Raw genomic sequence first — 54,226 nt, 5'->3', positions numbered from 1 at the left:
TGCCCCGCTCTGGGGCGGCGTTTTCGGCATCTTCTACCGCAATTTCCGGCGCGAGTTCTACGCGCGCCCCATCTGAAGGAGACATGACATGATGGTATTTCTACTGAGTTTCATCGGGCTGGCTTTGGCCGCCTTGGCGGTGTTGACCCGGATGATCCTGCTGGTCGGATCGATGCAGCGGGACTGTCCCGAGACCGGGCCAGCGGCGCGGCTAGTGGCGGTGACTGTCGCCACGGGGTTCTGTGCCATCGGTGCGGGCGGCGTGTTACTCATCGCGGCGGCGTTCCCGATCCTGGCGCAGGCGCCGGTGATGGCGTTCTTCGTCGGGTTGGGGCTGGCCGTGCTGTGCCTTGGCCTGGGCTTCTCGCACGCGGTCAATACGCTGCGGCTGACGCTTGCCAGGTCCAAGATGCTTGCCGATAGCTGAGGCGGGTGCTGACAGATGGAAAGGCCGCCCTGCTCGGGGCGGCCTTTTCTGTTTGCGTGTGAGGCCCCGGGTCAAGCCCGGGGCGGGAGCACTTATCAGTAGCTGAATTCTTCGTAAATCTTGGTCAGGTCGCCATTCCACGCGCCGTGATAGCGGTCGAGCAATTCGTCCGCGGGTACGCGGCCGGACTCGACGCTTTCCTGAAGGGCGTTGAGGAAATGGGTCTCGTCGGGGACCATGCCGCCGGCGCCGGGGCGGGCGCGGGCCTTTAGGCCGGCCTCGGCGATGGAAAGCACCTCGCGGGCGAGGTCGTGCATCGAGATGTTGCCGACCTTGGCATCCAGCGCCTGTTCACTGGCGGCCACGCGCAGGGCCTCGCGCGTCTCGGCATCCCAGCCCTTGGCCAAGTCCCACGCGGCGTCGAGCGCGGACTGGTCGTACATCAGCCCGACCCAGAAGGCGGGAAGGGCACAAAGCCGCCGCCACGGGCCGCCATCGGCGCCGCGCATTTCCATGAATTTCTTGATCCGCGCCTCGGGGAAGATCGTGGTCAGGTGATCGGCCCAGTCGGACAGCGTTGGCGTTTCGCCGGGCAGAGCGGGCAGTTCGCCCTTGAGGAAATCGCGGAAGGATTGACCGAGCGCGTCAATATACTGTCCGTCGCGGTAGACGAAATACATCGGCACATCGAGGGCGTATTGGGCATAACGCTCGAACCCGAAGCCATCCTCGAACACGAAGGGCAGCATGCCGGTACGGTCCGCATCCAAGTCGCGCCAGACGCGGGCGCGCCAGGACTTGTGGCCGTTGGGCTGTCCGTCGAGGAAGGGCGAATTGGCAAAAAGCGCAGTGGCCACGGGTTGCAGGGCCAGCGCGACGCGCAGTTTCTGGACCATGTCAGCCTCGGACGCGAAATCGAGGTTGACCTGCACGGTACAGGTGCGGCGCATCATGGTCTGGCCCATCGTGCCGACCTTTTGCATATAGGCGTCCATGAGCTTGTAGCGGCCCTTGGGCATCATCGGCATGTCTTCGTGCCGCCAGATCGGCGCCGCGCCGAGGCCGATGAAGCCGACGCCAACCTTGTCGGCGACGTCCTTGACCTCGGCCAGGTGGACGTTCACCTCGTCGCAGGTGTGGTGGATCGTCTCGACCGGGGCGCCGGAGAGTTCCAGCTGGCCACCGGGTTCAAGGCTGACATTGGCGCCGTCCTTTTCGAGGCCGATGAGGTTGTGCCCTTCCATGACCGGGGACCAGCCGTGCTTGTCGCGCAGGCCTTCAAGAACGGCGCGCACGCTGCGGTCGCCGTCATAGGGAATGGGCTTGAGCGTGTCCTTGCAGTAGCCGAACTTTTCGTGCTCGGTGCCGATGCGCCAGTCGTCGCGCGGTTTGCAGCCGCTTTCGAGATAGCCTGCCAGTTGGGCCTCTGACTCGATCGGGCCGCCGCCGGATTGGGGGATGGACATAGAGAATTTTCCTGCGTTGCGCGCGAACTTGGGGGAGAGGCTTGGCCCGAATGAGCGGGGGTGTCAATGCAGCCGATTGGAGTAGGTGGACCAGACGGTCACGGTGTCGCGATCTTGTGACGAGAGCGCCGCGAGCATTTTCTGCACGCGAAGGCCCGGCAGGGTGGCGAAGGCGTCGAAGAGCGTGTCGGCCCCTTGCGCGGTGGTCGGGATCATCAGGGCGGGCTGGCCAGGTTGATGCAGGCCCCAGTGGGCGGGCTTGGCGGCGTGGTCGAGCGTGAGGCGGGACATCTCGGCCAGATCGACGGTGCCACCGGTGAGCGGGCCGAAATAGGTGACTCGGCCCTCATCCACCTGCACGATACCGGGCCCGCCGGTGGCGCCGCGGAAGCGGGCGCGTTGCAGGCCGATGAAGCCAAGTGCGGCGCCGATGGGCAGAAGCGCGTATCCGACCCAGGACAGGATGCCGATAAAGCCGAGCGACCACCAGGCACCGAGGGCGATGACGGCGATGCCGATCAACACTTCGCGCCAGCGGGTGAGGCTTTGAGCGGCTTCGGGGCGGATGAAGCTCATTTCCAGTCTCCGAAGCGCTGTTGCCAGACGGTCATGGCGGCCACGGCGGCGGTGTCGGCGCGCAGGATGCGCGGGCCGAGGGCCGTGGGGTGCGCGAAAGGACAGGCTTTGAGCCGCGCGCGTTCAGCGTCTGAAAAGCCGCCTTCGGGGCCTATGAGAATCGCCCAGGGCGCCGTTTGTCCGTCTTTGCGGACGGCCTCGCCTGGTCCGGCGAGGGCTTCGTCGCAGAACATCAGTTGGCGGTTCTCCGGCCAGTCGGCAAGCAGGCGGTCGAGCTTCTGCAGGTCCGTCACTTCGGGGACATATGTGCCGCCGCATTGCTCGGCGGCCTCGACGGCATGGGCCTGAAGGCGGTCTTGCCGGATGCGTTCGGAATTGGTGAAATCGGTCTGAACGGGCAAGATGCGGGCGGCGCCCATCTCGGCGGCCTTCTCGACGATGAAGTCGGTGCGGGCCTTCTTGATCGGTGCAAAAAGCAGCCAGAGGTCGGGCGGGTCTTGCTGAGGGCGGGTCTGACGCTCGACGTTCAGCAGGCCTTTGCGCTTGCCCGCCTCGGCCACGGTGGCGTGCCATTCGCCATTATGGCCGTTGAAGAGCAGGACAGCGTCGCCCGCACCCTGCCGCATGACCCCGAAGAGATAATGCGCCTGGTCGCGGTCCAGAGGAACCGTTTGCCCTTCCCCGAGCGGGTGCTCTACATAAAGCCTGATCTTTGCAGTCGACATGGGGCCAACATATGACCGGACCGAACCAGACGCCAGATGCGACCGGCGAGGTGGCCGATGCCGTCAAGGGCAACTGGGTGGACAGCTCGGCCCCGGCCTGGAGCCGGCCCTATCTGCGGCTGAGTCGGGCGGACCGGCCGATCGGGACGTGGCTGCTGTTGCTGCCGTGTTGGTGGGGGCTGCTCTTGTCGATGCTGCATGACGGGCGCGCCACGTGGCACGACCTGTGGATATTCGCGGGCTGCGGGATCGGCGCGTTCCTGATGCGGGGCGCGGGGTGCACGTGGAACGACATCACCGACCGGCACATAGACGGATCGGTCTCCCGAACGGCCTCGCGCCCGATCCCGTCGGGGCAGGTGAGCGTGATGCAGGCGCTGGCGTGGCTGGTGGCGCAGGCTCTGGTGGCGTTCTGCATTTTGCTGACGTTCAACATGGCGGCAATTATCTTGGGGGTCATCTCGCTGGCGCCGGTCTGCATCTATCCATTTGCCAAGCGGTTCACGTGGTGGCCGCAGATTTTCCTGGGCCTCGCGTTCAACTGGGGGGCGCTGCTGGCATGGACGGCGCATAGCGGGCGTCTGGAATGGCCGGCGGTGGTGCTGTACCTGGCTGGAATTGCATGGACGCTGTTCTATGACACGGTCTATGCCCAGCAGGATGCCGAGGACGACGCGCTGATCGGCGTGAAATCCACGGCGCGGCTGTTCGCGGAACGCACGCCGGCCTGGCTTCAGAAGTTCCTGATCGGCGCGGTCAGCCTGATGGCCATCGCGGTGCTCGGCGCGGCTGTGAGCAGCTCGGCCCTGGCGGTGCTGGTGGCGCTGATCGGTCCGTGGGCGTTCGGCTGGCACTTGTTCTGGCAGCTCAGGCAGTTCGACATGGAGGACGATCCGACTCTCTTGCGATTGTTCCGTTCGAACCGCGATGCGGGCCTGCTGCCCCTGCCGTTTTTCGCCGCAGCCCTTTTCGTTTGATTGCACTCACGCCCCGTGGCGAATAAATAGGCTGGGTGGTAAACAACGGCGAGCCTGCGGTTCATGCGCCTTTCCTCCATCTTCGCTATTTTCGGGACGTTTTTCCTTGCCTTCGTGCTGTGTCTTTTCGCGGCACGATTCTCGGTACAGGTGATCGAGGAGGGCTCGCGCAACTCGGTGCGGGACACGCTGGACGAGCGCGGCATGACCTGGACCGAAGTGGACGCAGACGGGTTGCAGGTGTTTCTTGCGGGCACGGCGCCATCCGAGGCCACGCGCTTTCGGGCGCTGTCCATCGCGGGTAGCGTCGTAGAATCCGCTCGGATCATCGACCAGATGCTGGTGGCCGACAGTGCCGATATCGCGCCACCGCGATTCTCGGTCGAGATCCTGAGCAATGACAGCGGACTGTCGCTGATCGGGCTGATTCCGGCGTCGACCGACCGCGAGCAACTGATCGAGGACGTCGCTGATAGCGCGCCGGGCAAGGAAGTGACGGACCTTCTGGAAACCGCCGATTATCCGCAACCCGATAGCTGGGACGAGGCGCTTGACTATGCCGTTGGTATCCTGGAGCGGATGCCGCGCACCAAGATCTCGGTCGAGGCGCGGCGGGTCAGCGTGGTGGCCATGGCCGACAGCGAAGAGGACAAGCGCAACCTGGAAACCCAACTGGCGCGACGGGTGCCGGAGGGTGTTCGCCTGCGGCTGGACATCTCGGCGCCACGCCCGGTGATCACGCCTTTCACGTTGCGCTATCTGCTGGAGGATGGCGAGGGCAGCTTTGACGCCTGCGCGGCCGATACCGAAGCCGCGAAGGACCGTATCCTTGCCGCCGCCGGGCAGGCCGGCTTGCAGCAGAAGGCACAATGCACGCTGGCGTTGGGGGTTCCGTCTCCGCAATGGGGCCGCGCGGCCGAGCTTGCGATCGGGGCGCTGGGCGAACTGGGGGGTGGCAGCGTCACGTTCTCGGACGCGGATATCGCGCTCGTGGCAGCGGAAGGGACCGACGAGAAACTTTATGACACGGTGATCGGGCAGCTGGAGACGAGCCTGCCCGATGTCTTTGCGCTAAAGGCTGTGCTGCCCGAGCCCAAGGACGACGCCGAGCAGGCGCCGCCGGAATTCGTCGCGACGCTCTCGCCTGAGGGGCTGGTACAGATCCGCGGCCGGGTCGAAAGTGCGCAGGCCCGCGAGATGGTCGACAGTTTCGCAAAGGCCAAGTTCAGCTCGGACGTCGTGAGCACGACGGCGCGGGTGGCCGAAAACCTGCCTGCGGACTGGACGGTGCGGGTGCTGACAGGGCTTGAGGCGCTGGCCTACCTGTCCAACGGCGCCGTGACGGTCGGCCCGGAGGAGATCGCCGTGTCGGGTCTGACCGGGCAGGAGGACTCCAGTGCGAAAATCTCGGCGATGTTCGCTGCCAAGCTTGGCGAAGCGGCGGAGTTCGATATCGACGTCGCCTACCGTGAGGAGCTGGACCCTGTGGCCAGCAAGCCCACGCCCGAGGAGTGCGAGGCTCAGATCGCCGAGGTGCAGGCCGAGAACAAGATCACGTTCGAACCGGGCGAGACCGATGTTGACGCCAACGGTGCAGAGATCATGGACCGGATCGCGGCGATCCTGAAAGCCTGCGGCGAGATCCGGATGGAGATCCAGGGCCATACCGACAGCCAGGGGCGCGAGGTGATGAACCAGCAGCTGAGCCAGGCGCGGGCGCAGTCGGTGCTGAACGAATTGCGGACGCGGCGGGTGCTGACCTCGGCGATACGGGCCAAGGGGTACGGCGAAAGCGACCCCATCGCCGACAATGACAGCGAGGAAGGCCGCGAGGCCAACCGCCGGATCGAATTCCGGGTGATACGTCCGGAACCGATCGAAGAACAGCAAACAACGCTTGAAGCGCTGGAAGAAGAAGCGCTAAACGAGACCGATGCGGCGGGTGGGGACGCCGAGCAGGAATCTGGGACGGATGAACAGAACTGAATTTATCATAGCCACGGCGATTGTCCTGTTCGTGGCGTTCTGCATGGGATGGTTCGCCAATTGGCTGGTGCATCGGTTCATCCGGGTGTCTGGTTCCGACGTGGGTGAACTGGAACGCATGGCGCAGGAACTGCACGAGGCAGAGGAAACCCGCGACCAGGCGATCACCTACCTGCAGCAGCGCGAGGCGGAACTGACCAACCAGCTGAGCCAGGCCGAGGCGGAATTGTCGGCGACGATGGACGGGCTGCGCGAGGCGCGGCACGAAGCCGAGGAACTGCGTAACGCGCTGGAAGGAAGCCGCGCCTGATGCACGGTGCGAAAGCCTTCGACATGGCGAAGTTCACGATAGCGTAGGGCGTAGTTTCGCGCTGGCACCGCATGGCGTAAGGTAACGCCAACGTGGGATGGTCCCCGGTGTCTTGAGGAGCCGTAACGCTTGTTCCTGTCGCTCAATTGCCTAGTTTCCAGAGTGACGCTGCCCGGTGCGACCGAGTGGCAGATCGCCGAACCGCACGCGCGATGACCGAGCGAGCCTTCGTATGATAAGACGTTCCCTTCCCGTGGCCGTTGTAGCGATCCTGGTATCGCTTTTCCTGCACGTCGCAGGCTTTGGCTGGCGGCAGGTTCTGGACGCGCCCGAGGAGCCGCCGGAGACGCAAGAGGCGCCGCCACCGCCCGAGACGGGACGCAACTTCGAGGATCTTGTCGAACCGCTACCGGAGCCGCCCGCACCGGAGCCGGCAGAGGCGCCCCAGCCGCCCGATGCGCAGCAACCGGATCGGATGCAGACAAGCCAGGCTATGGTGGCCTCGGACAATCCCGAGAACGTCACCGCTCCCGATGGTCCGGCGGGCGAAACCGGGAGCCCTGATGAGGGGGCCGGTCGCCCGGCCGAGGAGGCGGCAGAGGACAGTGGCGAGGACAGCAGCACGTCGGACATCGCCATGATTGCGCCCGACGCGCCCGAGGCCACCCCGCAACCGCCTGAAGGTACCGAGGATGCCGCGCCGGAGCCCGCCGAAGAGACCGCTGAGACCGAGGTGCCGCCCGAGCCCGAGACTGCCACAACAGAGACCGACGAAGCTGCGCTGGCCCCGACGCCAGAGGCGCCGGAGAACGTGATCGCTGCGGACGATCCGGACCTGGCGGCCTCGGCCGTCACCCGGTCGCTGCGTCCGCCAGCGACACGGCCCACGGCGGAACAGCTTGGGGTTCCGGACAATCCTCCGGCGCAGGCCAGCCGCACGCCTACCTACGAATCTCCCCTGACCGCCTACAAGCGCGACGGAACCGACCTCACGGCGCTCGGTCGTGTCGGCAATGCCAGCCCTGGTGATTTCGGTGGTTCCGGGGGGCAGGGCAACGCGGGCACGACGAATTATGCCGGTCGGGTCTTGATGAAGCTCAATCGCGGGCCGCGGGTGGACAACCAGGCCACGGGCATGGCGCGGGTCTATTTCCAGATCAACGCGGACGGGTCACTCGGCTGGATACGTATCCTCGACAGTTCCGGCTCGTCAGGAATTCGCAGCGCTGCTCAGGACCAAGTGCGCAGTGCGGCGCCCTTTCCGCGCCCTCCGGGGGGGCAGCCGGAAAAGCTGGTTTTCGTCTATCGCAATCGTTGAATGCAGGGGAGATCCGTTGCACCTGACGTCGAACACTTCGATCTGGCTCAGCAGCGTCCACATCGTGTCGGGCGTGTGGACTCGGAACACCCGGCGCTTGCGCAAGGGATCGCCGGCGACGCGGGTGAGGTCGGTCAATTGATGCTCCGTGAAATGTGGATTCCAGCGTATTTTTTAGGGATACATTGTATATATAAATACCGTAAGGGCTCCGAAGGTCAGCCGTCCCGAGGTATTCAAGGCATGCCGATCCGTCAGGCCTTGGCAAAATTGACAATTGCCTCCACGAGGCAGTCCAAACTGTCGGTGTGCGGTGTGCCGGGGGGCAGCGCGTGGGCCATCAGCGAGAGTTCGGTGCAGGCGATCAGCAGGTGATCCGCACCGTCCGCGGTCATTCGCGCCGCAATATGCCCCAGCCTCGGAGCAAGCGTATCGAGCGCCTCGCCTGCCTTGACCGCGCGGATGATGGACAAAAGCGCGTCCTCGTCTTTGGCCCACCGAGGCTGGAGGTCGTAGGCTGCGAAGACGGTCTCGAAGACGCCTGTCTTGCGTGTGGCCGGGGACGCGAGCATGCCGACCGTTCGCGCACCCGCAGTGGCGAGATGCTCGGCGGTCAGGTCGATCATGTTCAGAAACGGCAGGCTGGTGGCGTGGGTCACCGCGACGGCGTAGTGATGGGCGGTGTTGCACGGCATCGCAAGCGCCTGCGCTCCGGCGCGTTCAAGATCCTGCGCCATGGACATCAGCACAGGCATGGGGTCGGCGCCGCCGCCCTCGATCAGTGCTTTTATCCGAGACGGAACCTGCGAGTTCTGGTGCACGATCAGCGGAACATGGTCGGCGTCGTCCTGTGCCGGTACGGCGGCCAGAACCTTCTGCATGAGCAGGATGGTGGCCTCTGGCCCCATCCCGCCCAGTATTCCGACCGGCTTCATCGCAGGGTTACTTCGGCACGTCGAAGCAATGGCTGTACCCGGTCAGGCCGATGGCTCCGCCGGTGTGCAGGAAGACGATGCGCTCGCCTTTCTTGAAATGCCCCTTGCGGCAGAGGTCGATGAGGCCCGCGGCGCCCTTGGCCGAATAGACCGGGTCGAGCAGGATCGCCTCGGTCCGGGCGAAGAGGTCGATGGCCTCCAGCGTGTCCTCCGCGGGGATGCCGTAGCCGGGGCCGACGTAGTCGGTGTTGGCGACCACGTCCTCGCGCGCAACGACGCCGGGACAACCCAGTTTCTCGGCGGTCTTTACGGCGAGGTTGTAGACGTTTTCCTCTTGCTTGGGTTTGGGTGCGCGCACGCCGATACCCAAGAGCGGGATCTGCGCGTTCATCGCCTTGAGGCCGGTGATCAGGCCCGCCTGTGTGCCCGCCGAGCCGGTTGCGTGAACGATGTGGTCGACATCGAGGCCCATTGTGACGAACTGGTTCAGCATCTCGAAGGCGCAGTTGACGTAGCCCAGCGCGCCTGTCGCGTTGGAGCCGCCGCCGGGGATGGTGTAGACCTTTTTGCCCTCATCGCGAAATTTGTCGGCCACGGCTTCCATTTCGGCATTCATGTCGAGGTCGGGGCCGCGATGTTCCATCGTCGCGCCGTGCAGGTGATCGAATAGGACGTTGCCGTTGTACTTGTAGTTATCGTAATTGTAGCCGGTCCGGTCCTCGAGCAGGATATGGCAGGCAAGGCCAAGCTTTGCCGCCGCCGCCGCGGTCTGGCGGGCGTGGTTCGACTGGGTCGCGCCCTGGGTCATGACCATTTCGGCGCCTTGTTCCTGCGCTTCGGCCATCAGGAATTCCAGCTTGCGGGTCTTGTTGCCGCCCGTGGAGAGCCCCGTGCAGTCGTCCCGCTTGATCCAGATTTCGGGACCGCCCAGAGCCTCGCTGAGACGGGGCATGGGTTCGAGCGGGGTGGCGAGATGCGCGAGGCGCACTCGGGGGAACTTGGCGAGATTCATGTAGTCCTATCCTTTGGAATTCGCGGTGAGTTTCGCAGGTCCGGCCAGTTTGTCCAGCCGGATATCGGCGGCCAGCGCGTGGCCTTCCATCCGTTCGGCGCGGCTGATGGCGGCGCTGGCACGGGCAAGGTCCTGCACGGCCTCGTCCGACACGGTCTGCCAGGTCACGGTTTTGAGGAACTTGTGCACCGAAAGCCCCCCGGTATAGCGGGCGGCACCGGACGTGGGCAGCACGTGATTGGTGCCCGACGCCTTGTCGCCGAAGCTGACGGTGGTGTTCGCGCCCAGGAAAAGCGAGCCGTAAGCGGTGAGCCGCTCGCGCCACCAGCCGAGGTCCTCGGCCATGACCTGAAGATGTTCGGGCGCCTTGGCATCGGCGTAGTGCGCCATGTCCTCGGGCGTGTCGCAAAGCACGATTTCGGCCAGGTCGTCCCATGCCTGGCTGGCGGCGGCGCGGTTCGGGCCCGGAAGCGCGTCAATCAGCTCGGGCACGCGGGCCAGGACCGTGTCGGCCAGCATGCGGTCGGTGGTGGCAAGCCAGACGGGGCTGGTCGTCCCATGTTCGGCCTGGCTGACCAGATCGACGGCCACGACCTCGGCATCGGCGGTGTGATCGGCGAGGATGAGGCTGTCGGTTGGACCGGCGAACATGTCGATGCCGATGGGGCCGAACAACTGGCGCTTGGCTTCGGCGACATACGCGTTGCCGGGACCGACAAGGATATCCGCGGCGGGTGCCCCGAACATGCCGAAGGCCATGGCGGCGATGCCCTGCACCCCGCCGATGCACAGGATGCGCGTGGCACCGGCAAGATGCATGGCGTAAAGCATCGCGTCGGGAATGCCCGCGTCACCGTTTGGAGGCGAGCAGGCGGTGATATCGGGCACGCCCGCCTCGCGGGCGGTTGCGATGGACATGAGCGCCGAGGCGATATGGGTGTAGCGTCCGCCGGGCACGTAGCATCCGGTGGCCTGCACGGGGATCTGTCGCTGTCCGGCGATCAGGCCGGGGCGCAGCTCGATCTGCATGTCCTGCGCGGTGGCGCGTTGCGCAGCGGCAAAGCGCGAGATGTTGTCGTGGGCCCAGCGGATGTGATCCCTGAGGTCTTGCGGGACGCGCGCGATGGCGGCCTCGATGGTGGCGGCGGGCACGGCGACCTCGCCGGTCCAGCCGTCAAGCTGGCGGGCATATTCCAAGGCTGTCTGGGCTCCGCCGGCCCTTAGCCGGCCGAGCATGACCTGAACGGTGTCCGCGATGTCGGCGGCGGTTTGGGGGGGCTGACCGGGGGCGGTCTTGAGATGGGTAAGGGGCATGGCAAATCTCCTGTCCCTATCCCGATTGCGCCGATTGTAGCTTTCAAGCAAGGGTCGTGATCCCTGCGCGAACCTGTTTTTCCAAGGCCGGAAGAGCGTTTTCGGAAAAGGCGAAACTGCGACCGGGGCAGAAGAATATTCGTACGAATATTCTTTGCCGCGAAAATTCGTACGAATTTTCGTGTCAGGCGGGACGGCCGCGCAGCATGGCGAAATGCTTTGGGATCGAAGGAATGAAGAACAACAGCCACCATCCCATGCTGAACGCGATCAGCATTCCGGGGATCCACAGGATCGACAGCACGAGGCCGATACCGCCCGTCACCGCCATCGCAACTTGTTGTGGGGCAAGCCGCAGCATCAGAAGATGCAACAGCTTGCCACCGTCCAGAGGCTGTACCGGAAAGAGGTTGAAGATGGCCAGAAAGCCGTTGATATGGGCGAAAAGACCGAGATACTCGGCGAACTGTGCCTGCGGCGAGGAGAGGATCAGCATCGGATCGGTGTAGCCCGATGCATTTGCGAAAACGCTGTCCCAAAGCGCATCCGAGGCCAACGATGCCAGCGCCCAGAGGACGAGGTTCACGATCGGTCCCATCGCCACGATCAGTTCCTGCTGATGCGCCGTCGCCGAGCGGGCGCGTTCGCAGAAACCGCCGCCGCCATATAGCATGACCCGGCGGACCGGCACGCCCTGGACAACGCAGGCCCAGGCGTGGCCCATCTCGTGCAGGAAGATCGAGACCATGAGCATGGTGACGGACGCCGCCGTCCACGCGATGTCACCGCTGCCCGTGTAGGCAAAGAAGGCCAGCAGCAAGAAGATCGAGCTGCCGATCTGAACCGGAACGCCGAAGGGACCGCGAAATTCGAAAACGGGGTTGGTATCCTGGAACAAAGTTTTCTTCCTTTTGCCGGTATCTGGCTGTCGTCGGCATGGGCTGCATGGTTTCAAAGGAGCTTGTAGAGGTTAATGTGAGCAGAACTGTGGCAGGCGGTGACGAGGTGATGGAATTGCCATGACGAAGATTGTGATCCTGACCGGGGCCGGGATATCCGCCGAAAGCGGCCTGGGCACGTTCCGTGACGAGGACGGGCTCTGGGTGCAGCACCGGATCGAGGACGTGGCGACGCCGGAGGGGTTTGCGCGTAATCCCGCGCTGGTGCAGACATTTTACAATGCGCGAAGGGCGCAAGCCGCTGGCGCGCGGCCCAACCCGGCCCACAAGGCGCTGGCGCGGTTGGAGGCCGAGCATGACGGCGAAGTGCTGGTGATCACGCAGAATGTCGATGGTCTGCACGAGGCCGCCGGAAGCCGTAACGTACTGCATATGCACGGTCAGCTGGACCAGGCGTTGTGCCACGCCTGTGGTCATCGCTGGCCCGCGCCTGACGAGATGCGCATCGAGGATGCCTGCCCCGAATGCGGGCGGTGCCAGACCCGGCCCGATGTCGTGTGGTTCGGCGAGATCCCTTATTGGATGGACCGGATCGACCCGGCGTTGGCCGAGGCGGATATCTTTGCCGCGATCGGAACCTCGGGCAACGTCTATCCGGCGGCGGCCTATGGTCAGCACGCACGGCGGATGGGCGCGCATACGGTGGAGCTGAACCTGGAGGTCTCCACTGCTTCGCGCGACTTTGATGAGCACCGCCGTGGACCGGCCAGCGAGGTTGTGCCGCTTTGGGTGGACGAGGTTCTGAACGGGTGAACCGGCTCCGCCCGCTCGGCCCGATGTTGAATTGCAGGCGGGCGACAGGAGGCCGGGCGCTTCGGTCAGCCGCCGAGATGGCTGGAGAATTCCACCACGATCGGGTCGAAGCTGATGTTGCGGATTGACGTGTCGCCGTGGGGGTTCTGGTCGGTTGATATGTCGTCGCCCGTGGTGTCGCTGAGATAGGTGACCGCATTCAGATACCCCGGCAGATTGCGCTGGGTCAGGATAAGCCCGCCATCCTCGGCCGGACCGATGGTGGCACAGCCGATGGGCGCGCAGCCGGGTACGGACCGAAGGCGCGTGGTGGCGATGGGATCGGTGATGATACGGCTGACGAAGCGGGCCCCGTCGGAGGGTTGCCAGCGCCAGACCTCGGTGGGCGCGGTGCGGATCGACGTGGCGGTGCCGTCGCCGCCGTCTTCGCGAGCGGAGAAGATCACCGATGCGAAGACGGCCCGCCCGTTCCGTCCGATGGTCAGTTCGGTGCCCAGCGTCATGATCGGACCGTTGCCGTCGAAATCCCGGTCGGCGCCGGAACGGGCAACCGTTGGTACGATGTCGGCGGTCAGGTCGCGCAGGACGATGGTGCCTTCTTCGGCGAAAGCGGCGGGAATGGCGGTGGTAATTGCAATGAAAGTCAGTGTGAAAAGGCGTTTCATGGCAAAGGCTCCTTTGAAGGTTGATGGATATGTGTCGATCCGGACGGTGCCGGGGTTCAACCATGCTTTCCTTTCCGGCTCGCGCCGGGCAGGGTGGCGGCACGACAGGAGAGCGCAGATGACAGGCCATATTGACCCCACGAAAGAGTGTTTCGCCCGATTCCGCGAGATGGAGAGGCCGGGCCCTGTGCATATGCTGAACCTCGTGAGGCTGCGGCAGGTCGCGGCCTACGAAGACGGGACGCAGGGGACGGGCGCCGAGGCCTATGCGGCCTATGGTCGGGAGAGTGCGCCGGTGCTGCGCGACTTGGGCGGACGGATCGTCTGGGCGGGCCAGCCGGAACTGATGCTGATCGGGCCGGCGGACCAGGCCTGGGACATCGCCTTCATCGCGGAGTATCCCAGCGTGTCCGCCTTTGTCGGCATCTTGCGCGACCCTGCATATCGCACGGCCGTGCGGCACAGGCAGGCGGCGGTGGCGGACTCGCGACTGATCCGAATGCGCCCGGGTATTCCCGGCGCCGGGTTCGGGGACATGACGATGGTCGAGGGCTGAGGGTGTTGCAGGGCGAACGAGTATGAAGCAGGCGGTCGTCTTTGACCTGGACGGGACGCTGATCGACAGCGCGCCGGACATTCATGCCGCAGCCAACACGGTGCTGGAGCGTCGGGATATCGCGCCTTTCACGCTGGCCGAGGCGCGCGGTTTCGTGGGCCACGGCGCGGCGGTATTCGTCGAACGTTGCCTGTCGGCGCGTGGTTTGGCCGCGGACACGGTGTTGCAGGCGGAGGTCCTGGACGAGTTTCTGGCTCTATACGAGGGCGCCGTTCACCTTACGTTGCCATATCCAGGGGTGGTGGCTTGCCTTGACGCTTTGGCGGCCGAGGAGCTGGACCTGGCGGTCTGCACCAACAAGCCGGAAGGGCCAACCGCGGCGGTGCTGACGCATCTGGGACTGGACCGGCATTTCGGCGTGGTGGTCGGTGGCGATACTATGGCGGTGCGCAAACCCGACCCTGCGCCGCTGCTCGAGGTCATTGCGCGGGTCGGGGCAGCGAGAGTTGTTTTCGTGGGCGATAGCGAAGTCGATGCCGAAACCGCCGCGCGGGCCGAGGTGCCGTTCGCTCTATACACCGAGGGGTATCGCAGGACCTCGGCAGAGGAGTTGCCGCATGACGCGCGGTTTGATGCATTTGGTGACCTGCCCGCCATCGTGAGGCGGTTGCTGGCCGTAGGCTGAGCGCTTTCAATTCGTGGTGGCGCTGCTAGGCTGTGCCAAAGCGGGGCGCCCGAACAGAGCGAGCGGGGAAGATGCGAACACTGTCGAACACATCGCGTGTCGAAAACCTGCGCGGTTTTGTAGTCCTGTCGCATTTTGCGAGTTCCCGGACCGGCACCGAGACTCGGGCCAAGGGGGCAGGGGCATGAGCGCAGACCTGAGCGCAAGATTACTGGCCGAGGTGGCGGCGCGGCGCGAGGATCTGGTGGCACTGACACAGGCGTTGATCCGCATCCCGACACTGAACCCGCCCGGGGCGCTCTACCACGATATCTGTGATCTGCTGGACAGGCGGTTGCTGAAATCCGGGTTTCACACCGAACTGATCCGGGCCGAGGGTGCCGTGGGCGACAGTGACCGGCACCCGCGCTGGAACATCGTGGCGCGGCGCGAGGGCAGCGGCCCGGGGCAATGCGTGCATTTCAACAGTCATATTGACGTGGTCGAGGTGGGCCACGGCTGGACGGTCGACCCGTTCGGCGGCGAGGTGAAGGACGGCCGCGTCTATGGCCGGGGTGCCTGTGACATGAAGGGCGGGTTGGCGGCCAGTATCGTCGCCGCCGAGGCCTTCATCGCGGTCTGCCCCGAGTATGCCGGTGCCATCGAGATCAGTGGCACGGCGGACGAGGAATCGGGCGGGTTCGGAGGCGTCGCCTACCTGGCCGAAAAGGGATATTTCAGCCCCGACCGGGTGCAGCACGTGATCATACCCGAGCCGCTGAACAAGGATCGCATCTGTCTGGGACATCGCGGCGTATGGTGGGCCGAGATCGAGACGCTGGGCGAGATTGCCCATGGCTCGATGCCGTTCCTTGGCGATTGCGCGGTGCGGCACATGGGGGCGGTCGTGGCGGAGATGGAAAAAAGCCTGTTCCCGGCACTGGCGCAGAAGCGCACGGACATGCCCGTGGTGCCGGAAGGGGCAAAGCAGTCGACGCTGAACATCAACTCGATTCATGGCGGCGAGCCGGAACAGGACATGGATTATACCGGCCTGCCCAGCCCCTGCGTGCCCGACCGGTGCAGGATGGTGATCGACCGGCGGTTCCTGATTGAAGAGGATATTAGCGAGGTCGAACAGGAGGTTCGCGCCGTGTTGGAACGGGTGCGCGCGGGCCGGGCCGGGTTCGACTATACGATCAAGGCTATCCACAGTGTCGAGCCCACTATGACTGAGCGGGATGCGCCGGTCGTAGGCGCGGTGGCAGGCGCGGTCGAAACGGTTTTCGGACGCGAAGCGCAGTACGTGGTCAGCCCCGGCACCTATGACCAGAAGCATATCGACCGGATCGGGCGGCTGAAAAACTGCATCGCCTATGGGCCGGGCATACTGGACCTGGCGCACAAGCCAGATGAATACGTCGGTATAGACGATATGGTGGAAAGCGCGCAGGTCATGGCGTTGGCGTTGCACGGGTTGTTGAGGGCGTAGGGTGGGTGACAACCCACGCCGAGCGGGCTTGTGTCGAGGCACTCGGGTTTCGCCTTAGCTGCCAAACCACTTGATTTTGTGCCCAAGGCGAAGCCTGGCGGGATGTCGCGCTGAACACGGAAAGAGCAAGACCGTGTCCGGAGCGGTGTCAGACCGCGATGTTGTCGATGAGCCGCACGCCGGCAAGGTGCGCTGCCGCGAATAGGCGCGCGGGCTGCGCGGTGTCCGAGACGCTGCGCAAATCGGACTGGGCGCGCAGGTCGAGATAATCCACCTTCGTGAATCCGGCCTTGAGCAGGCGGGCCGTTGCGGCCTCGCGCAAGGGGTCGAACGCGTCACCGCGGGAGAGCCCCGCGGCAATCTCTTCCATTTCCTCGTGCAGGCGCGGGGCCGTGGTGCGGGCCCGGTCCGACAGCAGCAGGTTGCGCGAACTGAGCGCCAGCCCGTCGATGTCACGGATCGTGGGACAGCCATGCACGGTCACGCCCAAGTCGAGGTCGGCGGCAAGGCGGCGCACCACGAGGAGCTGTTGAAAGTCCTTCTCGCCGAAGAACGCATCGGTGGCGGAGGTCTGGGTGAACAGCTTGGTCACCACGGTGGCGACCCCGTCGAAATGGCCCGGGCGATAGGCGCCGTCCATCACGTCGGTCAGGCCAGAGACCGACACGCTGGTCGCAAAGCCGTCCGGGTAGACCTGATCGCCGCCGGGCACCCAGAGCGCGTCTATGTCGAAGCGGGCGAGCTTTCTTGCGTCGTCGGTCTCGGTCCGGGGGTAGTTGGCCAGGTCCTCGGGGTTGTTGAACTGCTTGGGATTCACGAAGATCGTCACGATGACGTGGTCGCAGGTCTTTTTAGCCGCCGCCACCAGCGAGAGATGTCCGTCATGTAGCGCGCCCATCGTCGGCACCACGCCAATGCGGGCACCGGCCCGCAGCCATGGCGCGGTGGTGGCGCGAAGGTCGTCCAGTTGCCGCAGGATCGGCGCCGTCATTTTTCGGGGGCCTTGTCCGCGAACATATGCTCTTCGGCCGGAAAGGCGCGGGCGCGGACCTCTTCGGCATAGGCGGCTATGGCCTTTTCCGCGTCTTCGCCCAAGTTGGCGTAGCGCTTGACAAATTTCGGCTTGAAGGCGGTAAAGAGCCCGAGCATGTCGTAATGCACGAGGACCTGGCCGTCGCAACCCGCGGAGGCGCCGATGCCGATGGTCGGAATCGCGATCTCCTCGGTGATCTCGTCCGAAAGACTTGCGGGCAGCTTTTCCAGCACCACCGAGAAGGCGCCGGCATCCGCCACCGCGCGGGCGTCGCGCAGGACCTGTCCCGCGCCGGCGTCACGGCCCTGAACCTTGTAGCCGCCCAGCGTGTTGATCGATTGCGGCGTCAGTCCGATATGCGCCATGACCGGCACCCCGCGGGCCACAAGAAAGGCGATCGTCTCGGCCATGTGCACGCCGCCCTCGAGCTTGACCGCGGCGCAGCCGGTTTCGGCCATCATGCGCGACGCGTTGCGAAAGGCCTGTGCGGGGCTTTCCTCGTAAGAGCCGAAGGGCATGTCCACGACCAGCATCGCGGACTTGAGCCCCCGGGCCACGGCCTGTCCATGCATGATCATCATCTCCATGGTCACGGCCAGCGTGTTCTGCATGCCATGCAGGACCATGCCGACGCTGTCGCCCACGAGGACGAAATCGCAATGGGCATCCATCAGCTGCGCCATCGGCGTTGTGTAGGCGGTCAGCGATACGATGGGCGTGCCACCTTTCATGGCGCGGATATCGTCCGGCAGGGGGGCTGATTTGCGGGCTGTGGCGCTCATGGGACATTCCGGCATTGGCTTCTTGCGAGATGACCTAACAGGTAAGTGACAGCGAATCCAGTATGGAAGCATACGTGAGCAAGGCCCTGATATCCGGGCGAATTACGCGAAATGGCCAGACGCTTGCGCGACACTGGCGCGGCAATTCGGGGCGACGCGTCGGGAAGGGGCTTTCAAACCGTTGGAGAATCCTTACGTTGACCAGACGGGATCCGACCACGCCCCCTGCGACACCCTGCTGTTCAGGATAGGAGACTTTCTTTGCGCCTTCTTGCTGTTTTCGCTTGGCTGATCGTGGCCGGCACCGGACTTGCCATGGCCCAGGAAAAGGCCACGGAAGCCGAGCGGCAGGAGGTGATCCGACTGTTGGGGCAACTTCCCGACATCGCACCGATCCGCGAGGATTTGCGCCTGCTGGGGTTCAGCGGCGAGAACCTGGAGTTGGCGGTGGACCAGGCAGAACTGCTCTACCGTGATCCGGTGATCGCGGGCTATGTCGCGGACCAAGTGATCGCCGCGTTCGAGGATCCGACCGGTGTGCGGGTTTCGGATGGCTTGATGTGGCCGTTAGTCGAGCGCGGGCTGGGCCATCTGCCGACGCGAGATCTGAAGTTCTATTACACCGTCGAGCGCAAGATCATGGAGACGCTGACGATCCGGCAATGCGGCATGGCGGTAAGTAACCGGATGCGCCCCGCAAGGTTTGCTGAACTGACGTCGCGCGTGGCGGCGCGGCTGAACACCGACGCGTTGCAGAAATATTACCGTATTCAGGCGAAGGCGGCCCGGGTTGGGGCGCGCCGTGCGCCGATCAGGTTGAGCGATGCGACCACTCAACGGGTCGAGGACCGCATTCAGGCCAGCATGACCCGCAGCATCCAGGCCACCGACCGGGCGCCGAGGCTGATGGTGGCGATGATGAATCTCGACCAGGCCAGCAACACCGAAGCCTGCGCCATCGGGCGGCTGTTTATGAACACAGTTCTTCAGTTCGAGGGCCGTGCCCTGCGCGAAACGCTGGTGTATATGAGCCGGCCGTGACCGCGGCGCTGCGGATCGGCAACCGGGCCGCACGGCGGCTTTGGCTGCATGCCAACGGGCTGGCTGATGCGCCGGGCGGGCCGGTGGATGTAATGGACGTGATCCGGCGTCTGGGGTTCGTGCAGATCGACACGATCCGAAATGTCACCCGCGCCCATCACCATATCCTGTGGAGCCGCAACCGGAACTATCGCGAGCGGCAGTTGTGGCCGCTTCTGAAGAACCGGCAGCTGTTCGAGCATTTCACGCATGACGCCTCGCTGATCCCGATGGAGGTGCTGCCCTATTGGCAGCGGCAGTTCCGCCGGCTTGGGAGAAAGGTTGCGCGGTCCGATTGGTATCGTTCGGGGCTGGGTCAAGAGGAAGTGCGGCGAATCCGAGAGCGGATCGCGCAGGAGGGGCCATTGTCGACCCACGCGTTCGACACCAAGGCGGAAAGCCGGGAAATGTGGGCGCGCCCGCCCCACAAGAAGGCGCTGGATCAGATGTGGTATGCAGGCGATTTGGCGACCTGTCACCGCGAGAATTTCGTGAAGTACTATGACCTTGGCGAGCGCGTGTTCCCTGTGGATCTGCGGCGCTGCCCGGGCGAGGACGTGGCGGCGGACTGGCTTTGTGATTCCGCGCTCGACCGCCTGAGTATGGCCACGGTGGGCGAGGTGCAGCGGTTCTGGGAGGCGATGACCGCCCCTGAGGCAAAAGCCTGGTCCGAGCGTCGCCGGTTGGTGCCCCTAGAGGTTGAAGGCGCAGACGGCACGTGGCGACAAGCCTGGGGCGTGGATGATATCGAAGACCGGCTGGCGGCGGCGGAAAGCGTGTCGTCGCATCTGCGCCTGCTCAACCCGTTCGACCCGGCGATACGCGACCGGGCGCGTCTGGAGCGGTTGTTCGGGTTTGCCTACCGAAACGAGATGTTCGTGCCGAAGGATCAGCGGATCTGGGGATACTACGTGTACCCTCTGCTGGAGGGCGATCGGTTTGTCGGGCGGCTGGAACTGAAAGCCGACCGGGCGGCGGGGTGGATGCAGGTGACGGGGTTCTGGCCGGAGCCGCGGGTCAAGTGGACCCCGCAGCGGTTGGCCAAGCTGGAGCGCGAACTGGAGCGCTTCGCGCGACTGGCGGGGATCCGGGACGTGGGCTGGAGCGTGTCGCGCCCGGTGTGATCCGTAAGATAGGGGTTGCGCCTAGGGCCAGGGCAGAGTGCCATGTGCCGAACGACGGCAAGGGAGGATTCAGATGCGATTGCAAGGAAAGACGGCGGTGGTCACCGGCGGGGCGAGCGGCTTTGGCGCAGGGATCGTGCGCAAGTTCATCGCCGAGGGTGCGCAGGTGATGATCGCGGACCTAAATGGCCCCGGCGCGATGGCCCTGGCAGAGGAACTGGGCGCAGCGGCCTGTCCGGTGAACGTGGCGGACCCGGCGAGCATGAAGGCGCTGACGCTGGCCACGGAGATGACGTTCGGCTTGCCGGATATCGTGGTGAACAATGCCGGAGTTACCCATCTGCCGACATCGGCGGAAGAGGTGACCGAGGAGGATTTCGACCGGGTCTTCGCGGTCAATTGCAAGTCGGTCTACCTTTCGGCGCAGAACTTCGTGCCGGGGATGAAGGCGCGAGGATCGGGCGTGTTCCTGAACGTCGCCTCCACCGCCGGGGTCAGCCCGCGGCCGAAGCTGAACTGGTACAACGCATCGAAAGGCTGGATGATCACGGCGACCAAGGCACTGGCGGTCGAGCTAGCCCCCGAAGGTATAAGGGTGAATGCGCTGAACCCGGTGGCGGGCGAGACGCCACTCTTGAAATCCTTCATGGGCGAGGACACGCCCGAGATGCGGGCAAAGTTCCTGAGCACTATCCCACTGGGGCGGTTTTCGACGCCCGAGGATATGGGCAACGCGGCGTCCTTCCTGTGTAGCGACGAGGCGAGCATGATCACGGGCGTCTGCATGGAGGTGGATGGCGGGCGCTGCATTTAGGCGAGTGCATTGTCCGCGCGGAAAAAGGATAGAAAAAGTGCATTATCTATCACGGAAATTGTGCAGATGCGCGGCTGCGCCCGGGGCATAGAGCCTGTTCGTTTGAGGCCGGAGGCTTTGCGGATATGCGAAAGACCGGATTGCGGGCGCAAGGTCCATCAAAAAAGCGCTGATTTCCGGTGCGACGGGACGGCACTCCACGCCCTGCTTGCCCAGGGCCGCGATCAGATCACTGCGTGAAATGAAGTGGTCGCGAAGCACATGGATCACATAATCCGTGGCGCCTTGAAAAATGCTGACGAGATTGATGGCAATGGGCCGTTAATCGGCAACCACAATTATCGGCTGACAGACCAGAGGGACCTGCTGCGCTCGGCTCAGGCAACGCCAGCGCGCAGAGCATCGTGGATGTGGACGAGACCGCGCAGTTGGCCGGTGTCGTCCACGGCGAAAAGTGCGCTGATCTTGTTGGTGTTCATAACGCCGAGGGCTTCGATCAAAAGAGCTTCGGGCGCGATCGTACGGGGATCGCGCGTGGCGACTTCGCCTGCGCTGCGGGACATCAGACTGTCGAGGTTACGCCGGAGGTCACCGTCGGTGATGATCCCGGTCAAGCGTCCATCTTCAACCAATGCCGCGACGCCGAACCCCTTGGCCGTCATCTCGATCAGTGTTTCGGACATCGGTGTATCCGGAAGCACTGTGGGAAGCGCGTCGCCTGTATGCATGACCGCGGAGACCTTCAGCAGCTGTGCGCCCAACGTGCCGCCGGGGTGGAAGGTAAGAAAGTTCTCGCGCTCGAATCCGCGCAGTTTCATCATGGCCACAGCCAGCGCGTCGCCCATCGCCATGGTGCAGGTGGTTGAGGTGGTGGGCGCCATGCCGATGCCGCAGGCCTCGGGTGCGTCGGGCAGCGTGAGAACGTGATCGGCCTGTCGCGCCAGCGCGCTGTCGGGTTTCTTGGTAATTGCCACCAGCGGGATCGAGAACCGTGCGCAGTGGGCGATGATATCCGCCAGTTCGCGCGTTTCGCCGGAGTTGGAAATCAGGATCACGGCGTCCTGGCGCGTGACCATGCCGAGATCGCCATGGCTGGCTTCGCCCGGATGGACATATTGCGCCGGCGTGCCGGTGGAGGCGAAGGTCGCCGCGACCTTGGCCGCCACGTGGCCGGACTTGCCCATGCCAGACACGATGACCCGCCCCGGCACCTCAAGCAGGCGGTCGACCACGGTGTCGAACGTCTCGGACAGGGTGTCGCGCATCAGGTCGAGCGCATCGCGTTCGATGGTCAGCACGTCACGCGCAATGTCGGTGGGAGTCGGAGTGTCCGTCATGTGGATCGCTTTGCTAAGGTGCGCCGAGCCTGTCCGAGCGGGCGGGGCCGGTCAAGCCTCGTCCTCGTGGACAATTTTGATGTGGGTCGTGCCGCGGGCTTCGGCCAGGGCCATTTGTTTCTGGCGTTCGCGGAAGCGGTTCTTGTCCGCCTCGGTGGTCTCATGCGCGCAGAGGTGGCAGGCGACGCCCTGTTCGTACTCTGGGCGCTTGGTGTCTTCTGGCAGGACGGGGCGGCGGCAGGCGTGGCACAATAGGTGCGGTCCTTCCTTCAGTCCGTGGCCCACCGACACGCGGCCGTCGAAGACGAAGCATTCACCCTGCCAGGTGCTGTCCTCCGGCGCGACCTCCTCCAGGTATTTCAGAATGCCACCCTTGAGGTGGTAGACGTCTTCGACGCCTTGGCCCAAGAGGTAGTTGGTCGATTTCTCACAGCGGATGCCGCCTGTGCAGAACATCGCGATGCGCTTGTTGTGGAAGCGGTGCTTGTTTTCCTCCCACCACGCGGGGAAGTCGCGGAAGCTTTCGGTTTTGGGGTCGATGGCGCCGTTGAAGGTGCCGATCGCCACCTCGTAGTCGTTGCGCGTGTCGATCACGGCTACGTCCGGCGAGCGGATCAGGTCGTTCCAGTCGGTCGGATCAACGTAGTGTCCGACCTTTGCGACAGGGTCGACTTCGGGTTGACCCATCGTGACGATCTCTTTCTTCAGGCGCACCTTGAGGCGGCGGAAGGGCTGCGACGCGGCGGTGCTTTCCTTCCACTCCAGGTCGTCACATCCCGGCAGCGCTCGGATATGGGCGATAACAGAGCCGATCCCGGTGCGAGGACCGGCGATCGTGCCATTGATGCCCTCATGCGCCAGCAGCAGGGAACCCGATATCTTTTCCGCCTCGCAGAGGGCAAGCAGCGGCCCCTGTATGGCGGCGGGATCTTGGAACCGGGTAAAGTGGTAGAGCGCGGCGATGGTGTACATGCGCCGCGATCTACGCCCTTCGGTAGAATTCGGCAAGACCCGCGAGGTCAGCCTGCCGCGGTGCTCGTCAGGCGCTTCAGTTGCTTGGTGATGAAGTCCCGCGTGTTGCCGTCGGTCAGCTTGCCGTCCTCGATCTTTCCGGCGGAGCCGCCGATGGCGATCTCGAACCCGGCCTGAACGTTCGCGTTGATGACCGAGAGAACCTGGCGCAGGTCGTAATGCGCGGTGAGGCCTGCCGTGGCACCCGGCGACTGGGTGATGATCAGCGTGGGTTTGCCCGAGAAGGGCGCGTTCGGCTCTTTCGACATCCAGTCGATGGTATTCTTCAGAACGCCCGAGGTACCGCGGTTGTATTCCGGTGACACTACGATGATGGCGTCCGCAGCGGCCAGCTTCTCGGCCAGGTCGCGGACAGGCTGAGGTGCGGTATCGCCGTCCTTGATGTCCTCATTGTAAAGCGGAATGTCGGCAATGTCGTGCCGGGTGACCGTCACGCCTTCGGGAACGAGGTCTTGCAGGGTGTCGGCCACGGACGTGCTGTGGCTGCCCTTGCGAAGCGAGCCGCTTATGGTGGCGAAATTCAGTGTTTTGGTCATGGTCATGTCTCCTTTGACATCAGACATAATCGGTTTGTGGATGAAGGAAACAGAAAGGTTCGCAGGCGTTCTCTGCGTTGGCGCACAGAAGTGAGGCTGGCGTTGACCATTGCGCATCGCTGCTTCAGGGTCCGGCGCGTGTTCGCAACAGGAGAGACTCATGCCAAAGGCCCTGATCGTCATCGATGTGCAGAACGATTTCTGCCCCGGGGGGGCGCTGGCCGTCGAGGGCGGAGACCGGATCGTGGCCGGGATCAACACGATGATGCGGGATGCGGGCGCCGTGATCCTGACGCAGGACTGGCACCCGGCCGGGCATTCGTCGTTCGCGTCGAGCCACGACGGAAAAGCGCCGTTCGAGGTCATCGACATGCCCTATGGCTCGCAGGTTCTGTGGCCGGACCATTGTGTACAGGGGACGAAAGGCGCCGCGTTTCATTCCGACCTGGAAACCGACCGCGCCGACATGATCGTGCGGAAGGGATATAACCCGGCGATCGACAGTTACTCGGCTTTCTACGAGAACGATCACGAGACACCCACCGGCCTGCATGGCTACTTGCGGACCCGCGGAATCACCGAGTTGGTAATGGTCGGTCTGGCCACGGATTTCTGCGTGAACTACTCGGCGGTGGATGCAGCACGGCTGGGTTATCCGGTGACTGTGCTGCGTGATCTGTGCCGAGGGATCGACCTGGACGGGTCATTGGAGATCGCGCTGAAGGACATGCGTGCGGCGGGTGTAACGCTTGCCTGAGGGCCTGATCCGAGAAATCGAAGCCTGCCGTATCTGCGCTGACCGTTTTGCCTTAACGCAGACCGCCCATGCGCCGCGCCCTGTCGTGTGGTTCCGGCCCGGGGCGCGAATCCTCATCGCGGGCCAGGCGCCGGGCATGCGGGTGCACCAGTCGGGCAAGCCATTCGATGATCCGTCGGGCGACCGGCTGCGCGACTGGCTGGGAATGACGGCGGAGCAGTTCTATGACATGCGCCGGGTGGCGGTGATCCCGATGGCGTTCTGCTTTCCGGGGTATGACGCCAAGGGGTCAGATTTGCCACCGCCGAAGATCTGCGGCCAGACTTGGCATGACCGGGTGATGGCGGCCTTGGGCGAGGTCAAGTTACGGGTGATCGTGGGGGGCTATTCGCATCGCTACCACCTGGGCGAGAAGGGACCGGTGACCGAGACGGTGCGCAACTGGCGCGATTATGCGCCGGGGGTTTTCCCCTTGCCGCATCCGTCGTGGCGCAATACCGGGTGGCTGAAGAAAAACCCGTGGTTCGAGGCGGAAGTTCTGCCAGCACTGCGGGAAGAAGTGAGGCGCGCACTGGATGACTGAAACGACACATTTGGACCGGGCTCATGTGGCGATGGAAGCGGGCGGCGAGGCCGAGCGACTGCGATACTACCAGACGTTGGCGGCGGCGGAACTGTTCCTGCTGCTGGAGGCGGAGGCCGAAGAGGATGATGTTGTGCCGCAAGCCTTCGAGGTGGAAGGTCGGACTTTCGTGCTGGCCTTTGATACCGAAGAGCGACTGGCAGAGTTTGCCGGGGCAGAGGCGCATTACGTCGCGCTTTCGGGTCGGGCAGTTGCCGAGATTCTGGCCGAGGCAGGGCTGGGCCTTGGCCTGAACCTCGAGTCCGGGCCGCAGGCAGCGTTGTTGCCGAACGAGGCGATGGTCTGGCTGGCCGAAACGCTGGCCGAGGGTCCCGAAGAGGTGGAAGCGCAGCCGGATTCATTTCATCCGCCCAAGGGATTGCCCGAAGCGCTTGTTACTGCGCTCGACGCACGGCTGGCGGCGGCGGGCGGTCTGGCGGAACTGGTGTATCTCGTGGGTGTGACCTATGACAGCGGGGCCAAGGGTCACCTGCTGGGCGTAGTGGATGCCGTGCCCGAGGCGGAGCCGGCCATTGCGCGAGCCGTGTCGGAGGTGCTGGCGCTTTCCGGACTGGAGGCCGGATTGCTGGACGTGGGATTTTTCCGAAGCTCGGACCCGGCCGCGGCGCGCATGGCATTGGTGGGGCTACGGTTTGACTTGCCCAAGGCTGAAGAGGCGAGGCCGTCGACACCGGGGACCGATCCAGCGAAGCCGCCAAAGCTGCGGTAAGGAATTTTTTCCTTAGATAGGATGAGCCGGAATTCTCGCAATTTCCGCGCTCTTCTTCCGGCCTCGCTCGGACAGTGTCAGCGTGGGTCAGTAGCCCAGATCGCGGTCGACGAGGTGAAGCAGTGGCTCGCCCGCCTCACCACGGCGGATGTTTTCCACGATCACCTGCGCCGCGGTATCGGGACGGGTTTCCGAGGCAATATGCGGCGTCACTGTAACCTTCGGGTGAGCCCAGTAAGGATGCTCGGGCGGTAGCGGCTCGGTACGGAAGACGTCGAGGGTCGCATGGGCGATGTGACCGCCGTCAAGCGCGGCCAAAAGAGCGTCATCGTCAATCAGAGGGCCGCGTCCGGGGTTGATCACAACGGCGCCGGACGGCATCTGCGCCAGCGTGCCGGCGTCAATCACGTTCTCGGTCTGCGGCGTGTCGGGCAACAGGAGCACGACGATTTGCGCGGTTGAGAGTGCCTGCGCAAGACCATCGTTGCCATATAGGCAGGTAATCCCGTCTATGGACTTTTGGCTGCGCGACCAGCCTGTCACAGGAAAGCCAAGATGCACGAGAGCTTCGGCACAGGCCTGGCCAAGGGCGCCGAGGCCGAGAATTGTCACCGGTCGGTCCTTGGCCAGTGGCGGCACGTCGTGACGCCACGTGCCGTCCTGCCCCAGAACGTGGGTATCGGTGCCAAGGTGATGGCGCAGGGTATGGCCGGTCACCCATTCCACCATGCCGCGCTCCAGGCCGTCATCGACCATGCGCGTCAGCGGTTGGGTCAAGGTGTCGTTGCGCACAATGCCTTCGACCCCGGCCCAAAGGTTGAGCACCGCCTTCGCACGGGTGAACGGCGCGAAGTCCTGCACATCGCTGTTTGGCGCATAAACGATATAGTCGACCTGGTCCGGCGGCAGGTCCGTGGACAGGGTGTATTCGGTGATCCCGGCGTCGTGGAGTGACTTGCGCAGGGGGGCTTCGTAGTCCGCCCAGCGTTCGGCGCTGGCGGCGAATAGGATATTGAGAGACATGAGACCTACCGGGGGCGATGGATATGAGCGCTTTGCACCAGGCCGAAGCCCAGCATGAGGATGAGCATGGCCGAGCCGCCATAGCTGACCAGCGGCAGTGGCACGCCGACCACGGGCGCAAGGCCCATGACCATCGACATGTTCACCGCGAAGAACAGGAAGAACGTGACGGCGACCCCCAGCGTCAAAAGCGACGAGAAGCGGTCGCGGTTCGCCAGCGCCGAGGTGACGCAGAAGACGATGATGAGCGCGTACAGCATCAGCAGCGAAATGGCTCCGACGAATCCGAATTCCTCGGCCAGCGTCGTGAAGATGAAATCAGTATGTTTCTCGGGCAGGAAATTGAGCCGCGACTGGGTGCCTTGCATGAAGCCCCGCCCCGTCCAGCCACCGGATCCGAGCGCGATCTTGGACTGGGTGATATGGTAGCCCGCGCCCAAAGGATCTGACGCGGGATCCAGGAACGTGTCGATACGGCGGTATTGATAGTCTGCCAGCAATTGCCAATCGGTGCCGCGGCTCTTGAAAACCGCCGTGACCAGCCCGCCGATGGCGGCGAGGACCGCAGCGAAATAGGCCCAGTGGACGCCCGCGAGGAACATGATAAGCCCGCCGCCGGTGATCAGCAGGATTGAGGTGCCGAGATCGGGCTGACGCAGAACCAGCGCCACGGGAACAAGGATCAGAACCACGGGTAGCAGAACCCAGAGCGGGCGAGACGTCTTCTTCAGGGGCAGCCAATCGTAATAGGCCGCCAGAAACATGACCAGCGTCACCTTCATCAGCTCGGAAGGTTGGAGGCGCATAAAGCCCAGGTCGATCCAGCGTTGCGCGCCCTTGCCCTCGACGCCGACCAGTTCGACCGCGATCAGAAGAAGGACGGAGACCGTGTAGGCCAGCACCGACATGTTGCGCCAGAACCAGATCGGGACCATGGCCACGAAGAACATCACGGCAAAGCCGAGCGCGTAGCGTTTTGCCTGCGGTTCGGCCCAAGGGTTAAACGTTCCGCCTGCAACAGAGTAGAGCATCAGGATTCCGATGGCGGCGACCGCCGTCAGCAAGAGCGCCAGAGGCCAGTTGAGGTACAGAACCTTGCGCAGGCCCGAAGGCGTGTGCTTGACGGTGTATTCAAGATAGCTCATGCAGCGCCCCTTATGCCCGGTCGCTGTCTTCGCTGCCGCGACGGTCGAGGCGCGAGCGCAGTTGTTCCTGCTGAGTCTTGATGCGGCCCCGGTCCTTGGACGGGTAGGCGTCAAGCGGGGGATCATCGCCGTACAGTGCTTGAAGGGTGATGTCGCGGGCGATGGGGGCCGCTGTCGTGGAGCCGCCTCCGCCATGTTCGACGATCACCGCCACAGCGACCTTCGGCACCTCGAACGGTGCGAAGTTGACATAGAGCGCGTGGTCGCGGCGTTCCCACGGCAGATCCTCGTTGCGGAAAACGCCGCGGGCACGTTCGGCGGCCGTGATGTTCCGGACCTGGCTGGTGCCCGTCTTGCCGGCCATGCGAAAGGCGTCTTCGATGATCCTGCTGCCATAGGCCGTGCCGCGCCGATTGTTGGACACGGCATACATCGCTTGCCGGATTTCGCGCAGGGTATTTTCGTTCAGGCCAAGCGGCTCGCCCCGGTTGGGCGGCTCCTCGACGCCATCGACGGAACGCACCAGTCGCGGTGACACCGAGCGGCCGGTGGCCAGCCGGGCGGTCATCACTGCAAGCTGCAATGGTGAACTGAGCACGTAGCCCTGGCCGATGGCGGCGTTCGCCGTGTCGCCGATGCGCCAGTCCTCGCCGCGCGAGGTCGCCTTCCACAGCTTGTTGGGGATGAGGCCGCCGGCGACGGACGTCATCGGCAGATCATGTTCGAGACCGAGACCGAGGCGCTTGGCCATTTCCGCGATCTTGTCGATGCCGACGCGCAGCGCGAGGTCGTAATAATAGACGTCGCAGCTTTCGCGCAGCGAGCGGTGCAGGTCCACGTTGCCGTGCCCCGCGCGTTTCCAGCAATGGAAGCGGCGGTTCGCGACCTTAAGAAACCCGGGGCAATAGACGGTCTCGTTGGGATCAACCTGTCCATCCTCCAGCGCCGCCAGCGCAGTGACCATCTTGAACGTCGAACCCGGGGGATAGACGCCTTGCACGGCCTTGTTCGGCAGGGGGCGGTACTTGTTGTCCAAAAGCGCCGAGTAGTCGGCCTGCGATATTCCGCGCACGAAAAGGTTGGGGTCATAGCCGGGAGTGGATGAACAGGCCAGAAGGTCGCCGGTGTCGCAATCCATGACCACTGCGGCGGCGCTTTCGCCTTCCAGACGGGCAGTGATGTAGGATTGCAGCGCATTGTCGAGCGTCAGCTGGATGTCCGCGCCGGCCTCGCCTTCGACCCGGTCCAGTTCGCGCATCACGCGGCCAGCGGCGTTGACTTCGACCCGCTTGGTGCCCGCCTTGCCGCGCAGCGTATCCTCGCGCCGGCGTTCAAGCCCGATCTTGCCGATCTGGAAGCGCGGGATCAGCAACAGCGCGTCGGGCGCGTCGATGCGTTCCAGATCGCGGTCGCTGACCGGCCCGACGTAGCCGACGACGTGCGAGTAATCCTCGCCCATGGGATAGTGCCGCGACAGGCCTACTTCCGGCGTGACGCCGGGCAGGGCGGGCGCATTGACGGCGACGCGGCTGATATCCTCCCAACTGACGCGGTCTGCCACTGTCACCGGCGTGTCACCGCGCAGCTTGGCGAGGTCTTCGCGCGCCTTTTTCAGCTCTTCGGGGTTCAGCCGCACGAGCTTGGACAGGCGTGCGATCACGTCCTCGAGGTCACCGGTCTGTTCGCGAATGATGTTGATCCGGTAGGAGGGAATGTTCTCTGCGATCACCCGCCCCTCGCGATCGAAGATGCGGCCGCGGGATGGCGGGATCAGGTGGATATTGATCCGGTTCTCGTCCGCCAGCAAACGGAACTGGTCGGCCTGATCGACCTGAAGGTAGCGCATGCGCAGACCCAGAAGACCCACGAAGCCCGCCATGCCGCCGCCCAGCACCAAGCCGCGCCGGGTGATGCGGCGCTGGCTTTCGGTATTGTCGCGGGTGGGGCGCTTCATGTCCGGCCTCCGAGTGCGTCGATGTCACCAGGGGCCAGTTTACGCACCCCGAAGACAGATTGCGAGACCAGCACCACTAGCGGATAACAAATCATTGTCATCAGGAGCTGGATGAAGCTGAGGCCCAGCGGCGCCTGGTCGACAAGCAACACGGCTAGGATTGTGCGGTAGGCCAAGGTCATGACGACCAGTGTCGTGGCGACCGAGACCCATTCCACGGCAAAGGTCAGGTCCCGAAGGCCGATATGCCGCGCGCGCAGGGTTTCCGCCGCGATCAGCACCAGCGCGGCCCAAAGGCCGGGCGGGCGATGGAACATAAGGTCTCCCAACAACATCACGCCCGCCACCAGAAGGGGGGGCACATATTCCGGGCGGCGCAGGATCCAGGCAAAGGTCAGCGCGACGATCAGGTCCGGCCCGGCCCAGCCACGTGGCAGGGTTTGCAGCGGCAGCAGGCTGAAGAACATCACGAACAGCGCGAGCCCGAGATAGAGCGCGCGCATCGTCCACATCTGCAAGGCAACATTGTCACCCATCGGTGGCCTCGCTGGTCTGCGCCTCGGCGGGTAGTTGCGGCTCCGGATCGGGGTCGGCACCCTGCACGACCGGGACGGACGGCTGAATTAGACTGCCGGGATCAAGCACGCGCTCATGCCCGTAATTCCGCAGAACGCGCAGGAATTCCAGGCGCTCGTAATCGGCGGCCAGGCGGACACGCATACGCCCGCCCGGGTCCTCGGCCAACTGCCCGACCAAGAGGCCGGCCGGAAAGACCTCGCCATCGCCCGAGGTCAGCACACGATCGCCAGGGCGCACCTTGTCCGGCGCCTCGATGAAGTCGATGGGCGGCGAGGCGGTGTTGTCGCCGATCAGCAGTGCCTGCTGGCCCGACGGCTGGATCGTGACGGGGATGCGGCTGGACGTATCGGTCAACAGGATCACCCTTGCGGTATTGTCGCCCACGCCCGATATACGGCCCACCAGCCCCAGCCCGTCCATAGCCGCCCAGCCGTCGACGATGCCGTCGCGGGCGCCGACGTTGATCAGAACGGATTGCCGGAAAGGCGAACCGCTGTCGGCCAGAACGACGCCGGTGACGAAGGTCAGTCGCGGGTCAAGCTGGACGTTGTTCAGGTCGAGCAGCCGCGCATTCTCCTGTTCCAGCTGTAGGGCGGCCTCTTTCCAGGCTTTCATCTGCTGCAATTCGCGCCGCAGTTCCTGGTTCTGCTGGTAGATGCGCTGGTAGCTTTGGAAATCGCGCAAGATGTTTACGGCACCGGTGACCGGCGCCATGGCCCAGTCAAAACTGGGCACGACCCGGTCGATCACCTGCGCACGGAAACGTTCCACGCGGGGACTGTCGATCCGCCACAACACGAAGAGACCGATCAGGCACAATACCAGTAACCCCAGAAGCAGACGCTTCAGGGGGGCGGTGTAGTCGCTGCTTTGGTTGCGGTCCTTGGCCAAGCGTTACCTTCGATTGCAGATTGGGTTTACTCTAGCACAGAGCATTCGATGTCTTCGATTCCCCTGACGTAATTGATGACCCGCGTTCCGTCGTGTAGCGTTTCATATGAGACGACCGAGCGACGATGTGTTGTTTCTCCATCGAACGTGACCCCGAAAATCGTCATCTCGGACGGACCCGAGATCGGGTCTTCGTAGAAGATGGAAAGTTTGAAATTCTCGTCATGCGAACGCAGACCAACGACCTTGCCCGGAACGGTCTCGCCGTACGTGGTTGTAATCTCGGCAGTCGCCCCGGACCATTTTATCAGGGTTCTCAGGATCACTCCGCTGGCGTCTTCCCTGTGAACACAATCACCGGTCTGGGGCAGGGCGGAGCCCGCATTTGCGGCGGAGGCCAGCAGTGCGAGCAACAGGGAGAGGATCATGAAACGTGGCATCATCCGACCTCTTCCCGCAGGGCTTAACTGTCGTAGTCGATGGCGTGGCGCAACTGCTTCTCGAATTCCAGGGCCTTGCCCGTGCCGAGCGCCACGCAGTTCAGGCTGTCATCGGCGATGGACACGGCCAGCCCGGTCTGTTCGCGCAGGGCAAGGTCCAGATCGCCCAGCAGCGCGCCTCCGCCGGTCAGCATCACGCCACGGTCGACGATATCGGCCGCAAGGTCCGGCGGAGTGGCTTCGAGCGCGGTCATCACCGCCTCGCAGATCTGTTGCACGGGTTCGGCCAGCGCCTCGGCCACCTGGGCCTGGCTGATCTCGGTTTCCTTGGGCACACCATTGAGCAGGTCGCGGCCGCGGATCTGCATCGAGCTGCCGCGCCCGTCGTCGGGCATCCGAGCGGTGCCGATGGAGGTCTTGATGCGCTCGGCGGTGGATTCCCCAACCAGCAGGTTCTGCTGGCGGCGCAGGTAGTTGATGATCGCCTCGTCCATGCGGTCGCCGCCGACGCGGATCGAGCGGGCATAGACGATGTCGCCCAAGCTCAGAACCGCGACCTCGGTGGTACCGCCGCCGATATCCACGACCATGTTGCCGGTGGGGTCGGTGATGGGCATACCGGCACCGATGGCCGCCGCGATGGGTTCGGCAACGAGGCCGGCGCGCCGCGCGCCGGCGCTGAGCACGGACTGACGGATGGCGCGTTTTTCAACGGGAGTCGCGCCGTGAGGGACACAGACGATGATCTTGGGCTTGGAGAAGGTCGAACGTTTGTGCACCTTGCGGATGAAGTGCTTGATCATCGCCTCGGCGGTGTCGAAATCGGCAATGACGCCTTCGCGCATGGGGCGGATCGCCTCGATCGAACCCGGCGTACGGCCCAGCATCAGCTTGGCATCCTCGCCCACGGCCAGCACCTTCTTGACGCCGTCCTTGACGTGGTAGGCGACCACGGAAGGCTCCGACAGAATGACGCCTCGCCCCTTGACGTAGACCAGCGTGTTGGCCGTGCCGAGGTCGATCGCCATGTCAGCGGTGAAGAGCCCGGGGATTTTGTCAAAGATGGACATGGGTGCCTGCGTCCTGTGGTTTGAATAGTGATTTGGTCCCCGACTCGACCGCCGGAAACCGTTCGCTCTTATAGAGTGGGCGATTGTCGGGTGAAAGGGTGGTTTCGGGCCTGCTAAGCGTCAAATTGCCGGGCGTGATCGCAATGCGCCAGTCCTGTGCGGTCGCGGATGTGCCAAAACCTGCGATCAATAGAGAAGGTAAGCGCTCGTGGGCGCGCAGTTCAGGTGCTGCACGAATTGGAATGAGGCGATCACCTTTCGGTGATCATGGTGCTGCTGGGGAGGATTGAACTCCCGACCTCACCCTTACCAAGGGTGCGCTCTACCACTGAGCTACAGCAGCGCCGGTTCGTGGCGGGGTGATTAGACCGTTCCGTGCATTCGTGCAAGCGTAATCTAGACGGTTTTTAGCGACTGCTGTAGACAGGCGCCATGAGCACGAACCCCCCGCCCAAATCAGGCGCCAAATCCCAGCAAAGTCGCGAGGACCGGCTGAAGGCTGCGCTGAAAGCGAACCTGGCCCGCCGAAAGGCACAGGCGCGCGGCAAGGCGTCGGGACAGGAGGGGCCGGAGGCAGGCCAGGACAAGAAAAAGGGCGGATAAAAGACATGGATTCGATACTCGTGACGGGCAATGGCCCTCTTCAGGGGCAAATCCCGATTGCCGGGGCAAAGAACGCGTGCCTGACGCTGATGCCGGCCACGCTTCTGAGCGAGGAGCCCCTGACGCTGACCAACGCGCCGCGCCTGTCGGACATCAAGACGATGACCGCGCTCTTGCAATCGCTGGGCGCGGAGGTGACGACGCTTCAGGACGGCCAGGTTCTGGCGATGTCGAGCCATGATCTGGACAGCCACGTGGCCGATTACGACATCGTGCGCAAGATGCGCGCTTCGATCCTCGTGCTGGGGCCGATGCTGGCGCGGGACGGCCACGCGGTGGTGTCGCTGCCGGGCGGATGCGCCATCGGGGCACGGCCTGTGGATTTGCACCTTAAGGCGCTTGAGGCGATGGGCGCGGAGCTCGAGCTGAAAGAAGGATACGTGCATGCGAAGGCGCCCGGTGGCCTTGAAGGCGGTGTCGTGGACTTTCCGCTGGTGTCGGTCGGGGCGACGGAAAACGCGCTGATGGCGGCCACTCTGGCCAAGGGCAGCACGGTATTGAAGAATGCGGCGCGCGAGCCCGAGATCGTCGACCTTGCGCAATGCCTGCGCAAGATGGGCGCGCAAATCGAGGGCGAGGGTACGAGCGAGATCACCATCCAGGGGGTAGACCGCCTCCACGGGGCGACCCATCCGGTGGTGACCGACCGGATCGAGTTGGGCACGTTCATGCTGGCACCTGCGATTTGCGGCGGCGAGGTGGAATGCCTGGGCGGGCGGATCGACCTTGTCGAGGCATTTTGCGAAAGGCTGGACGCCGCCGGTGTCTCCGTTGAAGAGACCGACGTGGGCCTCAAGGTCGCGCGGAAAAATGGCCGGGTGCGCGCCGTCGACGTGGTGACCGAGCCGTTTCCGGGCTTCCCGACCGATCTTCAGGCGCAGATGATGGCGCTGATGTGCACCGCCGAGGGCACCAGCGTTCTGGAAGAAAAGATTTTCGAGAATCGTTTCATGCACGCGCCCGAACTGATGCGGATGGGCGCGAAGATAGACGTTCATGGCGGCACAGCCACAGTGACCGGCGTGGAGCGTCTGAAAGGCGCGCCGGTCATGGCGACTGATCTGCGGGCGAGCGTCTCACTGATCCTGGCGGGACTGGCGGCCGAGGGCGAGACGCTGGTCAACCGGGTCTATCACTTGGACCGCGGCTATGAGCGGGTCGAGGAAAAGCTGGGCAATGTCGGCGCACGGATAGAGCGGGTGCAAGGCGAATGACCGAAGATGCACGTTTCGAAGACGGGCGCGAGGCGCCGCTGAACCTGGGGGCCTTCGATGCCGAAGATCTCGACGTGGTGTCGAGTCTGGTACAGGACGCGGTCTTTACCCTGCAAGACATGGCGTGGCGTCCCCGCGAGCGCCGGCTGGCGCTGTTGATCAACCGGTTTCGCTGGGAAGACGGCGCGCGGGCGCGGCACGGGGCCGAGCGGGTGCGCACGCTTCTGGTAATTGACAATGTCGAAGGCGTCTCCAGCCAAGGGCTGGACCGCGACGACCCTGATGTGATCCTGTCGGTGCTCTCCGTGCGGTTCGAACCCGACAGTGCCGAGGACGTTGCAGGCTACGTGACGCTGACGCTGGCGGGTGACGGAGCCTTGCGGGCACGGATCGAGGCGCTGGAAGTCACGCTGCGGGATGTCACGCGCCCCTATCGTTCACCGTCCGGCAAGGCGCCGGACCACGACGCCTGACGCGGCATTGCCGCAAACGGGACCGACGGGCATGAATGTTGTGCGTTTCGTCCTTGTCGCCATACCGCTTGGCGTCGTTCTCTTTTACTTCGTCATGCAATCGCTGACTGTCGTAAACGCCGAATCTGTGTCTTGTTGTCGCCAAGGGCGGATTGCGCAAGCTGAGCCGGATCGAGCCCGACCTGCATGGTCGTTGGCTGACCGCACAGTTCGCGGCCTTGGCGACGGGGCGGGATATGCCGGAGACCTTCGAGAAACCTTCGGAAGAAGACTGGCATATCTTCCTGAAAGGCTGGCGCGAGGCGGACGGCGAAACGACTCCGGCCATGCAAGCCTATCTGCGGTCGAATGAAGAGGATCCCGGCCTCTACTGCGAAGGGACCATCGGGTTCGTCCGGCGAGTGATTGCGGACACCACACCTTCGGGCTTGCGTATCTTGGCCGATTACACGGCCAGCCTTGCGCTATAGGGGCGCCGTTTTGAAAAGCGAAGGCACTTGAGGCGCGGCAGGCGTCGGTCTAAGTCTGCGCGGCAATAGGAGAATGCCCATGCCGGTGCGACTGACCACCAAGGATGACGATTTCGAGGCGCGGTTCGCTGCGCTGTTGAGCGCCAAGCGCGAAGACAGTCCGGACGTGGACGAAACCGTTGCCAACATCATCGCCGATGTCCGGGCGCGTGGCGATGCGGCCCTGCTCGAACTGACGGCGAAGTTCGACAGGCTGGAATTGACGTCGGAGAGGTTGCGGTTCACGGCAGAAGAGGTCGCCGCACTGGTGGCAGATGTGCCGCCGGACGAGATGGCGGCGCTGGAACTGGCCGCTGCGCGCATCCGGTCCTATCACGAACGTCAGTTGCCCGAGGATGCATCGTGGCAGGATGAATGCGGCGCGACGCTGGGCTGGCGCTGGTCGGCGGTCAGCGCGGCGGGGCTTTACGTGCCGGGCGGGCTGGCGTCCTACCCGTCTTCGGTTCTGATGAACGCGATCCCTGCCAAGGTGGCGGGGGTGGAGCGGCTTGCCATTGTGGTGCCGACGCCGGACGGTGTGGCCAATCCCGCCGTCCTGGCTGCCGCACAGATCGCCGGTGTCGACGAGATCTACCGAGTGGGCGGTGCGCAGGCGATTGCGGCGTTGGCCTATGGCACCGAAACCATCGCACCTGTCGACAAGATTACGGGACCGGGCAACGCCTATGTCGCTGCGGCCAAGCGGCGGGTTTTCGGCAGGGTTGGCATCGACATGATCGCCGGGCCCTCGGAGATCCTTGTGATCGCGGATCGCGACAACGAGCCGGACTGGATCGCGCTCGACATGCTGAGCCAGGCGGAACACGACGAAAGCGCGCAGGCTTTGCTGATTACCGACAACCCGGCGTTCGCCGACGCGGTGGAAGCGGCCATAGAGACGCGACTGGAAACGCTGGAGCGGCGGGCAATTGCCGGGGCAAGCTGGCGCGATTTCGGCGCGGTGATCGTGGTCGCGGACATGGACGAGGCGGCGCGTCTCGCCGACCGGATCGCGCCTGAACATCTGGAGTTATGCGTGGCCGAGGCGGAACGGCTGGCCGACAAGATCACGCATGCAGGCGCGATGTTCCTGGGCGCGTGGACACCCGAGGCGATTGGCGACTACGTTGGCGGGCCCAATCACGTGCTGCCCACGGCACGCTCGGCGCGGTTTTCCAGCGGTCTCAACGTTCTGGATTTCATGAAGAAAACCACGATGGCGCGTATGACACCCGGCGCGCTGAAGGCGATCGGACCGGCGGCGGAGACACTGGCGCAATCCGAAAGCCTGGAGGCACATGGGCTAAGCGTGCGGGCGCGACTGGACAAGCTGAACGAAGGCTAGGTGGCGCACGCTTCGGGCCTTTCGGCCCGCCTCGCGGGTCACATCGTCGCAAAAACGCCACCTCAGGACGTTCGGCTGCATTGCCCGCTAACGATTGCTGGGGTAGGCAGGAACAAGACTGCCGAAGAGAACACCCATGAGCCATATCTGTCATATCGAGTTGGATGATGCCAATCTGCCCCCGCCCACGCCCGAGATCGAGCAGGAGCGGAAAGTGGCCATGTTCGACCTGATTGAGGAGAACTCTTTCAGCCTGCCGATCCGGGATGACCGGGTTGCGCCCGACGGGCCTTATCGCGTCGGGCTGTCGATCCGCGAGAAGCGATTGGTGTTCGACATCCGCACCGAGGATGACGCGCCAGCGGCGGAATTTCACCTTTCATTGTCGCCATTTAGACAAGTGGTCAAGGATTACTGGGCGATCTGTGAAAGCTATTTCGACGCGGTAAAGAACATGCCGCCGAGCCAGATCGAGACCATCGACATGGCTCGCCGGGGCATTCACAACGAAGGTGCCCGGGTGCTGGAAGAGCGGCTGGAAGGCAAGGCGAAGGTCGACAACGATACCGCGCGGCGCCTGTTCACGCTGATCTGCGTGCTGCACTTCGGGAGCTGACCCAGATGGTCGAGGAGCTTCCTCAGTCCGTTCTGTTTTGCTGCGACCATAATTCCGCGCGCTCGCCCATGGCCGAGGGCATCATGAAAAAGCTCTATGGAACCGATACTTATGTCCAGTCCGCCGGGGTCAAGGGTGATATGGACATCGACGGGTTCTCGATCGCGGTCTGCGACGAGATCGGAGTCGAGCTTGCCCGGCACCGGACCCGAAGCTTTGACGAGATGGAACAGTGGGGCGACGACCTGTCCTCGTTCGATCTGGTTGTGGCGTTGAGTCCGGCGAGCCAGCGCAAAGCTCTTGATCTGACACGGGTTTTTCATCTCGACGTGGTCTATTGGCCGATCCTTGACCCGACCGGACTGGGCGAATCGCGAGAGGCGAAATTGAACGCGTACCGCCAGACCCGGGACCAGATAGTGGAACATCTCAAACGACGGTGGGGCGACCCCAAGGATATGAAATGACTGCGAAAAACGTGATCGAGGCTTACTTTCAGGCGTTCAACAACGGTGACGTGGATGGTATGCTGGAATGCCTGAGCGAGGATGTGGCGCACCACGTCAATGAAGGGCAGGTGCGGACAGGCAAGGCGGCCTTTGCCGCGTTCTGTGAGCACATGAACCGGTGCTACCGCGAACACCTTGATAACATGGTGATTTTCGAGGCCGAAGACGGCACGCGGGGCGCGGCGGAATTCGTGGTGAACGGCACCTACCTCGCCACCGACGAAGGGCTGCCGGAGGCGCACGGGCAGACCTACAAGCTGCCGGCGGGGTCGTTTTTCTCTTTGGAAAACAACAAGATCACGCGGGTCGTGACGTATTACAACCTTGCCGACTGGACCAAACAGGTCAGCGCCTGATGCGGGTGGAGCGGCTGACCGGCGAAAACCTGTTGGCTGCGCTGGATGACGTGGCGCAGCTACGGATTACGGTTTTTCGTGACTTTCCATACCTTTACGATGGCGACGTCGCCTATGAGAGGGCGTACCTTGAGCCTTACCGGCAGAGCGAGGACGCAATCGTGGTGGCGGCGTTCGACGGGGAACGTCTTGTCGGGGCCTCGACGGGGACGCCGATGGAGGATCATGCCGAGGATTTCGCAGCAGCTTTTTCGGGGCAAGACATTGATATGAAAGATATCTTTTATTGTGCCGAGAGTGTTCTGCTGCCCGCGTACCGGGGGCGCGGGCTGGGCCACGCGTTCTTTGACGCGCGGGAGGCCCATGCCCGGGCTCTGGGACGCCGCTATGTTGCATTTTGCGGTGTGGTGCGACCCAAGGATCATCCTTTGCGGCCAGAGACTTATCAGCCATTGGACGGATTCTGGCGCAAGCGGGGATATGCGCCGGTCGAAGGGGCCGTCGCGACCTATCGCTGGAAGGATATCGACCAGCCGGAAGAGACCGACCACCCGTTGCAATTCTGGATGCGGCGACTCGAAGGTTAACGCCAGCCGAATGTTCAAAACCCGCGTCGGTATCGCGTCGGTATCCGGGTGGTATGGCGTCGGTGCGATTGTCCGCCGGCACGGGTTAACGCATCGCGCGGTCCGTGTTGCCGCAAAACCCGGCCGGAACACGGCAAACGCGGCAAGGTCCCGGGGCAGGCCCGGGACGAGGCGTCCCATTGTTGCGCGAAGCCCACGGTGCGGAAATTCGGATCTTGCCCGATAGTCCAGTGCGGGGCTTTCGGTGTACCAGTTCAGGGCCGGGGGGCGATGGGATTGGGACGAATAGACATGATGCGCCGCCTTGCAGCGTTTTTGACCGTTTTTGCGGTTCTTTTGACCGGCCATGCCGCAGAGGCAGGCCCGCGCGAGCGTATCGGCTTTGGCTGGCTGACAACCAATGACATCGGCGGTGATTTTCACGACCGCTGGCAGACCGGATCGCTGACGACCAGCCGGGTCTGGGGGCCGGGCTGGAGCGGGCGTTTGCCGCAAGGCTTCGGCGAAGTGCTGGAGCTGCGTCTGGGCGGGCGCATCGTCTCGCCGCAGAACCTCACCAATCCTGCGACCGGTGACCGGCCCTTTGCCGGGGTTCTTTCGGTCGGGCTGCACACGCATTTCGCACGGGGACCGATGGATTACGCCGTGGGCGTCGACGTGAACGTGACCGGGCCGCAGACCGGGCTGGACGATTTCCAGCGCAACCTGCACGACGTGCTGGGCGGGCGAAATATTTCGGACCGCGTGCGCCGCAACCAGGTCAGCGACGACGTGAACCCGGAACTGGTGATGGAGACCGGCCGTGCCTTTGACATGGGAGGCAATGCCGAAATCCGGCCGTTTGTCGAGGGGCGCTGGGGGTTCGAGACGCTGGCGCGGGTGGGGTTCGACCTGACGATTGGCCGGCGCGGTCGTGACGGATTGCTGGTGCGGGATCCGGTGACGGGGCAGCGCTACGTGGCGGTGCAGGGCGTCGAGGCGCCGGGTGCGAGCTTTGTCTTCGGGGCCGACGTGGCCTACGTGGACAGCAGCGAGCTGTTGAATCGCGACCGGGGCATTCAGCTGACCGATGCGCGGACGCGGGTCCGCGGCGGGGTCAACTGGCAGGGCAAAGGCGGCAGCACGATCTTCTACGGGCTGACTTGGCTGGGCGAGGAATTCGAGGCCCAGAAGGAAAGCCAGCTTGTGGGATCGCTGCGACTGCGCCTGAGATTTTGAACGTAACCCTTTGTTAACACTTTGCAGGCTGATTCGTTTTTGCTAGCGTGCCGCTACAAAAAGACAAAAAAAGACTAAAGAAGGCAGGCATACAGGCAATGGGAACGACCTTTCGGGGCGCGTTCGTCATCTCCTGGTCGCAGACGGAAGTGGACGGTTTGGAAGCCGCTCCTGTCCAGTCTCTTAACGTGGGGGCCGCATGGTCCTGGCGCGGGGATCTGGTGCGGGTGGACGGACCCAATGAAGTACTGCGCCTTGAGCGGACGGAACGGGACGCAATGAGCCGCAAATGCGCGGCAAAGCTGGTGCGGCGGCTGGTGACGGCGGCACGCACGGGCACGACGAAACTGGACGAGGTCGAGGTGCACGAGCCGCTGATGGACTCTGGGTTCGTGGTAACCAACGGGGTCCGAAGCTACACCATCACCGTGATCGATGTGGGGCATGGCGCACCGCCGCTGGTGATGTTCCTGGACGAGATTCCGCCAAGGAATACCGAGATGTGGATCGTGCACCAGTCGCTGGGCGCGCATCGCAGCCAGACGACCGACGTGGAAAGCGGCGGGGTGATCTGTTTCACCCCCGGCACGCGGATCGAGACACCGGACGGGCCGCGGCTGGTCGAGGAACTGCGCGAAGGTGACTACGTGCAGACCAAGGACAACGGCGCGGAGGAGATCCAGTGGATCGGCAGCCGCCGGATGAGCGGCGCGCGCCTGTTCGCGATGCCGCATCTGCGGCCGGTGCGCATTCGCGCCGGGGCGCTGGGCGTGGAGCGGCCGGACGAGGAACTGCTGGTCAGTCCCGAGCATCGGATGCTGGTGCAGGGCGAGATCGCGCAGGCGCTGTACAACACGCCCGAGGTGTTGGTGTCGGCCAAGGACCTTGTGAACGGGCGCAACATCGCCATCGACCTCGCGGTGCGTGAGGTGACCTATGTGCACCTGCTGTTGCCGCGCCATCAGGTGTTGTGGGCCAACGGTGTGGAGACGGAGAGCTTTCATCCCGCGTCCGCGTCGCTTCAGGCACTGGACGGCGAGGACCGCAAGCGGCTGTTGGAGTACAATCCGACGCTGGAGTTCGAGCCGCAGACCTATGGCGGGTTCGCGCGGCGCAACCTGAGCGCGTCGGAGGCGGCGATCCTTCAGCACGAGGCGGCCTGAGCCACCCGGACAGATTGTCACGGCCTCGCCGCCGCGCGGGCGCCGTGACACATGCACCTGATTTTATGGCGCGATAACGCAGGATTATAACCGACAATTTCGGTCGTTTTTCCTTGCGCTTTCGTCGCTGGGATGCAGTTTAGGGCGGAATTTACGAAACTGTTACGCCAAGGAGTTCGCGTGTCCCTCTTCTTTATCGTAGCACTTCCGTTCTTCGGCGCCCTTCTGCCGGGCTTGATGAATTCGGCGGGCCGGTCGTCCTGTGCGGGCGTCACGTTCACGGTGTCGCTGGCCGCGTTCATCGGGCTTTTGACCAACCTTCCGACGGTTCTGGCCGGCGGGACGGTGATGGCGCAGATCGACTGGATGCCGGCGCTGGGGCTGAACTTTACGCTGATGCTGGACGGGCTGGGCTTTTTCTTCGCCTTCCTGATCCTTGGCATCGGGATGCTGATCATCGCCTATGGCCGGCAATACCTGAGCCGCGAAGACCATATGGGCGAGTTTTTCACCTATCTGCTGCTGTTCCAGGGCGCGATGGTGGGGATCGTGCTGAGCGATAACATCCTGCTTTTGCTGGTTTTCTGGGAGCTGACCTCGCTGTCGTCCTTCCTGCTGATCGGCTATTGGAAGCACCTGCCCGAGGGCCGGCAAGGCGCTCGGATGGCGCTGGCCGTGACCGGCATGGGCGGGCTGGCGATGATCGGTGGGATGCTGATCCTGGGCCAGATCGTGGGCAGTTATGACCTGAGCGTGATTTTGCAAAACCGCGAGATGATCCAGGCCGACCCGATGTATGTGCCGGCGCTGATCCTGATCCTGCTGGGGTGCTTTACCAAGTCGGCGCAGTTCCCGTTCCATTTCTGGCTGCCGCACGCGATGGCCGCGCCGACGCCGGTCAGCGCCTACCTGCACTCGGCCACCATGGTGAAGGCGGGCATCTTCCTGATGGCGCGGATGTGGCCGGTGCTGTCGGGCACGCCCGAGTGGTTCGTGATCGTCACAACGGCAGGGCTGATCACGATGGTGCTGGGCGCGGTCATTGCGCTCTTCAAGCACGACCTGAAGGCGCTGCTGGCGTTCTCGACGGTCAGCCACCTTGGCCTGATCACGATGCTGCTGGGCACGGGCACGGCGTTTGGCGCGATGGCGGCGGTGTTTCACATCCTGAACCACGCGACGTTCAAGGCGGCGCTGTTCATGTCCGCCGGGATCATCGACCACGAGGCGCATACGCGGGATATCCGTCTGCTTGGTGGGTTGCGGAAGCTGATGCCGGTGACGTTCGTCATCGCCACGCTGGCGGCGCTGTCGATGGCGGGGATACCGTTCCTCAATGGCTTCTTGTCGAAGGAGATGATGCTGGAGGAGGCCAACCACACGGTGCTGTTCGACACGTGGTGGTTCGTGCCGGCGCTGGCCGTCATCGGCTCGCTTTTTTCGGCCGCGTATTGCTTCCGCTTCATTTCGCACACGTTCCTGGGCCCGGTGCGCGACGATTACCCGGCCAAGCCGCATGACCCGCCGGCGGGCATGTGGCTGCCGCCCGCGATCCTGGTGGTGCTGGTGGTGGTGATCGGGGTCGCACCCTTCCTGGTGCAGGATTTCGTCTTCCTTGTGGCCAAGGCCGTGATTGGCGGGGTCGAGCCGCTGGAAGTGAAATACATCAAGATCTGGCACGGGCTGGTGCCGGCGCTTTACATGTCGATCGCCGCCGTGGTGGGCGGGTTGATCGTGCTGCTGCTGTTCAAGCCGCTGCTGAAGCTGTGGGACACGGCGCCACGCCCCGAGGCCAAGGTGATCTTCGAGTGGATCGTCGAGACGGCGGCGGCGGGGGCGCGGGCGCTGATCCATCCGATCCACAACGGATCTTTCACGCGCTATGCCGCCGTGGGGTCGGCGGCAATCATCGTGGCGGGATACTATGCCTGGGCGACGGGCACGGTGGCCGAAGCCACGCGGGCGATGCAGGCGCCGAGTGCCGTGGCAATAGCCGGGTGGCTGATGCTGGTGGCCGCCACGGGCGCGCTGGTGATCTTGCATCGCAATCGCTTCTTCTCGCTTATCCTGATCGGGATCGTGGGGCTGATGGTGTCTGTGGGCTTCATCTTCTTCAGCGCGCCGGACCTTGCGATGACGCAGTTCACCGTCGAGGTGGTGACGATCATCCTGTTGCTTCTGGCGCTGAATTTCCTGCCCAAGACGACGCCCGTGGAAAGCAGCCTGCTACGCCGGGTGCGCGATGCGGGCATGGGGATCGTCGGCGGGTTGGCGACCTTTGCGCTATCCTATCACTATCTTCTGCGCGATGCGGTCAGCAGCCCGATTTCCGAGTATCACCTGGCCAATTCCTATAAAGGGGGCGGCGGCACCAACGTGGTGAACGTGATCCTTGTCGATTTCCGGGGCTTTGACACCTATGGCGAGATCATCGTGCTGGGGATCGCCGCGCTGCTGATCTATGCGCTGACCGAGACGCTGCTGAACAGCAATGTGCGGGCGCGGCTGCTGAACCGCAAACCGGACCAGCCGCGGGCGGGGGACATGCATCCGATGATGATGGTGGTCCTGACCCGTGTGATCATGCCGGTGGTGTTGATGGTCGGCTTCTACATCTTCCTGCGCGGCCATAACGAGCCGGGTGGCGGGTTCATCGCCGGGCTGGTCGTGTCGATCGCCGTGGTGATGCAGTACATGGCAAGCGGCTTTGCCTGGACCTCGCAGCGGTTGCGATACCCATATCACGGGGTGATCGGCGCGGGCGTGCTGATCGCCGGGCTGACCGGCATCGGCTCGTGGTTCGTGGGCAAGCCATTCCTGACCTCGGATTTCACCTATGTGCGCATTCCGCCGTTCGAGAAATTCGAGCTGGCGACGGCGGCGCTGTTCGACCTGGGCGTGTTCCTGGCGGTCGTGGGCGCGGTGATGCTGTCGCTGGAGAGCTTCTCGCGGCTGGCGCGGCGGGCGCATACGCCGGATACCGAGCATCCGATGGATATTGACCCGTCGAGGGATGATCCGCCGAAAACGGTGGGCGCGAGCGGGGGGCCTGTCTGATGGAGTTTCTTGTTGCATCTGCCATCGGCGTCATGACCGCGGGCGGGCTTTACCTTGTGCTGCGGCTGCGGACATTCCCGGTGATCCTTGGGATCTCGCTGCTGACCTATGCTGTGAACGTGTTCCTGTTCGCCTCGGGGCGGCTGACCGTCGGGGCGCCGCCGGTTCTGGTGGACGGGGTGGAGACCTATACCGACCCGCTGCCGCAGGCGCTGGTGCTGACGGCCATCGTGATCTCGTTCGGGATGACGGCGGTGGTGGTGATGATCGCGCTGGGGTCGTTCCTTGGTGCGGATGACGACCACGTGGACGACCAGCCGGAAGAAGAAGACGAAAACGACGCGCAGGCGGAGGGCCAGCAATGACCCATTGGATTATCGCGCCCGTCGTGCTGCCGGCGCTGCTGGCGCCGTTCATCGTGCTGGCCGCACGGTTTCATTTTGGCATCCAGCGGGCGTTTTCTGTCGCGGGTGTCGTGGCGCTGATCGCCATTTCGGCGAGTCTCGCGTGGTCGGTGTCGGATGGCGACGTGATTCTGTATCAACTGAGCGACTGGGCCGCGCCGTTCGGGATCGTTTTGGTGGGCGACAGGCTGTCGACGATGATGGTACTGCTGACCTCCGTTCTGGCGCTGTTCGTGCTGCTGTATGCCATCGGGTCGAGATGGGACGAGCGGGGGTGGCATTTCCACGCCCTGTTCCAGTTCCAGCTGATGGGAATCATGGGGGCGTTCCTTACGGACGACCTGTTCAACCTGTTCGTGTTCTTCGAGGTGCTGCTGATCGCCTCCTATGGCCTGATGATCCATGGGGGCGGCAATGAACGGCTGCGGGCGGGGGTGCAGTATGTTCTGTATAACCTGATCGGCTCGACGCTGTTCTTGTTCGCGCTGGGCTCGATCTATGCCGAGACCGGGACACTGAACATGGCGGACCTAGCCGAGCGGGTGACGCAGATCGGCGCGGAGGAGACGGTGGGTATCCGGGTGGCTGCCGTGCTGCTCTTGTTGGTGTTCGCGATCAAGGCGGCGCTGGTGCCGCTGCATTTCTGGCTGCCGTCGAGCTATGCCGAGGCACCGGCCCCCGTGGCGGCGCTGTTTGCGATCATGACCAAGGTGGGGGCCTATGCCATCATCCGGGTCTACACGATGATCTTTCCGCCCGACCTGGAGGCGACGGCGGGGCTGCACGTGGTGTGGCTGATGCCTGCGGCGCTGATCTCGCTGGCGATAGGCATGATCGGCGTGCTGGCCGCCAAGACGCTGGACCGGCTGGTGGCCTTTTCGATCATCGGGTCGATGGGCATGGTGATGGTGGCGATTGCGCTCTTTACCGAGGACGGGATCGCGGCGGCGCTTTACTATATCGTGCATTCGACGCTGGCGGGCGCGATCCTGTTCCTGATCACCGACCTTGCAAGGGCGGGGCGGGACAACCTGACCCTGACGGCGCAGCCGCCGGTGTCGGGCGCGGCGCTGACCGCGGGGATGTTTTTCGTGGGCGCGATTGCCATGGCGGGCCTGCCGCCGCTGTCGGGCTTCCTGGGCAAGCTGTTGGTGCTGGATGCCGCCTATGACAGTGCGCAGATGCCGTGGATCTGGGCGGTGGTGCTGGTGTCCAGCCTGATCAGCGTCGTGGGGTTTGCACGTGCTGGCAGCAATGTGTTCTGGAAGGCGCGCAGCATCGCGCGGCCCGAGGGGGCGCCCGTGGTGGCCGCCCCGTCCGCGCTGAGCTATGTCGCTGTTGGCGGGCTGATCGCGCTGTTGATCGCGCACACGGTCTTTGCCGGTCAGGTGCATGGCTATACCAAGGCGATCTCGGCGCAGCTGTTCGCGCCCGAGCCGCTCAAGTCGACGGTTCTGGAGACGCCGGGCAAGCTGGGCCGGCCCGAGGACAAGGCCAAGGGTGGCTATGGCGATGACGACCATGGCGACGACGGTTATGGCGACGACGCGGCCCATGGCGAGAGCGATGAGGGCCATGGCGCGGACGAACAAGAGAGCGGGGGGCACTGACATGACACGCGCGTTCTACTGGGTGTTCCCGCATCCGTTTCTGACCCTGCTGCTGACGCTGGTCTGGGTCCTTTTGCAGAACGGATTTTCCGCCGGCATGGCGGTGTTCGGGCTGATCCTGGGCATCATCATCCCGTGGATGACGTCGATCTGGTGGCCGGATACGCCCAAGGGTTTCAACCTGTTCCGCATGTTCACCTATGGCCTGATCGTGATCTACGATATCATCATCGCCAACCTGCAGGTGGCGTGGATCGTGCTGACGGTGCCGAATTCCAAGCTGAAACCGGCGTGGATCGTGGTGCCACTGGATCTGGTGAAGCCCGAGGCGATCACCATCCTGGCGGGCACGATCACCCTGACGCCCGGCACGGTGTCGTCGGACCTGTCGGACGAGGGGCACAGCCTGCTGGTGCATGTGCTGCACACCGATGACCCGGACGCGGTGCGCGACGAGATCAAGACCCGCTACGAGGCCCGGCTGGAGGAGATTTTCGCATGAGTTCGCCATCTGACATCATGGATATTGCCATCGTCATCTCTTTCGTGGCGCTGGCGCTGGGGCAGCTTTTGTCGATGGTGCGCCTTGTCATTGGGCCGACACCGGGCGACCGGATCCTTGCGCTGGACACGATGGTGATCAACGCGCTGGGGCTGGTGGTGATGGTGGGCATCTTCCAGGGCGTGCAGGTCTATTTCGAGGTCACGCTGCTGATCGCGATGCTGGGTTTCGTGTCCACGGTTGCGCTGGCGCGGTTCATCCTGAGGGGGGACATCATCGAATGACTGCCATGGATATCGGATATCTTTCTGTCGCGTTCTGCCTGCTGGTGGGATCGGGATTCGTGTTGGTCGGTGTGTTCGGCCTGCTGAAGTTCAACGATCCGATGACTCGCCTGCACGCGCCCACGAAGGTGGGCACGTTGGGGATCGGGATGTTCCTGCTGGCGTCGATGATCCACTCGTTCCTGGTCGGCGATAGGTCTTATCACGAGCCGCTGATCATGGCGTTCCTGTTCGTCACGGCGCCAATTTCGGCGCATTTCATCGCCAAGGTGAACATCCACAAACGGGCCTGCGAGACACCGCCCAGCCCGCCGCGTGACGACACATGGTCGACGCTGACGGATCCGGACGTCGAAAAAGAGGCCGAGGCGGACGCGGCAAAGGCGCGGGAGTAGGGCGCGGCCTGCGAGGTGGGCGGCGCGTGGGTTTTCACCCACCCTACGTGAACTTCCGCTGAAAGTTAGCTTATTGGCTTAGTGTTATTGACGCGGTCTTGGTGATCCGTTTACTTAGGCATATGGCTAAGTTTGATTCGAAGCTGGACCTGTGTTTTTCCGCGCTGGGCGATCCGACGCGGCGGGTTATCCTTGAGCGGCTGGTCCGCGGCCCGGCGAGTGTCAGCGAACTGGCCGCGCCGCATGACATGGCGCTGCCGTCCTTCATGGGCCACCTGAGAAAGCTGGAGGAGGCCGGGCTGGTCACCTCCTACAAGCAGGGCCGGACACGGACGTTTGCCCTTGCCGCGGACGCGTTCGCCCCGGTCGATGACTGGCTGAGCGAGCAGCGGCGGATCTGGGAGGGCCGGCTGGACCGGCTGGACGATTATGTTGCAACCCTGATGAGGGACCGAAAGAAATGAACCTGAATCCCGAGACCGACTTGAGCTTTACCCGCACCCTGAACGCGCCGCGCGCGCTGATCTGGGAGTGCTGGACCACGCCGGAGCATATCAAGCATTTCTTCGTGCCCAAGCCGCACAGCATCGAAAGCTGCGAGATCGACCTGCGTGTCGGCGGGCGGTTCAACACTGTGATGAACGTGGAGGGACACCTGATGGATAACAAGGGTGTGTACCTTGAGGTGGTCGAGAGGACGCGTCTGGTCTTTACCGACACCTATACCGAGGGATGGGCGCCGGTGCCGGACCCGTTCATGACGGCGATCCTGGATCTGGAAGACGACGGGAATGGCGGCACGATCTATACCGCGACGGCGCGGCACCGGTCGCCCGAGGCGAAGAAAACCCACGAGGACATGGGGTTCTTCGATGGCTGGGGCACGGTGGCCACGCAGCTGGAAGAGTATGCGCAGAGCTTGAAGTAGGACGTGAGGGCGCGTGGGTTTTCACCCACCTTACTCCTGCGCTGCGGGAAACTTGCGGGTTGGGCGAAGCGACGTGTTGACTCCACCACGAACCCTTATATAAGCGCGGCTTCATTGGTGTTGGTGGCCCCCGCAAGGGGAAGCCTGTCGCCGTGGCAAAATCCACGGAGAGGACAACGCCCTTCGAAACCTTAAACGAAGGAGATCAGTCGATGACAAAGAGAACGGCTGCCAAATACAAGATCGACCGCCGGATGGGCGAAAACATCTGGGGGCGTCCGAAATCCCCGGTCAACCGCCGCGAATACGGCCCCGGCCAGCACGGCCAGCGCCGCAAGGCGAAGATTTCCGACTTCGGCCTGCAGCTGCGCGCCAAGCAGAAGCTGAAGGGTTATTACGGTGACCTGACCGAGAAGCAATTCCGCCGCATCTTCCGCGAGGCCGAGCGTCTGAAAGGCGACACTGGCGAGCTGCTGATCGGCCTGCTGGAGCGTCGGCTGGACGCGGTCGTCTACCGCGCCAAGTTCGTGCCGACCATCTTTGCTGCGCGTCAGTTCGTGAACCACCGTCACGTCCGCGTGAATGGTCAATTGGTGAACATCCCGTCCTACCGTGTTAAGGAAGGCGACGTGATCGAGGTTCGCGACCGTTCCAAGCAGATGGCCGCTATCCTGGAAGCCACGCAGCTGCCCGAGCGCGACGTGCCGGACTATATCGACGTGGACAATTCCAAGCTGACCGCGACTTTCGTGCGGACACCCAGCCTGGGCGACGTGCCGTACCCGGTGATGATGGAACCGAACCTGGTCATCGAATTCTACGCGCAGAACTAAGTTTTTAGGTCTGCCGCACCTGATCCGGAAGGCCGCGCCGCTGGGCGCGGCCTTTTGCATTTGTAAGTGGAGGAGACGCAGAGCATGGCACAGGACTTTTCAAAGTACGGGCGCATCGACGGGACCATCGTGATGATCGGCTTCGGGTCGATCGCGAAGGGAACGTGGCCGCTGATCGAGCGGCATTTCGACTATGACGCGGACAAGTTCGTGGTAATCGAGCCGAACGCGGCCAATCACGAGGCTTTGCGCGAGCTTGGGCTGCGTTTTGTCCCCGAGGCGGTGACGGCGGAGAATTATCGCGAATTGCTGGGCGGGCTGATCGAGCCGGGCAAGGGGTTCGTGGTGAACCTGAGCGTGGATACCTCGTCGCTCGACCTGATGAAGTTCTGCCGCGAGCAGGGCGTGCTGTATATCGACACGGTGGTGGAGCCGTGGGCGGGATACTATTTCGACACCCAAGACAACGCGGCGCGGACGAACTATGCCCTGCGGCAGGCGGTGCGGGACGAGAAAGCGGCCAATCCGGGCGGGACCACGGCGGTGAGTTGCTGTGGGGCGAACCCCGGCATGGTCAGCTGGTTCGTAAAAGAGGCGTTGCTGACGCTGGCCCGCGACACCGGCAAGGATGCGGAGGCGCCGAAGGATCGGGAAGGCTGGGCCAAGCTGATGAAGGGCCTGGGCGTCAAGGGCGTGCATATCGCCGAGCGCGACACGCAGGCGCGCGCCCTGCCGAGACCCCGGGGGACCTTCGTGAATACGTGGTCCGTCGAAGGGTTCATTGCCGAAGGGTTCCAGCCCGCCGAGCTGGGCTGGGGCACGCATGAGACGTGGTTCCCGGAGAACGGACACAGCCACGACACAGGCTGTCGAGCGGGGATCTGGCTGGAACGGCCGGGGGCGATCACCCGTGTGCATACGTGGTGCCCGACGCCAGGGCCGCAATTCGGGTTCCTGGTGACGCATAACGAGGCGATTTCGATTTCCGATTTCTACACGGTGGGCGCGCCGGAAGCCCCCGAGTTCCGCCCGACGTGCCACTATGCCTATCACCCCTGCGACGACGCGGTGCTGTCGCTGCACGAGATGTTCGGCGCGGGGCGGCAGCAGAGCACGCACGAGATTTTGGACGTGGATGAGATTGTCACCGGCATCGACGAGTTGGGCGTGCTGCTTTACGGGCATGAGAAGAACGCGATGTGGTATGGCTCTCGGCTGTCGAACGAGGAAACCAAGGACCTTGCCCCGTACCAGAATGCCACCGGGTTGCAGGTGACGAGTGCCGTTCTGGCGGGCATGGTCTGGGCGCTGGAGAACCCGGACGCGGGTATCGTGGAGACCGACGAGATGGACCACGCGCGATGCCTCGAGGTGCAGCGGCCTTACCTGGGCCCGGTGGAGGCTCATTATACCGACTGGACACCGTTGCAGGACCGGTGGGAGCATTTCCCCGAGGATATCGACGAGAGCGATCCATGGCTTTTCCGGAACGTGCTTGCGTCGTGAGGGGCGGGCTTTGCCACTGATTCCGCGCCGGGGTGCGGAACGTGGACGTCTACGCTGGTATTTCAATGCACGCGGCGTGGTCTTCGCGCCGCATCTGGTGCGATTTGACTTGGTGGGGCTGGTCAGGGCGCGCGCGTCTCGGTAATGCGGAACATGACCATCCGTTCAGGGCCGCTGCGGCCCCTGGGCGGTGTGCCGCTGCCCCGTGAGGAATGACATCACATGACCAATATCACTCCCCAGCCCGGAATACTGGACATCGCCCCTTACGTGGGCGGGTCGAGCCATGTGGAGGGGGTAAGCAACGTGGTCAAGCTGAGCTCGAACGAGAACCCGTTCGGGCCGAGCGAGGCGGCGAAGGACGCGTTCCGCAAGGCGGCGTATGATCTGCATCGCTATCCGTCGACCGACCATGCCAGCCTGCGGGGCGCGATTGCAGACGTGCACGGGCTGGATGCCGACCGCATCGTCTGTGGCGTGGGCAGTGACGAGATCCTGTCGCTGCTGTGCCAGTGCTATGCCGGGCCGGGCGACGAGGTCATTCATACCGAGCATGGCTTTGCCATCTACAAGATCGCGGCGTTGTCGAATGGCGCGACGCCGGTCGAGGTGCCCGAGCGCGAGCGGGTGACGGATGTGGATGCGATTCTGACCGCGGTGACCGAGCGCACGCGGCTGGTGTTCATCGCCAACCCCAACAATCCGACCGGCACGATGATAGGCGACGGCGAGATCGCCCGGCTGGCCGAGGGGCTGCCGGAGCACGTGCTGCTGGTGCTGGATGGCGCCTATGCGGAGTATGTCGAGGGGTTCGACGGTGGCGCGGGGCTGGTCGATGCGCGCGAAAACGTGGTGATGACGCGGACCTTTTCCAAGATCTACGGGCTGGGCGGGCTGCGCGTGGGGTGGGGGTATGGTCCGGCACATGTGGTGGATGTTCTGAACCGGGTGCGTGGGCCGTTCAACCTGAGCCAGTCGGCGCTGGTCGCCGCCGAGGCCGCGGTGCGCGACCAGGCCTGGGTCGACAAATGCCGCGCGGACAATGCGCGAATGCGGGCGTGGCTGGCAGAGGCGCTGGCCGGGCATGGCGTCCCGTCGGACACGTCCCTGGCGAATTTCGTTCTCGCCCGCTTTGCCGATCAGGAACAGGCCGAGGCCTGTGACGAGTACCTGAAATCCGAGGGTCTGATCGTGCGCCGGGTGGCAGGCTATAACCTGCCGCATTGCCTGCGGATCACCGTTGGTGACGAGGCCAGCTCGCGCCGGGTGGCCCATGCGGTAGGGCAGTTCATGGGAGACGCGGAATGAGCGTGATCTATGACCGGGTTGCGCTGATCGGACTGGGGCTGATTGCCTCTTCGATGTTCTGGGCGATGAAGCGCGCCGGTCTGGCGGGCGAAGTCACGGGATATGCCCGGTCGCAGGAGACCCGCGATGTGGCACGCGAGATCGGGCTGTGCGACCGGGTCTGTGATAGCGCTGCCGAGGCCGTGGAGGGTGCGGACCTGGTGGTGCTGTGCGTGCCGGTGGGCGTGATGGGCGCGGTGGCCGAAGAGATTGCGCCGGCGCTGAAGCCGGGCGCCACGGTCAGCGACGTCGGCTCGGTCAAGAAGGCGGTGATCGAGGCGGTTGGTCCGCATTTGCCGCAAGGCGTGCATTTCGTACCCGCCCATCCGATGGCCGGGACCGAACATTCGGGGCCACGCTCGGGCTTTGCCGAATTGTTCGAGAACAAGTACTGCCTGATTGTGCCGGTGGAGGGCAGCGACCGCGCGGCGGTGGAGCGGCTGGAGGCGTTGTGGCAGGCGATGGGCGCCAGGACCGACGAGATGGATGCCGACCACCACGACCTTGTCTGCGCCGTGACCAGCCATACGCCGCACCTCATTGCCTATACGATGGTCGGCGTGGCCGACGACCTGCGCCGGGTGACCGACAGCGAGGTCATCAAGTATTCCGCCGCGGGGTTCCGCGACTTCACCCGGATTGCCGCCAGCGACCCCACCATGTGGCGCGACGTGTTCCTGACCAACAAGGAGGCGACGCTGGAAGTGCTGGGGCGTTTCACCGAGGAGCTGTTCGCGTTGCAACGGGCGATCCGCACCGGGGACGGTGATCTGCTGCATGATTATTTCACGCGGACGCGCAGCATCCGGCGTGGTATCATCGAGGCCGGGCAAGATACGGATGCGCCGGATTTCGGGCGCGTGAAAAAGGGTTGAGCAGGATGCGCTTGGCGTGGATTTTTCCAGTTTTTCTGGCAAGTTGTTCGTTTGGCGGCGGCAAGGGGGATGACCCCGAACTGGTCACGCGGGGGGCTGTCTGCGGCGACCCGTCGATACAGGGCGTGGTGGTGGGCGATGTGCCCGGAAACGGGGCCTGCGGGATCGCCAATGCGGTCGAGGTGGATGCTGTCGGCGGGGTTCTGCTGAGCCAGCCCGCGACGATGAACTGCAAGACAGCGCGGACGCTGAACGCCTGGGTGAAGAACGACATGAAGCCGATTGTCGGCGATACCGGCGGAGGCGTCAGAAGCCTGAAGGTCGCGGCGCATTACGTGTGCCGGACGCGCAATCACAAGCGCGGCGCGCGGCTGTCGGAACATTCCAAGGGCAACGCGATCGACATCTCGGCCTTCCTGTTGCGTGATGGCACGGATATCTCGGTTCTGAACGACTGGGGCACGGGCAAGCGCGGCAAGATCTTGCGGCAGTTGCATGGCTCGGCCTGCGGGCCGTTCGGCACGGTTCTGGGGCCGGGATCAGACGGGTATCACCGCGATCACTTCCATTTCGACACGGCGGATTACCGGAGCGGGTCCTACTGTCGATAGGGCGCAGCAAATCTTTTGCAAAAAGATTTGCCAAAAGATTTCTGAAATCTTTTGGCGCTCTAGGCGGCGTCTGCATTTAGGGGTTCCCAAATCACCTCTCGTTTGATTCAAGATCTAAAACGGGAGGCGATCTTGAG

Annotated in this window: 60 protein-coding genes and 1 tRNA gene (1 of these 61 cut by a window edge); 40 read left to right on the top strand and 21 right to left on the bottom strand. The window is 63.9% G+C overall.

Annotated elements, in window-relative coordinates:
• A protein-coding gene (locus RBB18_RS19135) for a hypothetical protein (RefSeq protein ID WP_103763204.1) crosses the window boundary here: on the top strand, positions 1 to 76 show its final stretch. The gene continues 350 nt to the left of window position 1, outside the view; 76 of the gene's 426 nt are visible here — the last part of the coding sequence; the start codon falls outside the window, past its left edge; it ends in the stop codon at positions 74 to 76.
• Positions 77 to 88: 12 nt separating this feature from the next.
• A complete protein-coding gene (locus RBB18_RS19130; RefSeq protein ID WP_103763205.1) occupies positions 89 to 427 on the top strand; it encodes a hypothetical protein in 339 nt (112 codons plus the stop codon).
• A 95-nt stretch (positions 428 to 522) separates the two neighbouring features.
• Here RBB18_RS19130 and RBB18_RS19125 read toward each other — a convergent pair whose 3' ends face one another.
• From RBB18_RS19125 to RBB18_RS19115, 3 genes are all read right to left on the bottom strand, one after another.
• Entirely contained in the window at positions 523 to 1,893 is a 1,371-nt protein-coding gene (locus RBB18_RS19125) for a glutamate--cysteine ligase (protein ID WP_103763206.1), read from the bottom strand.
• Positions 1,894 to 1,956: 63 nt separating this feature from the next.
• Positions 1,957 to 2,469 carry a hypothetical protein gene (locus RBB18_RS19120; RefSeq protein WP_103763207.1) on the bottom strand — a complete coding sequence of 171 codons (513 nt, stop codon included), beginning with the start codon at positions 2,467 to 2,469 and terminating at the stop codon, positions 1,957 to 1,959.
• Positions 2,466 to 3,194, bottom strand: coding sequence for a 16S rRNA (uracil(1498)-N(3))-methyltransferase (locus RBB18_RS19115; RefSeq protein WP_103763208.1), 729 nt, complete (start codon positions 3,192 to 3,194; stop codon positions 2,466 to 2,468). The genes RBB18_RS19120 and RBB18_RS19115 overlap by 4 nt, the downstream gene beginning before the upstream one ends.
• Positions 3,195 to 3,205: 11 nt before the next feature.
• Between RBB18_RS19115 and ubiA the strand changes: the two genes are divergently transcribed.
• From ubiA to RBB18_RS19095, 4 genes are all read left to right on the top strand, one after another.
• The gene (ubiA, locus tag RBB18_RS19110) at positions 3,206 to 4,171 is read left to right on the top strand and encodes a 4-hydroxybenzoate octaprenyltransferase (protein WP_306111992.1); all 966 of its coding nucleotides are present in this window, start codon (positions 3,206 to 3,208) and stop codon (positions 4,169 to 4,171) included.
• A gap of 63 nt (positions 4,172 to 4,234) precedes the next feature.
• On the top strand, positions 4,235 to 6,157 hold the full coding sequence (locus tag RBB18_RS19105) for an OmpA family protein (protein WP_103763210.1): 1,923 nt from the start codon (positions 4,235 to 4,237) through the stop codon (positions 6,155 to 6,157).
• Complete coding sequence (locus tag RBB18_RS19100; RefSeq protein WP_103763211.1) at positions 6,144 to 6,467, top strand: hypothetical protein; 324 nt, start codon at positions 6,144 to 6,146, stop codon at positions 6,465 to 6,467. The genes RBB18_RS19105 and RBB18_RS19100 overlap by 14 nt, the downstream gene beginning before the upstream one ends.
• Before the next feature lie 232 nt (positions 6,468 to 6,699).
• Positions 6,700 to 7,785, top strand: a complete 1,086-nt coding sequence (locus RBB18_RS19095) for a TonB family protein (RefSeq protein WP_306111993.1) — start codon at positions 6,700 to 6,702, stop codon at positions 7,783 to 7,785.
• Positions 7,786 to 8,039: 254 nt separating this feature from the next.
• Here RBB18_RS19095 and RBB18_RS19090 read toward each other — a convergent pair whose 3' ends face one another.
• The 4 genes from RBB18_RS19090 to RBB18_RS19075 all read right to left on the bottom strand — a co-directional run bounded on the left by RBB18_RS19090 (position 8,040) and on the right by RBB18_RS19075 (position 11,944).
• On the bottom strand, positions 8,040 to 8,720 hold the full coding sequence (locus tag RBB18_RS19090; RefSeq protein ID WP_103763213.1) for an aspartate/glutamate racemase family protein: 681 nt from the start codon (positions 8,718 to 8,720) through the stop codon (positions 8,040 to 8,042).
• A 7-nt stretch (positions 8,721 to 8,727) separates the two neighbouring features.
• Entirely contained in the window at positions 8,728 to 9,732 is a 1,005-nt protein-coding gene (locus tag RBB18_RS19085) for a D-cysteine desulfhydrase (RefSeq protein WP_306111994.1), read from the bottom strand.
• 6 nt (positions 9,733 to 9,738) lie between these two features.
• Complete coding sequence (gene hisD, locus RBB18_RS19080) at positions 9,739 to 11,046, bottom strand: histidinol dehydrogenase (RefSeq protein ID WP_103763215.1); 1,308 nt, start codon at positions 11,044 to 11,046, stop codon at positions 9,739 to 9,741.
• 184 nt (positions 11,047 to 11,230) lie between these two features.
• Entirely contained in the window at positions 11,231 to 11,944 is a 714-nt protein-coding gene (locus RBB18_RS19075) for a site-2 protease family protein (RefSeq protein WP_103763216.1), read from the bottom strand.
• A gap of 121 nt (positions 11,945 to 12,065) precedes the next feature.
• Between RBB18_RS19075 and RBB18_RS19070 the strand changes: the two genes are divergently transcribed.
• Positions 12,066 to 12,758 (top strand): NAD-dependent deacylase, encoded by a 693-nt coding sequence (locus tag RBB18_RS19070; RefSeq protein ID WP_103763217.1) that lies wholly within the window; start codon positions 12,066 to 12,068, stop codon positions 12,756 to 12,758.
• 65 nt (positions 12,759 to 12,823) lie between these two features.
• Here the strand turns inward: RBB18_RS19070 and RBB18_RS19065 are convergent, their stop codons facing one another.
• Positions 12,824 to 13,423 carry a hypothetical protein gene (locus RBB18_RS19065; RefSeq protein ID WP_103763218.1) on the bottom strand — a complete coding sequence of 200 codons (600 nt, stop codon included), beginning with the start codon at positions 13,421 to 13,423 and terminating at the stop codon, positions 12,824 to 12,826.
• A gap of 118 nt (positions 13,424 to 13,541) precedes the next feature.
• Here RBB18_RS19065 and RBB18_RS19060 point away from each other — a divergent pair, with 118 nt between their 5' ends.
• The 3 genes from RBB18_RS19060 (at position 13,542) to RBB18_RS19050 (ending at position 16,135) form a co-directional block, all read left to right on the top strand.
• Positions 13,542 to 13,979, top strand: a complete 438-nt coding sequence (locus RBB18_RS19060) for a DUF1330 domain-containing protein (protein WP_103763442.1) — start codon at positions 13,542 to 13,544, stop codon at positions 13,977 to 13,979.
• A 22-nt stretch (positions 13,980 to 14,001) separates the two neighbouring features.
• Positions 14,002 to 14,664 carry a phosphoglycolate phosphatase gene (gph, locus tag RBB18_RS19055; protein ID WP_103763219.1) on the top strand — a complete coding sequence of 221 codons (663 nt, stop codon included), beginning with the start codon at positions 14,002 to 14,004 and terminating at the stop codon, positions 14,662 to 14,664.
• A gap of 184 nt (positions 14,665 to 14,848) precedes the next feature.
• On the top strand, positions 14,849 to 16,135 hold the full coding sequence (locus RBB18_RS19050; protein WP_306111995.1) for an acetylornithine deacetylase/succinyl-diaminopimelate desuccinylase family protein: 1,287 nt from the start codon (positions 14,849 to 14,851) through the stop codon (positions 16,133 to 16,135).
• A 148-nt stretch (positions 16,136 to 16,283) separates the two neighbouring features.
• On the opposite strand, the gene panC is transcribed toward RBB18_RS19050, so the two are convergent.
• The gene (panC, locus tag RBB18_RS19045; protein ID WP_306111996.1) at positions 16,284 to 17,126 is read right to left on the bottom strand and encodes a pantoate--beta-alanine ligase; all 843 of its coding nucleotides are present in this window, start codon (positions 17,124 to 17,126) and stop codon (positions 16,284 to 16,286) included.
• Positions 17,123 to 17,950 carry a 3-methyl-2-oxobutanoate hydroxymethyltransferase gene (panB, locus tag RBB18_RS19040; protein WP_103763222.1) on the bottom strand — a complete coding sequence of 276 codons (828 nt, stop codon included), beginning with the start codon at positions 17,948 to 17,950 and terminating at the stop codon, positions 17,123 to 17,125. Before panB ends, panC begins: the two co-directional genes overlap by 4 nt.
• A 261-nt stretch (positions 17,951 to 18,211) precedes the next feature.
• Between panB and RBB18_RS19035 the strand changes: the two genes are divergently transcribed.
• From RBB18_RS19035 to RBB18_RS19025, 3 genes are all read left to right on the top strand, one after another.
• Positions 18,212 to 18,991 carry a hypothetical protein gene (locus tag RBB18_RS19035; RefSeq protein WP_306111997.1) on the top strand — a complete coding sequence of 260 codons (780 nt, stop codon included), beginning with the start codon at positions 18,212 to 18,214 and terminating at the stop codon, positions 18,989 to 18,991.
• Positions 18,988 to 20,154 (top strand): winged helix-turn-helix domain-containing protein, encoded by a 1,167-nt coding sequence (locus RBB18_RS19030; protein WP_306111998.1) that lies wholly within the window; start codon positions 18,988 to 18,990, stop codon positions 20,152 to 20,154. The genes RBB18_RS19035 and RBB18_RS19030 overlap by 4 nt, the downstream gene beginning before the upstream one ends.
• Positions 20,155 to 20,227: 73 nt before the next feature.
• Positions 20,228 to 20,968 (top strand): glucose 1-dehydrogenase, encoded by a 741-nt coding sequence (locus tag RBB18_RS19025; protein ID WP_306111999.1) that lies wholly within the window; start codon positions 20,228 to 20,230, stop codon positions 20,966 to 20,968.
• 377 nt (positions 20,969 to 21,345) lie between these two features.
• On the opposite strand, the gene RBB18_RS19020 is transcribed toward RBB18_RS19025, so the two are convergent.
• From RBB18_RS19020 to RBB18_RS19010, 3 genes are read right to left on the bottom strand one after another with little or no spacing between them, the layout of a single operon-like run.
• Positions 21,346 to 22,305, bottom strand: coding sequence for an SIS domain-containing protein (locus RBB18_RS19020; RefSeq protein ID WP_306112000.1), 960 nt, complete (start codon positions 22,303 to 22,305; stop codon positions 21,346 to 21,348).
• 51 nt (positions 22,306 to 22,356) lie between these two features.
• On the bottom strand, positions 22,357 to 23,277 hold the full coding sequence (locus tag RBB18_RS19015) for a rhodanese-related sulfurtransferase (RefSeq protein WP_103763227.1): 921 nt from the start codon (positions 23,275 to 23,277) through the stop codon (positions 22,357 to 22,359).
• 47 nt (positions 23,278 to 23,324) lie between these two features.
• Positions 23,325 to 23,873, bottom strand: a complete 549-nt coding sequence (locus RBB18_RS19010; RefSeq protein ID WP_170067191.1) for an NADPH-dependent FMN reductase — start codon at positions 23,871 to 23,873, stop codon at positions 23,325 to 23,327.
• Between the two features lie 160 nt (positions 23,874 to 24,033).
• Here RBB18_RS19010 and pncA point away from each other — a divergent pair, with 160 nt between their 5' ends.
• From pncA to RBB18_RS18995, 3 genes are read left to right on the top strand one after another with little or no spacing between them, the layout of a single operon-like run.
• Entirely contained in the window at positions 24,034 to 24,630 is a 597-nt protein-coding gene (pncA, locus tag RBB18_RS19005; RefSeq protein ID WP_103763444.1) for a bifunctional nicotinamidase/pyrazinamidase, read from the top strand.
• Positions 24,623 to 25,213 (top strand): uracil-DNA glycosylase family protein, encoded by a 591-nt coding sequence (locus RBB18_RS19000; RefSeq protein ID WP_103763229.1) that lies wholly within the window; start codon positions 24,623 to 24,625, stop codon positions 25,211 to 25,213. The genes pncA and RBB18_RS19000 overlap by 8 nt, the downstream gene beginning before the upstream one ends.
• On the top strand, positions 25,206 to 25,982 hold the full coding sequence (locus tag RBB18_RS18995) for an SseB family protein (protein WP_103763230.1): 777 nt from the start codon (positions 25,206 to 25,208) through the stop codon (positions 25,980 to 25,982). Before RBB18_RS19000 ends, RBB18_RS18995 begins: the two co-directional genes overlap by 8 nt.
• Before the next feature lie 87 nt (positions 25,983 to 26,069).
• On the opposite strand, the gene RBB18_RS18990 is transcribed toward RBB18_RS18995, so the two are convergent.
• The 8 genes from RBB18_RS18990 to RBB18_RS18955 form a co-directional block, all read right to left on the bottom strand.
• Positions 26,070 to 27,005 carry a glyoxylate/hydroxypyruvate reductase A gene (locus tag RBB18_RS18990; protein ID WP_103763231.1) on the bottom strand — a complete coding sequence of 312 codons (936 nt, stop codon included), beginning with the start codon at positions 27,003 to 27,005 and terminating at the stop codon, positions 26,070 to 26,072.
• 5 nt (positions 27,006 to 27,010) lie between these two features.
• Complete coding sequence (rodA, locus tag RBB18_RS18985; RefSeq protein WP_103763232.1) at positions 27,011 to 28,150, bottom strand: rod shape-determining protein RodA; 1,140 nt, start codon at positions 28,148 to 28,150, stop codon at positions 27,011 to 27,013.
• 10 nt (positions 28,151 to 28,160) lie between these two features.
• Positions 28,161 to 30,104, bottom strand: coding sequence for a penicillin-binding protein 2 (gene mrdA / locus RBB18_RS18980; protein ID WP_306112001.1), 1,944 nt, complete (start codon positions 30,102 to 30,104; stop codon positions 28,161 to 28,163).
• Positions 30,101 to 30,640: a rod shape-determining protein MreD gene (locus RBB18_RS18975; RefSeq protein WP_274593100.1), complete on the bottom strand. Its 540-nt coding sequence runs from the start codon at positions 30,638 to 30,640 to the stop codon at positions 30,101 to 30,103. Before RBB18_RS18975 ends, mrdA begins: the two co-directional genes overlap by 4 nt.
• Positions 30,633 to 31,574 (bottom strand): rod shape-determining protein MreC, encoded by a 942-nt coding sequence (gene mreC / locus RBB18_RS18970; RefSeq protein WP_103763235.1) that lies wholly within the window; start codon positions 31,572 to 31,574, stop codon positions 30,633 to 30,635. The genes RBB18_RS18975 and mreC overlap by 8 nt, the downstream gene beginning before the upstream one ends.
• A 26-nt stretch (positions 31,575 to 31,600) precedes the next feature.
• Positions 31,601 to 32,014 (bottom strand): hypothetical protein, encoded by a 414-nt coding sequence (locus RBB18_RS18965; protein ID WP_306112002.1) that lies wholly within the window; start codon positions 32,012 to 32,014, stop codon positions 31,601 to 31,603.
• Between the two features lie 23 nt (positions 32,015 to 32,037).
• Positions 32,038 to 33,084, bottom strand: coding sequence for a rod shape-determining protein (locus tag RBB18_RS18960; protein ID WP_057792035.1), 1,047 nt, complete (start codon positions 33,082 to 33,084; stop codon positions 32,038 to 32,040).
• 268 nt (positions 33,085 to 33,352) lie between these two features.
• Positions 33,353 to 33,427 (bottom strand) — tRNA-Thr (locus RBB18_RS18955).
• An 89-nt stretch (positions 33,428 to 33,516) separates the two neighbouring features.
• On the opposite strand from RBB18_RS18955, the gene RBB18_RS18950 reads away from it, so the two are divergent.
• From RBB18_RS18950 to RBB18_RS18835, 24 genes are all read left to right on the top strand, one after another.
• The gene (locus RBB18_RS18950) at positions 33,517 to 33,687 is read left to right on the top strand and encodes a hypothetical protein (protein ID WP_170067192.1); all 171 of its coding nucleotides are present in this window, start codon (positions 33,517 to 33,519) and stop codon (positions 33,685 to 33,687) included.
• Between the two features lie 5 nt (positions 33,688 to 33,692).
• Complete coding sequence (gene murA, locus RBB18_RS18945) at positions 33,693 to 34,961, top strand: UDP-N-acetylglucosamine 1-carboxyvinyltransferase (protein WP_274593089.1); 1,269 nt, start codon at positions 33,693 to 33,695, stop codon at positions 34,959 to 34,961.
• Positions 34,958 to 35,434, top strand: coding sequence for a DUF2948 family protein (locus RBB18_RS18940; protein WP_274593088.1), 477 nt, complete (start codon positions 34,958 to 34,960; stop codon positions 35,432 to 35,434). The genes murA and RBB18_RS18940 overlap by 4 nt, the downstream gene beginning before the upstream one ends.
• 152 nt (positions 35,435 to 35,586) lie before the next feature.
• Positions 35,587 to 35,904: a hypothetical protein gene (locus RBB18_RS18935; protein WP_306112003.1), complete on the top strand. Its 318-nt coding sequence runs from the start codon at positions 35,587 to 35,589 to the stop codon at positions 35,902 to 35,904.
• A gap of 79 nt (positions 35,905 to 35,983) precedes the next feature.
• On the top strand, positions 35,984 to 37,288 hold the full coding sequence (gene hisD / locus RBB18_RS18930; protein WP_306112004.1) for a histidinol dehydrogenase: 1,305 nt from the start codon (positions 35,984 to 35,986) through the stop codon (positions 37,286 to 37,288).
• 136 nt (positions 37,289 to 37,424) lie between these two features.
• Positions 37,425 to 37,904: a UPF0262 family protein gene (locus RBB18_RS18925; protein WP_103763241.1), complete on the top strand. Its 480-nt coding sequence runs from the start codon at positions 37,425 to 37,427 to the stop codon at positions 37,902 to 37,904.
• A 5-nt stretch (positions 37,905 to 37,909) separates the two neighbouring features.
• Positions 37,910 to 38,371: a low molecular weight phosphatase family protein gene (locus tag RBB18_RS18920; RefSeq protein WP_103763242.1), complete on the top strand. Its 462-nt coding sequence runs from the start codon at positions 37,910 to 37,912 to the stop codon at positions 38,369 to 38,371.
• A complete protein-coding gene (locus RBB18_RS18915) occupies positions 38,368 to 38,769 on the top strand; it encodes a ketosteroid isomerase-related protein (RefSeq protein ID WP_274593085.1) in 402 nt (133 codons plus the stop codon). Before RBB18_RS18920 ends, RBB18_RS18915 begins: the two co-directional genes overlap by 4 nt.
• Positions 38,769 to 39,356, top strand: a complete 588-nt coding sequence (locus RBB18_RS18910; protein ID WP_306112005.1) for a GNAT family N-acetyltransferase — start codon at positions 38,769 to 38,771, stop codon at positions 39,354 to 39,356. The genes RBB18_RS18915 and RBB18_RS18910 overlap by 1 nt, the downstream gene beginning before the upstream one ends.
• A gap of 291 nt (positions 39,357 to 39,647) precedes the next feature.
• Positions 39,648 to 40,574, top strand: coding sequence for a lipid A-modifier LpxR family protein (locus RBB18_RS18905; RefSeq protein ID WP_306112006.1), 927 nt, complete (start codon positions 39,648 to 39,650; stop codon positions 40,572 to 40,574).
• 98 nt (positions 40,575 to 40,672) lie between these two features.
• Positions 40,673 to 41,737, top strand: a complete 1,065-nt coding sequence (locus RBB18_RS18900) for a Hint domain-containing protein (protein WP_274593082.1) — start codon at positions 40,673 to 40,675, stop codon at positions 41,735 to 41,737.
• 180 nt (positions 41,738 to 41,917) lie between these two features.
• Positions 41,918 to 44,794, top strand: coding sequence for a monovalent cation/H+ antiporter subunit A (locus RBB18_RS18895; protein WP_306112007.1), 2,877 nt, complete (start codon positions 41,918 to 41,920; stop codon positions 44,792 to 44,794).
• On the top strand, positions 44,794 to 45,159 hold the full coding sequence (locus RBB18_RS18890) for a Na+/H+ antiporter subunit C (RefSeq protein ID WP_306112008.1): 366 nt from the start codon (positions 44,794 to 44,796) through the stop codon (positions 45,157 to 45,159). The genes RBB18_RS18895 and RBB18_RS18890 overlap by 1 nt, the downstream gene beginning before the upstream one ends.
• On the top strand, positions 45,156 to 46,808 hold the full coding sequence (locus tag RBB18_RS18885; protein ID WP_103763248.1) for a monovalent cation/H+ antiporter subunit D: 1,653 nt from the start codon (positions 45,156 to 45,158) through the stop codon (positions 46,806 to 46,808). The genes RBB18_RS18890 and RBB18_RS18885 overlap by 4 nt, the downstream gene beginning before the upstream one ends.
• A gap of 1 nt (position 46,809) precedes the next feature.
• Positions 46,810 to 47,310, top strand: coding sequence for a Na+/H+ antiporter subunit E (locus RBB18_RS18880; RefSeq protein WP_103763249.1), 501 nt, complete (start codon positions 46,810 to 46,812; stop codon positions 47,308 to 47,310).
• Entirely contained in the window at positions 47,307 to 47,594 is a 288-nt protein-coding gene (locus RBB18_RS18875) for a K+/H+ antiporter subunit F (RefSeq protein WP_103763250.1), read from the top strand. The genes RBB18_RS18880 and RBB18_RS18875 overlap by 4 nt, the downstream gene beginning before the upstream one ends.
• On the top strand, positions 47,591 to 47,989 hold the full coding sequence (gene mnhG / locus RBB18_RS18870; RefSeq protein WP_103763251.1) for a monovalent cation/H(+) antiporter subunit G: 399 nt from the start codon (positions 47,591 to 47,593) through the stop codon (positions 47,987 to 47,989). The genes RBB18_RS18875 and mnhG overlap by 4 nt, the downstream gene beginning before the upstream one ends.
• 122 nt (positions 47,990 to 48,111) lie before the next feature.
• Positions 48,112 to 48,453, top strand: coding sequence for a helix-turn-helix transcriptional regulator (locus RBB18_RS18865; protein WP_103763252.1), 342 nt, complete (start codon positions 48,112 to 48,114; stop codon positions 48,451 to 48,453).
• Positions 48,450 to 48,917: an SRPBCC family protein gene (locus tag RBB18_RS18860; protein WP_306112009.1), complete on the top strand. Its 468-nt coding sequence runs from the start codon at positions 48,450 to 48,452 to the stop codon at positions 48,915 to 48,917. The genes RBB18_RS18865 and RBB18_RS18860 overlap by 4 nt, the downstream gene beginning before the upstream one ends.
• A 212-nt stretch (positions 48,918 to 49,129) precedes the next feature.
• Positions 49,130 to 49,750: a 30S ribosomal protein S4 gene (gene rpsD / locus RBB18_RS18855; protein ID WP_103763254.1), complete on the top strand. Its 621-nt coding sequence runs from the start codon at positions 49,130 to 49,132 to the stop codon at positions 49,748 to 49,750.
• 84 nt (positions 49,751 to 49,834) lie between these two features.
• On the top strand, positions 49,835 to 51,256 hold the full coding sequence (locus tag RBB18_RS18850) for a homospermidine synthase (protein WP_306112010.1): 1,422 nt from the start codon (positions 49,835 to 49,837) through the stop codon (positions 51,254 to 51,256).
• Positions 51,257 to 51,478: 222 nt separating this feature from the next.
• Positions 51,479 to 52,564: a histidinol-phosphate transaminase gene (gene hisC, locus RBB18_RS18845; RefSeq protein WP_103763256.1), complete on the top strand. Its 1,086-nt coding sequence runs from the start codon at positions 51,479 to 51,481 to the stop codon at positions 52,562 to 52,564.
• Positions 52,561 to 53,478 (top strand): prephenate/arogenate dehydrogenase family protein, encoded by a 918-nt coding sequence (locus tag RBB18_RS18840; RefSeq protein WP_103763257.1) that lies wholly within the window; start codon positions 52,561 to 52,563, stop codon positions 53,476 to 53,478. Before hisC ends, RBB18_RS18840 begins: the two co-directional genes overlap by 4 nt.
• Before the next feature lie 5 nt (positions 53,479 to 53,483).
• A complete protein-coding gene (locus RBB18_RS18835) occupies positions 53,484 to 54,089 on the top strand; it encodes an extensin family protein (RefSeq protein ID WP_103763258.1) in 606 nt (201 codons plus the stop codon).
• Positions 54,090 to 54,226 lie beyond the last annotated feature (137 nt).

The sequence above is a fragment of the Roseovarius sp. MMSF_3298 genome, from assembly GCF_030733705.1.
GTDB classification, from domain to species: domain Bacteria; phylum Pseudomonadota; class Alphaproteobacteria; order Rhodobacterales; family Rhodobacteraceae; genus Roseovarius; species Roseovarius confluentis.
The sequence above is the reverse complement of the archived record's forward strand: the minus strand, read 5'-3'. Positions and strand labels throughout refer to the sequence as shown.

What these genes read in the sequence shown, in the direction of transcription:
- rpsD (WP_103763254.1), top strand. Translation starts at nt 49,130, where the DNA reads ATGACAAAGAGAACGGCTGCCAAATACAAGATCGACCGCCGGATGGGC.
- ubiA (WP_306111992.1), top strand. Translation starts at nt 3,206, where the DNA reads ATGACCGGACCGAACCAGACGCCAGATGCGACCGGCGAGGTGGCCGAT.
- RBB18_RS18965 (WP_306112002.1), bottom strand. Translation starts at nt 32,014, where the DNA reads ATGCCACGTTTCATGATCCTCTCCCTGTTGCTCGCACTGCTGGCCTCC.
- RBB18_RS19115 (WP_103763208.1), bottom strand. Translation starts at nt 3,194, where the DNA reads ATGTCGACTGCAAAGATCAGGCTTTATGTAGAGCACCCGCTCGGGGAA.
- hisD (WP_103763215.1), bottom strand. Translation starts at nt 11,046, where the DNA reads ATGCCCCTTACCCATCTCAAGACCGCCCCCGGTCAGCCCCCCCAAACC.
- RBB18_RS19025 (WP_306111999.1), top strand. Translation starts at nt 20,228, where the DNA reads ATGCGATTGCAAGGAAAGACGGCGGTGGTCACCGGCGGGGCGAGCGGC.
- RBB18_RS18990 (WP_103763231.1), bottom strand. Translation starts at nt 27,005, where the DNA reads ATGTCTCTCAATATCCTATTCGCCGCCAGCGCCGAACGCTGGGCGGAC.
- panB (WP_103763222.1), bottom strand. Translation starts at nt 17,950, where the DNA reads ATGAGCGCCACAGCCCGCAAATCAGCCCCCCTGCCGGACGATATCCGC.
- RBB18_RS19085 (WP_306111994.1), bottom strand. Translation starts at nt 9,732, where the DNA reads ATGAATCTCGCCAAGTTCCCCCGAGTGCGCCTCGCGCATCTCGCCACC.
- mrdA (WP_306112001.1), bottom strand. Translation starts at nt 30,104, where the DNA reads ATGAAGCGCCCCACCCGCGACAATACCGAAAGCCAGCGCCGCATCACC.
- RBB18_RS18995 (WP_103763230.1), top strand. Translation starts at nt 25,206, where the DNA reads ATGACTGAAACGACACATTTGGACCGGGCTCATGTGGCGATGGAAGCG.
- RBB18_RS18880 (WP_103763249.1), top strand. Translation starts at nt 46,810, where the DNA reads ATGACACGCGCGTTCTACTGGGTGTTCCCGCATCCGTTTCTGACCCTG.
- RBB18_RS19090 (WP_103763213.1), bottom strand. Translation starts at nt 8,720, where the DNA reads ATGAAGCCGGTCGGAATACTGGGCGGGATGGGGCCAGAGGCCACCATC.
- RBB18_RS18940 (WP_274593088.1), top strand. Translation starts at nt 34,958, where the DNA reads ATGACCGAAGATGCACGTTTCGAAGACGGGCGCGAGGCGCCGCTGAAC.
- RBB18_RS19095 (WP_306111993.1), top strand. Translation starts at nt 6,700, where the DNA reads ATGATAAGACGTTCCCTTCCCGTGGCCGTTGTAGCGATCCTGGTATCG.
- RBB18_RS19060 (WP_103763442.1), top strand. Translation starts at nt 13,542, where the DNA reads ATGACAGGCCATATTGACCCCACGAAAGAGTGTTTCGCCCGATTCCGC.
- RBB18_RS19015 (WP_103763227.1), bottom strand. Translation starts at nt 23,277, where the DNA reads ATGTACACCATCGCCGCGCTCTACCACTTTACCCGGTTCCAAGATCCC.
- RBB18_RS18850 (WP_306112010.1), top strand. Translation starts at nt 49,835, where the DNA reads ATGGCACAGGACTTTTCAAAGTACGGGCGCATCGACGGGACCATCGTG.
- RBB18_RS19105 (WP_103763210.1), top strand. Translation starts at nt 4,235, where the DNA reads ATGCGCCTTTCCTCCATCTTCGCTATTTTCGGGACGTTTTTCCTTGCC.
- RBB18_RS19100 (WP_103763211.1), top strand. Translation starts at nt 6,144, where the DNA reads ATGAACAGAACTGAATTTATCATAGCCACGGCGATTGTCCTGTTCGTG.
- RBB18_RS18900 (WP_274593082.1), top strand. Translation starts at nt 40,673, where the DNA reads ATGGGAACGACCTTTCGGGGCGCGTTCGTCATCTCCTGGTCGCAGACG.
- RBB18_RS18865 (WP_103763252.1), top strand. Translation starts at nt 48,112, where the DNA reads ATGGCTAAGTTTGATTCGAAGCTGGACCTGTGTTTTTCCGCGCTGGGC.
- RBB18_RS19125 (WP_103763206.1), bottom strand. Translation starts at nt 1,893, where the DNA reads ATGTCCATCCCCCAATCCGGCGGCGGCCCGATCGAGTCAGAGGCCCAA.
- murA (WP_274593089.1), top strand. Translation starts at nt 33,693, where the DNA reads ATGGATTCGATACTCGTGACGGGCAATGGCCCTCTTCAGGGGCAAATC.
- RBB18_RS18950 (WP_170067192.1), top strand. Translation starts at nt 33,517, where the DNA reads ATGAGCACGAACCCCCCGCCCAAATCAGGCGCCAAATCCCAGCAAAGT.
- RBB18_RS18885 (WP_103763248.1), top strand. Translation starts at nt 45,156, where the DNA reads ATGACCCATTGGATTATCGCGCCCGTCGTGCTGCCGGCGCTGCTGGCG.
- rodA (WP_103763232.1), bottom strand. Translation starts at nt 28,150, where the DNA reads ATGAGCTATCTTGAATACACCGTCAAGCACACGCCTTCGGGCCTGCGC.
- gph (WP_103763219.1), top strand. Translation starts at nt 14,002, where the DNA reads ATGAAGCAGGCGGTCGTCTTTGACCTGGACGGGACGCTGATCGACAGC.
- hisD (WP_306112004.1), top strand. Translation starts at nt 35,984, where the DNA reads ATGCCGGTGCGACTGACCACCAAGGATGACGATTTCGAGGCGCGGTTC.
- RBB18_RS18910 (WP_306112005.1), top strand. Translation starts at nt 38,769, where the DNA reads ATGCGGGTGGAGCGGCTGACCGGCGAAAACCTGTTGGCTGCGCTGGAT.
- RBB18_RS18915 (WP_274593085.1), top strand. Translation starts at nt 38,368, where the DNA reads ATGACTGCGAAAAACGTGATCGAGGCTTACTTTCAGGCGTTCAACAAC.
- RBB18_RS18920 (WP_103763242.1), top strand. Translation starts at nt 37,910, where the DNA reads ATGGTCGAGGAGCTTCCTCAGTCCGTTCTGTTTTGCTGCGACCATAAT.
- RBB18_RS19020 (WP_306112000.1), bottom strand. Translation starts at nt 22,305, where the DNA reads ATGACGGACACTCCGACTCCCACCGACATTGCGCGTGACGTGCTGACC.
- RBB18_RS18835 (WP_103763258.1), top strand. Translation starts at nt 53,484, where the DNA reads ATGCGCTTGGCGTGGATTTTTCCAGTTTTTCTGGCAAGTTGTTCGTTT.
- RBB18_RS18960 (WP_057792035.1), bottom strand. Translation starts at nt 33,084, where the DNA reads ATGTCCATCTTTGACAAAATCCCCGGGCTCTTCACCGCTGACATGGCG.
- RBB18_RS18875 (WP_103763250.1), top strand. Translation starts at nt 47,307, where the DNA reads ATGAGTTCGCCATCTGACATCATGGATATTGCCATCGTCATCTCTTTC.
- RBB18_RS18905 (WP_306112006.1), top strand. Translation starts at nt 39,648, where the DNA reads ATGATGCGCCGCCTTGCAGCGTTTTTGACCGTTTTTGCGGTTCTTTTG.
- RBB18_RS18975 (WP_274593100.1), bottom strand. Translation starts at nt 30,640, where the DNA reads ATGGGTGACAATGTTGCCTTGCAGATGTGGACGATGCGCGCGCTCTAT.
- RBB18_RS18860 (WP_306112009.1), top strand. Translation starts at nt 48,450, where the DNA reads ATGAACCTGAATCCCGAGACCGACTTGAGCTTTACCCGCACCCTGAAC.
- RBB18_RS18840 (WP_103763257.1), top strand. Translation starts at nt 52,561, where the DNA reads ATGAGCGTGATCTATGACCGGGTTGCGCTGATCGGACTGGGGCTGATT.
- RBB18_RS19050 (WP_306111995.1), top strand. Translation starts at nt 14,849, where the DNA reads ATGAGCGCAGACCTGAGCGCAAGATTACTGGCCGAGGTGGCGGCGCGG.
- RBB18_RS19130 (WP_103763205.1), top strand. Translation starts at nt 89, where the DNA reads ATGATGGTATTTCTACTGAGTTTCATCGGGCTGGCTTTGGCCGCCTTG.
- mnhG (WP_103763251.1), top strand. Translation starts at nt 47,591, where the DNA reads ATGACTGCCATGGATATCGGATATCTTTCTGTCGCGTTCTGCCTGCTG.
- pncA (WP_103763444.1), top strand. Translation starts at nt 24,034, where the DNA reads ATGCCAAAGGCCCTGATCGTCATCGATGTGCAGAACGATTTCTGCCCC.
- RBB18_RS18925 (WP_103763241.1), top strand. Translation starts at nt 37,425, where the DNA reads ATGAGCCATATCTGTCATATCGAGTTGGATGATGCCAATCTGCCCCCG.
- RBB18_RS19120 (WP_103763207.1), bottom strand. Translation starts at nt 2,469, where the DNA reads ATGAGCTTCATCCGCCCCGAAGCCGCTCAAAGCCTCACCCGCTGGCGC.
- hisC (WP_103763256.1), top strand. Translation starts at nt 51,479, where the DNA reads ATGACCAATATCACTCCCCAGCCCGGAATACTGGACATCGCCCCTTAC.
- RBB18_RS19070 (WP_103763217.1), top strand. Translation starts at nt 12,066, where the DNA reads ATGACGAAGATTGTGATCCTGACCGGGGCCGGGATATCCGCCGAAAGC.
- panC (WP_306111996.1), bottom strand. Translation starts at nt 17,126, where the DNA reads ATGACGGCGCCGATCCTGCGGCAACTGGACGACCTTCGCGCCACCACC.
- RBB18_RS18890 (WP_306112008.1), top strand. Translation starts at nt 44,794, where the DNA reads ATGGAGTTTCTTGTTGCATCTGCCATCGGCGTCATGACCGCGGGCGGG.
- RBB18_RS19010 (WP_170067191.1), bottom strand. Translation starts at nt 23,873, where the DNA reads ATGACCAAAACACTGAATTTCGCCACCATAAGCGGCTCGCTTCGCAAG.
- RBB18_RS19065 (WP_103763218.1), bottom strand. Translation starts at nt 13,423, where the DNA reads ATGAAACGCCTTTTCACACTGACTTTCATTGCAATTACCACCGCCATT.